This window comes from Chitinophagales bacterium, from assembly GCA_017303415.1.
GTDB lineage: Bacteria > Bacteroidota > Bacteroidia > Chitinophagales > Chitinophagaceae > SpSt-398.
The window spans coordinates 115,344-173,014 of record JAFLBJ010000001.1; the positions used below are offsets into that span (position 1 = coordinate 115,344).

General features: G+C 47.3%; 51 protein-coding genes (2 of these 51 cut by a window edge). 26 read left to right on the plus strand and 25 right to left on the minus strand.

Annotation, left to right across the window (positions count from 1 at the left end; translation table 11 throughout):
• The 4 genes from J0M30_00485 to metH form a co-directional block, all read left to right on the plus strand.
• Nucleotides 1-412: the final stretch of an Ig-like domain-containing protein gene (locus tag J0M30_00485; protein MBN8665944.1), read on the plus strand. The gene continues 917 nt to the left of window position 1, outside the view; only the last 412 of its 1,329 coding nucleotides appear in the window; the start codon falls outside the window, past its left edge; it ends in the stop codon at nucleotides 410-412.
• A 169-nt stretch (nucleotides 413-581) separates the two neighbouring features.
• Complete coding sequence (recR, locus tag J0M30_00490; GenBank protein MBN8665945.1) at nucleotides 582-1,202, plus strand: recombination protein RecR; 621 nt, start codon at nucleotides 582-584, stop codon at nucleotides 1,200-1,202.
• Nucleotides 1,203-1,531: 329 nt separating this feature from the next.
• The gene (locus J0M30_00495; GenBank protein ID MBN8665946.1) at nucleotides 1,532-2,557 is read left to right on the plus strand and encodes a homocysteine S-methyltransferase family protein; all 1,026 of its coding nucleotides are present in this window, start codon (nucleotides 1,532-1,534) and stop codon (nucleotides 2,555-2,557) included.
• A 102-nt stretch (nucleotides 2,558-2,659) separates the two neighbouring features.
• On the plus strand, nucleotides 2,660-5,380 hold the full coding sequence (gene metH / locus J0M30_00500) for a methionine synthase (protein MBN8665947.1): 2,721 nt from the start codon (nucleotides 2,660-2,662) through the stop codon (nucleotides 5,378-5,380).
• A gap of 34 nt (nucleotides 5,381-5,414) precedes the next feature.
• Here metH and J0M30_00505 read toward each other — a convergent pair whose 3' ends face one another.
• The 6 genes from J0M30_00505 to J0M30_00530 all read right to left on the minus strand — a co-directional run bounded on the left by J0M30_00505 (nucleotide 5,415) and on the right by J0M30_00530 (nucleotide 11,052).
• Nucleotides 5,415-5,915 carry an RDD family protein gene (locus J0M30_00505; protein MBN8665948.1) on the minus strand — a complete coding sequence of 167 codons (501 nt, stop codon included), beginning with the start codon at nucleotides 5,913-5,915 and terminating at the stop codon, nucleotides 5,415-5,417.
• 5 nt (nucleotides 5,916-5,920) lie between these two features.
• Nucleotides 5,921-6,541 carry an HAD family phosphatase gene (locus J0M30_00510; protein ID MBN8665949.1) on the minus strand — a complete coding sequence of 207 codons (621 nt, stop codon included), beginning with the start codon at nucleotides 6,539-6,541 and terminating at the stop codon, nucleotides 5,921-5,923.
• Nucleotides 6,525-7,724 (minus strand): MFS transporter, encoded by a 1,200-nt coding sequence (locus tag J0M30_00515; GenBank protein ID MBN8665950.1) that lies wholly within the window; start codon nucleotides 7,722-7,724, stop codon nucleotides 6,525-6,527. The genes J0M30_00510 and J0M30_00515 overlap by 17 nt, the downstream gene beginning before the upstream one ends.
• 19 nt (nucleotides 7,725-7,743) lie before the next feature.
• Entirely contained in the window at nucleotides 7,744-7,992 is a 249-nt protein-coding gene (locus tag J0M30_00520) for a hypothetical protein (protein ID MBN8665951.1), read from the minus strand.
• Between the two features lie 83 nt (nucleotides 7,993-8,075).
• Nucleotides 8,076-10,217, minus strand: coding sequence for a glycoside hydrolase family 97 protein (locus J0M30_00525; protein ID MBN8665952.1), 2,142 nt, complete (start codon nucleotides 10,215-10,217; stop codon nucleotides 8,076-8,078).
• A 103-nt stretch (nucleotides 10,218-10,320) separates the two neighbouring features.
• Complete coding sequence (locus tag J0M30_00530) at nucleotides 10,321-11,052, minus strand: TIGR00730 family Rossman fold protein (protein ID MBN8665953.1); 732 nt, start codon at nucleotides 11,050-11,052, stop codon at nucleotides 10,321-10,323.
• A gap of 149 nt (nucleotides 11,053-11,201) precedes the next feature.
• Between J0M30_00530 and xth the strand changes: the two genes are divergently transcribed.
• The 5 genes from xth (at nucleotide 11,202) to J0M30_00555 (ending at nucleotide 15,385) form a co-directional block, all read left to right on the plus strand.
• A complete protein-coding gene (gene xth / locus J0M30_00535; protein MBN8665954.1) occupies nucleotides 11,202-11,969 on the plus strand; it encodes an exodeoxyribonuclease III in 768 nt (255 codons plus the stop codon).
• 65 nt (nucleotides 11,970-12,034) lie between these two features.
• Complete coding sequence (locus J0M30_00540; GenBank protein MBN8665955.1) at nucleotides 12,035-14,419, plus strand: DUF2339 domain-containing protein; 2,385 nt, start codon at nucleotides 12,035-12,037, stop codon at nucleotides 14,417-14,419.
• An 8-nt stretch (nucleotides 14,420-14,427) separates the two neighbouring features.
• Entirely contained in the window at nucleotides 14,428-14,730 is a 303-nt protein-coding gene (locus tag J0M30_00545; GenBank protein ID MBN8665956.1) for a DUF4286 family protein, read from the plus strand.
• A 186-nt stretch (nucleotides 14,731-14,916) separates the two neighbouring features.
• Nucleotides 14,917-15,186 carry an HU family DNA-binding protein gene (locus J0M30_00550; protein ID MBN8665957.1) on the plus strand — a complete coding sequence of 90 codons (270 nt, stop codon included), beginning with the start codon at nucleotides 14,917-14,919 and terminating at the stop codon, nucleotides 15,184-15,186.
• A gap of 82 nt (nucleotides 15,187-15,268) precedes the next feature.
• Nucleotides 15,269-15,385: a 30S ribosomal protein THX gene (locus J0M30_00555; protein ID MBN8665958.1), complete on the plus strand. Its 117-nt coding sequence runs from the start codon at nucleotides 15,269-15,271 to the stop codon at nucleotides 15,383-15,385.
• A gap of 102 nt (nucleotides 15,386-15,487) precedes the next feature.
• Here J0M30_00555 and pdxH read toward each other — a convergent pair whose 3' ends face one another.
• From pdxH to J0M30_00580, 5 genes are all read right to left on the minus strand, one after another.
• Nucleotides 15,488-16,132 (minus strand): pyridoxamine 5'-phosphate oxidase, encoded by a 645-nt coding sequence (gene pdxH, locus J0M30_00560; GenBank protein MBN8665959.1) that lies wholly within the window; start codon nucleotides 16,130-16,132, stop codon nucleotides 15,488-15,490.
• A gap of 73 nt (nucleotides 16,133-16,205) precedes the next feature.
• Nucleotides 16,206-17,246 carry a hypothetical protein gene (locus J0M30_00565; GenBank protein MBN8665960.1) on the minus strand — a complete coding sequence of 347 codons (1,041 nt, stop codon included), beginning with the start codon at nucleotides 17,244-17,246 and terminating at the stop codon, nucleotides 16,206-16,208.
• A 114-nt stretch (nucleotides 17,247-17,360) separates the two neighbouring features.
• On the minus strand, nucleotides 17,361-18,077 hold the full coding sequence (locus J0M30_00570; GenBank protein MBN8665961.1) for a UMP kinase: 717 nt from the start codon (nucleotides 18,075-18,077) through the stop codon (nucleotides 17,361-17,363).
• Between the two features lie 38 nt (nucleotides 18,078-18,115).
• A complete protein-coding gene (locus J0M30_00575) occupies nucleotides 18,116-18,787 on the minus strand; it encodes a response regulator transcription factor (GenBank protein MBN8665962.1) in 672 nt (223 codons plus the stop codon).
• A 40-nt stretch (nucleotides 18,788-18,827) separates the two neighbouring features.
• The gene (locus J0M30_00580) at nucleotides 18,828-20,792 is read right to left on the minus strand and encodes a hypothetical protein (GenBank protein ID MBN8665963.1); all 1,965 of its coding nucleotides are present in this window, start codon (nucleotides 20,790-20,792) and stop codon (nucleotides 18,828-18,830) included.
• Between the two features lie 418 nt (nucleotides 20,793-21,210).
• Between J0M30_00580 and J0M30_00585 the strand changes: the two genes are divergently transcribed.
• The 12 genes from J0M30_00585 (at nucleotide 21,211) to J0M30_00640 (ending at nucleotide 36,620) form a co-directional block, all read left to right on the plus strand.
• Nucleotides 21,211-22,008: a hypothetical protein gene (locus J0M30_00585; protein MBN8665964.1), complete on the plus strand. Its 798-nt coding sequence runs from the start codon at nucleotides 21,211-21,213 to the stop codon at nucleotides 22,006-22,008.
• A gap of 314 nt (nucleotides 22,009-22,322) precedes the next feature.
• Nucleotides 22,323-22,883, plus strand: a complete 561-nt coding sequence (locus J0M30_00590) for a sigma-70 family RNA polymerase sigma factor (GenBank protein MBN8665965.1) — start codon at nucleotides 22,323-22,325, stop codon at nucleotides 22,881-22,883.
• Entirely contained in the window at nucleotides 22,880-23,626 is a 747-nt protein-coding gene (locus tag J0M30_00595; GenBank protein ID MBN8665966.1) for a tetratricopeptide repeat protein, read from the plus strand. Before J0M30_00590 ends, J0M30_00595 begins: the two co-directional genes overlap by 4 nt.
• Complete coding sequence (locus J0M30_00600) at nucleotides 23,626-26,874, plus strand: CHAT domain-containing protein (GenBank protein MBN8665967.1); 3,249 nt, start codon at nucleotides 23,626-23,628, stop codon at nucleotides 26,872-26,874. Before J0M30_00595 ends, J0M30_00600 begins: the two co-directional genes overlap by 1 nt.
• Before the next feature lie 187 nt (nucleotides 26,875-27,061).
• On the plus strand, nucleotides 27,062-27,655 hold the full coding sequence (locus J0M30_00605) for a PorT family protein (GenBank protein ID MBN8665968.1): 594 nt from the start codon (nucleotides 27,062-27,064) through the stop codon (nucleotides 27,653-27,655).
• Between the two features lie 31 nt (nucleotides 27,656-27,686).
• The gene (locus J0M30_00610; protein MBN8665969.1) at nucleotides 27,687-28,841 is read left to right on the plus strand and encodes a beta-lactamase family protein; all 1,155 of its coding nucleotides are present in this window, start codon (nucleotides 27,687-27,689) and stop codon (nucleotides 28,839-28,841) included.
• A 111-nt stretch (nucleotides 28,842-28,952) separates the two neighbouring features.
• On the plus strand, nucleotides 28,953-30,629 hold the full coding sequence (locus J0M30_00615; protein MBN8665970.1) for a trypsin-like peptidase domain-containing protein: 1,677 nt from the start codon (nucleotides 28,953-28,955) through the stop codon (nucleotides 30,627-30,629).
• Nucleotides 30,630-30,881: 252 nt separating this feature from the next.
• Nucleotides 30,882-32,081 carry a serine/threonine protein kinase gene (locus J0M30_00620; protein ID MBN8665971.1) on the plus strand — a complete coding sequence of 400 codons (1,200 nt, stop codon included), beginning with the start codon at nucleotides 30,882-30,884 and terminating at the stop codon, nucleotides 32,079-32,081.
• Nucleotides 32,081-32,980: a Stp1/IreP family PP2C-type Ser/Thr phosphatase gene (locus J0M30_00625; protein MBN8665972.1), complete on the plus strand. Its 900-nt coding sequence runs from the start codon at nucleotides 32,081-32,083 to the stop codon at nucleotides 32,978-32,980. Before J0M30_00620 ends, J0M30_00625 begins: the two co-directional genes overlap by 1 nt.
• The gene (locus J0M30_00630) at nucleotides 32,977-34,713 is read left to right on the plus strand and encodes a protein kinase (GenBank protein MBN8665973.1); all 1,737 of its coding nucleotides are present in this window, start codon (nucleotides 32,977-32,979) and stop codon (nucleotides 34,711-34,713) included. Before J0M30_00625 ends, J0M30_00630 begins: the two co-directional genes overlap by 4 nt.
• An 18-nt stretch (nucleotides 34,714-34,731) precedes the next feature.
• The gene (locus J0M30_00635; GenBank protein MBN8665974.1) at nucleotides 34,732-35,358 is read left to right on the plus strand and encodes an outer membrane beta-barrel protein; all 627 of its coding nucleotides are present in this window, start codon (nucleotides 34,732-34,734) and stop codon (nucleotides 35,356-35,358) included.
• A gap of 65 nt (nucleotides 35,359-35,423) precedes the next feature.
• A complete protein-coding gene (locus tag J0M30_00640; protein ID MBN8665975.1) occupies nucleotides 35,424-36,620 on the plus strand; it encodes a hypothetical protein in 1,197 nt (398 codons plus the stop codon).
• 145 nt (nucleotides 36,621-36,765) lie between these two features.
• On the opposite strand, the gene J0M30_00645 is transcribed toward J0M30_00640, so the two are convergent.
• From J0M30_00645 to J0M30_00665, 5 genes are all read right to left on the minus strand, one after another.
• Nucleotides 36,766-37,602 carry an elongation factor Ts gene (locus J0M30_00645; GenBank protein MBN8665976.1) on the minus strand — a complete coding sequence of 279 codons (837 nt, stop codon included), beginning with the start codon at nucleotides 37,600-37,602 and terminating at the stop codon, nucleotides 36,766-36,768.
• Between the two features lie 133 nt (nucleotides 37,603-37,735).
• Entirely contained in the window at nucleotides 37,736-38,623 is an 888-nt protein-coding gene (gene rpsB / locus J0M30_00650; protein ID MBN8665977.1) for a 30S ribosomal protein S2, read from the minus strand.
• A gap of 101 nt (nucleotides 38,624-38,724) precedes the next feature.
• Entirely contained in the window at nucleotides 38,725-39,114 is a 390-nt protein-coding gene (gene rpsI, locus J0M30_00655) for a 30S ribosomal protein S9 (protein ID MBN8665978.1), read from the minus strand.
• 52 nt (nucleotides 39,115-39,166) lie between these two features.
• Nucleotides 39,167-39,610, minus strand: coding sequence for a 50S ribosomal protein L13 (rplM, locus tag J0M30_00660; protein ID MBN8665979.1), 444 nt, complete (start codon nucleotides 39,608-39,610; stop codon nucleotides 39,167-39,169).
• A 230-nt stretch (nucleotides 39,611-39,840) separates the two neighbouring features.
• A complete protein-coding gene (locus J0M30_00665; protein MBN8665980.1) occupies nucleotides 39,841-40,053 on the minus strand; it encodes a hypothetical protein in 213 nt (70 codons plus the stop codon).
• A gap of 136 nt (nucleotides 40,054-40,189) precedes the next feature.
• Between J0M30_00665 and J0M30_00670 the strand changes: the two genes are divergently transcribed.
• From J0M30_00670 to J0M30_00685, 4 genes are all read left to right on the plus strand, one after another.
• The gene (locus J0M30_00670; protein MBN8665981.1) at nucleotides 40,190-40,792 is read left to right on the plus strand and encodes a hydrolase; all 603 of its coding nucleotides are present in this window, start codon (nucleotides 40,190-40,192) and stop codon (nucleotides 40,790-40,792) included.
• Between the two features lie 84 nt (nucleotides 40,793-40,876).
• On the plus strand, nucleotides 40,877-42,289 hold the full coding sequence (locus tag J0M30_00675) for an MFS transporter (protein ID MBN8665982.1): 1,413 nt from the start codon (nucleotides 40,877-40,879) through the stop codon (nucleotides 42,287-42,289).
• Between the two features lie 12 nt (nucleotides 42,290-42,301).
• Nucleotides 42,302-43,255: a carbohydrate kinase gene (locus J0M30_00680; protein ID MBN8665983.1), complete on the plus strand. Its 954-nt coding sequence runs from the start codon at nucleotides 42,302-42,304 to the stop codon at nucleotides 43,253-43,255.
• A gap of 28 nt (nucleotides 43,256-43,283) precedes the next feature.
• Nucleotides 43,284-45,227 carry an alpha-glucosidase C-terminal domain-containing protein gene (locus J0M30_00685; GenBank protein MBN8665984.1) on the plus strand — a complete coding sequence of 648 codons (1,944 nt, stop codon included), beginning with the start codon at nucleotides 43,284-43,286 and terminating at the stop codon, nucleotides 45,225-45,227.
• A gap of 49 nt (nucleotides 45,228-45,276) precedes the next feature.
• On the opposite strand, the gene treF is transcribed toward J0M30_00685, so the two are convergent.
• The 9 genes from treF to J0M30_00730 form a co-directional block, all read right to left on the minus strand.
• A complete protein-coding gene (gene treF, locus J0M30_00690) occupies nucleotides 45,277-46,764 on the minus strand; it encodes an alpha,alpha-trehalase TreF (protein ID MBN8665985.1) in 1,488 nt (495 codons plus the stop codon).
• A gap of 18 nt (nucleotides 46,765-46,782) precedes the next feature.
• On the minus strand, nucleotides 46,783-48,018 hold the full coding sequence (locus tag J0M30_00695) for an MFS transporter (GenBank protein MBN8665986.1): 1,236 nt from the start codon (nucleotides 48,016-48,018) through the stop codon (nucleotides 46,783-46,785).
• A gap of 37 nt (nucleotides 48,019-48,055) precedes the next feature.
• A complete protein-coding gene (locus J0M30_00700) occupies nucleotides 48,056-49,048 on the minus strand; it encodes a LacI family DNA-binding transcriptional regulator (GenBank protein MBN8665987.1) in 993 nt (330 codons plus the stop codon).
• 75 nt (nucleotides 49,049-49,123) lie between these two features.
• Nucleotides 49,124-50,674, minus strand: a complete 1,551-nt coding sequence (locus J0M30_00705; protein MBN8665988.1) for a phosphatase PAP2 family protein — start codon at nucleotides 50,672-50,674, stop codon at nucleotides 49,124-49,126.
• Between the two features lie 4 nt (nucleotides 50,675-50,678).
• On the minus strand, nucleotides 50,679-51,617 hold the full coding sequence (locus J0M30_00710; GenBank protein ID MBN8665989.1) for a hypothetical protein: 939 nt from the start codon (nucleotides 51,615-51,617) through the stop codon (nucleotides 50,679-50,681).
• Between the two features lie 24 nt (nucleotides 51,618-51,641).
• Nucleotides 51,642-52,736, minus strand: coding sequence for a hypothetical protein (locus J0M30_00715; GenBank protein MBN8665990.1), 1,095 nt, complete (start codon nucleotides 52,734-52,736; stop codon nucleotides 51,642-51,644).
• A gap of 83 nt (nucleotides 52,737-52,819) precedes the next feature.
• Nucleotides 52,820-54,151 (minus strand): vanadium-dependent haloperoxidase, encoded by a 1,332-nt coding sequence (locus tag J0M30_00720; protein ID MBN8665991.1) that lies wholly within the window; start codon nucleotides 54,149-54,151, stop codon nucleotides 52,820-52,822.
• A gap of 83 nt (nucleotides 54,152-54,234) precedes the next feature.
• Nucleotides 54,235-54,798, minus strand: coding sequence for a hypothetical protein (locus J0M30_00725; protein MBN8665992.1), 564 nt, complete (start codon nucleotides 54,796-54,798; stop codon nucleotides 54,235-54,237).
• A gap of 231 nt (nucleotides 54,799-55,029) precedes the next feature.
• Complete coding sequence (locus tag J0M30_00730) at nucleotides 55,030-56,919, minus strand: glycoside hydrolase family 65 protein (GenBank protein MBN8665993.1); 1,890 nt, start codon at nucleotides 56,917-56,919, stop codon at nucleotides 55,030-55,032.
• Nucleotides 56,920-57,135: 216 nt separating this feature from the next.
• Here J0M30_00730 and J0M30_00735 point away from each other — a divergent pair, with 216 nt between their 5' ends.
• Nucleotides 57,136-57,671 carry the 5' portion of a hypothetical protein gene (locus J0M30_00735; protein ID MBN8665994.1) on the plus strand. It continues 406 nt past the right edge of the window, so 536 of the gene's 942 nt are visible here — the first part of the coding sequence; the start codon lies at nucleotides 57,136-57,138; its stop codon lies off the right edge, out of view.

Sequence of the window (57,671 nt, forward strand, 5' to 3'; positions counted from 1 at the left end):
TCTGCGGGAGGACACGCGGTATAATATCATTTTGGAAAAAGAATTTGGAACCGATACCCTTGGGCAGCAATTATTAAAATCAGATACGCTTACCTTCCAGACACGGCGTCAATCCGAATATGGTTCGCTCCGTATCCGGCTGAAAAATGCGGACAGCCTGCAGCGGCCTGTGGTCCTTATCAGCCAGAGTGGAAGACTGGTAAAATCAGCCTCGCTCGCCAAGGGTGAATTCTTTACCCCCCTCTTCCTGCCCGGCAATTATGAACTCGCCCTGCTCTATGACCGGAACAACAATGGTCAATGGGATCCCGGAGAGTTTTTTGGAAAACGAATTCAACCCGAGATCGTAAAACCGGTGAAAGAGAAATTGGTGGTGCGGCCGAGTTGGGAAAATGAAATTGACCTGGATTAAGGGATAGGAGGATGGAGAGGATTAATTTTGAATACTTCGCATATCTTGTAGAAAGAGTGCCTGGGGGTGATGATAATTATTAAATAATGATGAAATTTGCCCTGGAAAAAATGGATAGGAAACCAGAATAATCCTAAAAATCAATTCTCCAAATCAACCAATCCAGGTAATGCAGCTATCCTCCCAACTTCTCGAATCCGCCGTCAGTGCTTTTGCCAAACTCCCGGGCATTGGTAAAAAAACGGCTTTGCGATTGGTCCTTCACCTGTTGAAACAGGAGAAGGAGGAAGTGGGTCAATTCAGTGAGATAATCAACCGGATGCGGCAGGATATTCGTTTTTGCCGTCGTTGCCATAATGTATCCGATGCGGAGATCTGCTCTATTTGTTCCAATAGCATGCGGAAGCAGGATATTATCTGTGTGGTTGAAACCATCCGGGATGTCATTGCCATAGAAAGCACCCAGCAATTCAACGGTACTTATCATGTATTGGGTGGGGTCATTTCTCCACTGGATGGTGTGGGCCCCGATCAATTGACCATCGAGAGTCTTGTAACACGGGTACAGAAAGAAAACAGCGCCGAACTCATCTTTGCCCTTAATCCAACGATACAGGGAGATACCACCATCTATTATATTCAGAAAAAGCTGCAGGGCATTCCTGTCCGGATCACCACCATTGCCCGGGGCATTGCCTTTGGCGGTGAACTGGAATATGCCGATGAAATGACATTGGCAAGAAGCCTCCAGAACCGGTTACCGGTGGAGTCGTATGTGGGGGGGAGGTGATGGGGAGGGGGATGTTGGAGGTTGGATGACAGATGACAGATGACAGATGACGGAGGTCCGGGGTCCGAGGTCCGAAGTCCAGGACCGAAAGTCTGTCATCTGTCCTCCGTCATCTGTCATCCAACATCCAACATCTAACATCCAACATCCAACCTCCCCCTTGCAAAATCCCTTGCTAAAAGCTATCTTTGCCCCAAATGGCGGATTTGTTTATTGTTCGGCCTCATCAGAACTAATAAACGCGTTAGGAACCACCTACCTGATTGTTTCCCACTCGTTTATAGTAATTAACCGCTGAGGCTGCCGCCAGAATATAGTCAATCTATTGTATGGACATTCGTAAAGAATTGGAAAAGAGGATATTGATCATTGATGGAGCCATGGGTACCATGATCCAGCGGCATAAGCTGTCGGAAGGGGATTACCGTGGGGAACGCTTCAAGGACTGGCCTTCAGACCTGAAAGGGAACAACGACCTGTTGGTACTGACCCAACCCCGGATCATTGTGGGCATTCACAAAGAATACCTGGAAGCCGGGGCCGATATCATTGAAACGGACACTTTCAATGCCCAGAAGATCTCCCTCGCGGACTATGATATGCAAAGCCTGGCTTACGAGATCAATATCGAAGCCGCAAAATGCGCCCGTACGGCTGTGGAGGAATTCAGAGCTGAACATCCTGACAAGGCCGCCGAAGGCAAATGGGTGGCCGGTGCCATCGGACCTTTGAACAAAACCCTCTCACTATCGCCGGATGTAAACAATCCGGGTTTCAGGGCGCTCACCTTCGATGAGGCCGTGGAAGCTTATTATGAACAAGTAAAGGGGTTGGTTGATGGAGGTGTTGACCTCCTTCTAATCGAAACCATTTTCGATACATTGAATGCCAAAGCCGCGATCTATGCGGTGAAAAAATATTTCAAAGACGCACAAAAAGCCGAACTGCCGATCATGATCAGCGGCACCATTACCGATGCATCCGGACGTACCCTGAGCGGGCAGACGCTGGAAGCCTTCTATACTTCGGTGATGCATGCCAAACCACTCAGCATCGGTCTGAACTGTGCGCTGGGCGCAAAAGAAATGCGTCCGCATATTGAAGAACTTTCCCAGACCGCCTCCAGTTATGTATCCGCCTATCCAAATGCCGGGTTACCCAATGCCATGGGTGAATACGATGAAGCCCCGGAAGATACCGGTCATTACCTGGAAGATTGGGCACAAGAAGGATTTGTCAATATTGTTGGGGGATGCTGTGGCACCACCCCCGATCATATCCGCCATATCGCCGAACATGTAAAGAAAATCAAGCCGAGACCTCTTCCGATCGTAGAAAAAGAATTAGTGCATTAAAAATCAAACCATGGAAAAAACGCTACTTCTGATCTCCATTCTGATCCTGATCGTGAACAATTTCTCGTATCTCAAAGGCTTAATGATCAAAAAGAACACCTGATGCAGGACACCATCGTCATCAAACCCTACCTAAGACTCTCCGGACTCGAACCACTGCAAATACGCCCCGAAACGAATTTCATTAACGTGGGTGAACGGACCAATGTAACTGGTTCAAAGAAATTCGCGCGGCTGATCCGGGAAAACAAATACGAAGAAGCCCTGAGCGTAGCCCGCCAACAGGTGGAAAGCGGCGCCCAGGTACTGGATGTGAACATGGATGACGCCCTTCTTGACGGCGTACAGGCCATGACCACCTTCCTCAACCTGGTGCAAAGCGAACCCGATATCGCGCGTATCCCCATCATGATCGACTCATCGAAATTTGAGATCATTGAAGCGGGACTGAAATGCGTACAAGGCAAGGCCATCGTGAACTCCATCTCCATGAAGGAAGGAGAGGAAAAATTTATTCAACAGGCGGAGATATGCAAACTATTTGGCGCCGCCGTGATCGTGATGGCCTTTGATGAAAAAGGTCAGGCCGATACAAAAGACCGTAAGGTAGAGATTTGTCACCGCGCCTATACCATACTTACCAAGAAGCTGGGTTACGACCCGCAAGACATCATATTTGACCCCAACATCTTTGCAGTAGCCACCGGTTTGGAAGAACATAACAACTACGGTGTTGATTTTATCCAGGCTACCAGTGAGATCAAACAACTCATGCCTTTGACCAAGGTATCGGGTGGGGTGAGCAATCTCTCCTTCTCCTTCCGGGGCAATGACCATGTACGGGAGGCCATGCACAGCGTTTTCCTCTATCATGCCATTAAAGCCGGTATGGATATGGGGATCGTGAATGCGGGCCAGTTGGTGGTATATGATGAAATTGAACCCAAACTCCGGGATCTCTGTGAAGACGTGATCCTGAACCGGAACAATACGAACAACGAGGCAACGGAAAAACTGATCGCTTTTGCTGAAACAGTAAAAGCCAAAGGCAAGGAAGAAGTAAAAAATGAGGCCTGGAGACAGGGCACGGTGGAAGAAAGACTGACGCATGCCCTGGTAAACGGGATTGCAGATTATATTGAACAGGATACAGAAGAAGCCCGGCAGAAATACCCGGCTCCGCTCACCGTGATCGAAGGGCCCCTGATGGATGGTATGAATGTGGTGGGTGACCTTTTTGGCGCTGGTAAAATGTTCCTGCCCCAGGTAGTAAAAAGCGCCCGGGTGATGAAAAAATCAGTAGCTGTACTTACCCCCTATATTGAAGCAGAGAAAGAAGAGAAAAGAAGAAACCTGGAAATAAGTGGTGGGCAATCCGTAGAAGCCAAAGGAGCCGCTAAGGTTTTATTGGCCACAGTAAAAGGTGATGTACACGATATTGGTAAAAACATTGTGGGTGTGGTTCTGGGTTGTAATGGATATGACATCATTGATATGGGCGTGATGGTGCCAGCCGATAAGATCCTGGATACCGCGGAAAAAGAAAAGGTAGATATCATTGGACTGAGTGGTTTGATCACCCCTTCCCTGGATGAAATGGTGCATGTTGCCCATGAAATGAAACGCCGGGGGATGAAACAACCCCTGCTGATCGGTGGAGCCACTACCTCCCGGATGCATACAGCCGTGAAGATCGCGCCACAATATGATCATGGAGTGCTGCATGTACTTGACGCCTCCCGAAGTGTGACAGCCGTAAGCACCCTGCTGAGTGAAGACCAGAAATCAACATTTCTTGGTCAGACCACAAAGGAATATGATGAACTCCGTCAGCAGTTCCTCAACAAACAAAAGAACAGGTCACTGATCCCTTACAAGGAAGCCAAAGTGACCAAAGAATATTTTGATTGGAAGAATTACAAACCAACTACCCCGGCGGTGAATGGGGTGAAGGTGATAAAAGGCGCCGATCTGGGTATCATTGCGGAATATATCGATTGGGGTCCCTTCTTTATTGGTTGGGAAATGCCCGGTCACTTCCCCGAAGTATTATCCGATAAGATCTTTGGCCAGGAAGCAACAAGGCTCTACGCCGATGCTCAAGCCCTGGTAAAAAAGATCGTTGCCGAAAAATGGTTTAGTGCCGATGGCGTCATTGGTTTCTGGCCCGCCTTAAGCAATAATGAAGATACTGTGACCCTGCAAACGGAGAAGGGTGAGGTGAAATTGGAAATGCTCCGGCAGCAGTTGAAAAAAGCCGTGGGTCAGCCAAATTTCTCCTTGGCAGATTTCGTAATGCCTGCGCAGGGTACCCATACCGACTACATGGGCGCCTTTGCCGTAACGATTCATGGCGCTAAAAAACATGTGGACCGTTTTGCAGCCGACCACGATGAATACAACAAGATCATGGTCCAGATACTGGCCGATCGGTTTGTAGAGGCTTTTGCCGAATACCTCCACGCGGGTACCCGCAAGGAGTATTGGGGCTATGATAAAGAAGAGAAATTAACTAACGAAGAACTCATTCGCGAAAAATACAAGGGCATTCGCCCGGCACCGGGTTACCCGGCCTGCCCCGATCATACCGAAAAGATCAAACTATTTGATCTCCTCAATGTATCCGAGAACATTGGCATTGAACTCACCGAAAGCCTCGCGATGAATCCACCCGCTTCCGTATGTGGCTGGTATATCGCCCACCCGCAAAGTCACTATTTTGGCTTGGGAAAAATTTCCCGCGATCAACTGGAAGACTATGCAAAACGGAAAGGCATGAATTTGGATGAGGCAGAGAAATGGTTACGGCCGGTATTGGAGTAGGGGGAAATAAAAAATTAAGGAATAAGATTTTTATTTACCTGGCTTTAATAACTATTGTTTTCGTCCATGAATCATGCCAGGGCCTTGTACCAAAAGCGCTAAAGACTTCAAACGGTACCAGACGGGAAAGGGTGCGCAATATCGCATCCTTGAAGGTTAGTTCTCCACCATCCTCCCGAATAGCACGAGTGCCGGAGATCAATTTGCCCAAGGTATATCCCCGAAATGCCTTCTCGCAAATGGTATAATAGAAAAGATAATTGACAATGGCTACCGCATAACTCAGGACCAGAAGATCCCAACTCGTTTGTTCAACAATGATCCGGTTCATGTATTCCGGAAAGAGGATACCCAGAAGCGCCCCAACGACCGTGCTGGTAAGATAACTTAAGGCAAAACGCATCAACAGATTATCGATCAGGTAATTCACAAAACGCTGACCCATGGTGGCCTCTACATACTGTTGTTGTGACAGGTAGTCGTCAAAAAGTCCCGGCTCCGGGGTAGGTTGGTTCAGTTCATCCTGTTCGCTCATGTTGGTTAAGTTAAGATTTGATGGTAGCGGAGCTGTTCTTTTAACTGCTCCGGGTTTTGAAAATGAATACTCGTAATGCCCAGGTCTTCAGCGGCCTTTACATTGCGAAGATTATCATCAATAAAAAGAGCTTGTTGTGGTTGCACCGAATACCGGTCGAGTAACCGATGATAGAACTCCGGAAATGGTTTTCGGGTCTTCTCTTCTCCACTTACCACCCGGCCATCAAACCAATGCAGGAAATCATAGCGTACCAGGGCGATATCAAACAGATTGGCCTGCCAGTTGGTCAATGCATAGGTGCGGTGCTGTCCCTGTTGCTTTAACTGTCTGAACAATTCAACAGTACCTGAAATAGGCCCGCCCAGCATATCCGTCCATTTCCCATAATAATCACGAATGGAGGATTCCCAATCCGGAAATTCTTTGACCAACATTTGAGTGGCCTCTACAATGGAACGACCTGCATCCTGCTCCTCATTCCAGTCGGAGGTACAGATATGAGTAAAAAAATAGTCCCTTTTTTCCGGATTTTCAAAATATTGGTCATGAAAAACATAACGGGGGTTCCAGTCGATCAGTACCCCACCGAGGTCAAATATGATCGTGTCAATAGAGTGGTTCATCGTATTCTAAATTGGTGCCTGTCATTTTTTTATTCTCCAGCAATTTACTTCGTGAAGCGATAACTGCCGCAAGTGCGGTCATAAAAACCAGTAAAATTAATCCGGAAGACAGGTTGGTCTTCTCTGAAATAAACCCGATCAGCGATGGCCCTGCTAAAAAACCGATCAACCCGCCGGTGGTGACCATGGCAAAACCATCCACCGGTTTTACACCGGGAATATTGCCTGAGGCACTAAATAATACCGGTACGATACAGGAACAACCGAACCCCACCAGAATATAGCCGATAATGCCAGGCACCGCAGATGAAGAAAGCACCACCAGTAAAAAACCGGCTGCTGCAAGGGAGGCTCCGCCGATAACGACGGTCTTACTTCCTATACGGGTAACAAGTCCGTCTCCATTGAGCCGGCCTATCGTCATGGCCACAGCAAATCCGGTGTATCCAAGACTTAATAACTCCTTAGGGGCTCCAATCACTTCGCGGAAATAGATGGCGCTCCAGTCGGCGACACAACCTTCCGACATAAAGATCACGAGACAAATAAAAGATATGCTCAATACACTCAGCGATGGAAATTTCAATCCCGACCGGCTATGTATGATCTCATCATGTGACAATAAGTGCTTTCGGTTAAAAAAAACAATTGAGGCCACAAACGTGGCCATGATCAATATTTGCCAGGTAGGTCCCAACCCGCCAGCTACAAATAAAGGGACTAGTCCCGTACTGATGCCCCCGCCAATACTATACAAAGCGTGGCTGGTGCTCATCAACTTGCGGTTGTATTTTTTTTCAAACGCGTTGATGGTGGTATTGACCGACACCCCATTGAAAAAACCATTGATGCCAAAGAGGTATAAACTGATCCAGAAGACATAAAGATTGGGGGCATTGACCAGCATGATCATGATCAAGGCCAGCGAGAGATAACCAGTAACCATCCAGGTTCCAACCGCGATACGGCTAAACAATCTGCCTGATAATGCTACAGCAGTCAAAGCGCCAAGAGGTGATAAGAGAAGGGATAAACCCAGTGTGCCATCAGATAATCCCAGTCGCACTTTGATTTCCGGGATGGCGCCTACCCAGATTCCAAAGAGCAGGCTGGTACAGGCCAGTAATACACTGACTGCAAAAACAGGCCTGAGCCGGATGAAACTGGACAGGTTTTTCCACATAAGCCGGGTCGTACTACTTTTATTTCAATTTTAAAAAGATCATGACAGAACAAAGCGAGATCATGATGACATTGGTGACGATGATGACATTATCCTGCTTCATCACCCCATAGGCGATCCACATCACTTCATTGATAAAGGCAATGACAAACATCATCAGCGACACATTGGCCGCGGATTTTTCCTTCCAGGTTTTTAATACTTGCGGGAGGAAGGTGAGGGCGGTAACTGCGCAGGCGGAGTAACCGAGTAGGTCGACTGTACTCATGTTGGCAATTTCGTTTCAGTTTTTAATACTAAAGACTAAAAGCTAATAGCTATTGGCTATTAGCTTTCAATATTCTTGAACGTTCATTTCTTTTTCTTCTTTTTTGTTCCAAATTCTTTGATCTGCTCAGGTGTGGCGGGTGCCAGGCTGATGGCAGCACCACCACCGGCAGCCAGTTTAACCCACATACCCGATTTCGAATCCACGATCATTTTGTCGATGGCGTAGGCTTCGGGATTGTTTTGCCAATGAGCATCCGAGGCATCGCGATAGATCGTAGCCAGGTATTTGGTTCCTTCAGTTAAAAAGTCCAGTTTAACGGATACATCCCGTGGTTTTTCATCGGTGATCGCGCCAATGAACCAGGCAGATGAATTCTTTCCTTTCCGGGCAATGGTTAAATATTCACCGGGCTCGGCCTCCAGGATACGTGTATCATCCCAGTCCACAGCCACATCTTTGATAAACTGAAAGGCATCCGGACGGGCTTCATAATTCTCCGGCAGGTCAGCCGCCATTTGCAAAGGACTATACATGGTTACATACAAAGCCAATTGTTTGGCCAGGGTTGTATGTACCTGTTCCTTTTTATCCGGATTATAATGGCTCATTTTGATCTTGAAGATGCCGGGGGTATAATCCATTGGCCCACCGATCAAACGGGTAAAAGGTAAGATGGTCTCATGATCGGGAGGGTTACCTACACTCCAGGCATTGAACTCATTTCCCCGGGCGGCCTCACTCGCCACCCAATTGGGGTACGTGCGATGAAGACCTGTCAGCCGAACCGATTCATGCATATCTACCATAATGCCATATTGTGCTGTTTTGGCTGCCACCCGTTCAAAATGCTTTACCATCCATTGTCCATCGTGGTGTTCACCACGGGGAATGATGCGTCCCACATAGCCGGTTTTTACCGCGTCATAATTAAATTGTTTCATCAGGCGATAAGCTGTATCCATCCAACGTTCATAGTTGGTCACGGAGGCTGATGTTTCATGGTGCATGATGATCTTTACCCCTTTACTCTTCGCATAGTTGGATAGTTCGGCAATATCAAAATCGGGATAGGGGGTCACAAAGTCAAATACATCTTCTTTCCATTGCCCAAACCAATCTTCCCAGCCGGTGTTCCATCCTTCTACCAGTACAGACTGGATATTATTTTTGGCAGCAAAGTCGATATACCTTTTTACATTGGCTGTATTGGCACCATGGGGCACCTTGGTCGCTTGCTGGCTGCCTACCTGTCCGCCGCTATAATCCCAGCTACTCACTCCCACATGCATTTCCCACCATACGCCAACAAATTTTTGAGGTTTGATGAATGAAGTATTCGGAACTTTAGAAGGCTCATTCAGGTTAAGGATCATTTTAGACGATAAGAGGTCAGCCGCTTTATCGCTGATAAGGATGGTACGCCAGGGTGTTTGGGTTGGCGTTTGCAAGTAGGCTTTGTTTCCAACAGCGTCAGGCACCAGGTGTGAATGAAAGGTAAAATTGCTTTTGTCCAGTACCAGGTTCAGGGCCGGATAGTTTACCAGGGCCGCCTCATGAATATTGATGTACAAGCCTTCCGCTGTTTTCATCATCAGCGGTGTTTGAACCGCATTCCGATCAAAAAAGGTTTTAGCATGGATCTCGGCACTCAATTTTCCTCCGGCCGCATCGATCTCACTTAATTTGGTCTGGTTGTACCAGTATTCATTGGTGTCATAATCGCCCGGTATCCACCATGCGGTATGATCGCCGGTGAGGGCGATCTGGGTCATTTCTTCACCAATGACAAAATGTTTGAGATTAGGCTGATCAGGAAATTCAAAACGAAAACCTACTCCTTCATCAAAAACACGGGCTATGAATATCACAACAATATCGTTGGTGGTTTTCAGTTTGAGGGCAATCTCATTACAATGATTACGGATCGTTTTTACTTCACCCCATACCGGATCCCAGCTTTCATCGATGGTGCGTTTGTTTATAGAAGTGACGCTGAATTTATCAAGCAGTATGGCGGGCACATTAAATGTAAAACCGATCGAAGAAGGTTTAACCACGCTCATGCCTTTGTAATCGACAGCATAAGCCAATTTATCACCCGGATTAGATATCAGGCGAAAGACCATATTCCCGTTGGGGGAAGCGATGGATTCAATATCAGCGGCAAACAATACAGGAGTTATGACCAGCCAGGCGGTCAACAGGGAAAGAAACTTTTTCATATCCGGAAAATTTGAAGGGTGAAGGTAGGAACTCGGGTGGATTTCCAAATTGATTCTTGTTAGTTTGTTTCTCACTACGAAGGCCGAAAGAAATTTCAATTACTTATCTCTTTTCCAATAACCACCACAAACGTTTGCGGGGCTTCACGGTGTAGTTTGTCCGAATATAATGCAGTACATGATTTACGGCTTCTGCCGGGTCATCGGTCAGGAGAACCAGTGACAGGTCTTCCCGGGAGATAGTGCCGTTCTCAGCCATATGTTCGATCATATCCCATAGTTCTTTATAATACTCTTTCCCAAGTAATACTATGGGAAAAGCGCTGATGGTACGGGTTTGCACCAGCGTAACTGTTTCAAATAATTCATCCATGGTACCAAAACCACCAGGCATAATGATAAACCCGTAGGAGTATTTGGTAAGCAATACTTTGCGGACAAAGAAATGCTCAAAGGTGATGGACTTGTGTACGTAGGGGTTTATATGTTGTTCAAAAGGCAATTGAATATTACAGCCAATGGAGGTTCCCCCTGCTTCAAATGCACCCCGGTTGGCCGCCTCCATAATGCCGGGGCCACCGCCGGTCATGGTGGTCATTCCCGATTCTGCCACCAGGCGTCCTACCTCCCGGGCAGCAAAATAATATGGATGGTCTTCCTTGAACCTTGCTGAGCCAAAAACAGTGACACAGGGCCCGGCAAAATGGAGGGTTCGAAATCCGCGGATGAACTGCCGAAACACCCGAAAGGCAAAGGATAATTCATACCCACGGCTTTTGGGTCCATCGAGAAAAACATGAGATTTGGGAGGAATGAGGCGGGGAAGCTGTTTCATTTTGCTGATTTGGAAATTTGAGGATCCGGAAATAGGTAAACCGGCTTACAAATTATCACTTTATCTCATCTTAAAATCATCAAATTCACAAATCATCAAAATTCCAAATTCTCAAATTCCGCATCTAAATCATTTTGTACCTTGTGGCTATGCGTATCATTTCTTATAACGTAAACGGCATTCGGGCCGCGGTAAAAAAAGGATTCATTGATTGGTTAAAGACCGATCCGGCAGATATTATCTGTATCCAGGAGACAAAAGCCACCAAGGAAGATGTGGACCATCAATTGTTCACGAGCCTCGGCTATCATGATTACTGGTTTTCCGCACAGAAAAAAGGATATAGCGGAGTAGCCGTTTTTTCCAAAATAAAACCTGACAAAGTAGAAACCGGAAACGGACATAGTGCCAGCGATGATGAAGGTCGGGTGATTCAATTAGACTTTGGTGATATCCGTCTTATCAATGCCTATTTTCCCTCTGGTACAAGTGGTGATGAAAGACAGGGATTTAAATATACCTGGCTGGATGAGTTTCAGGTTTACCTGAATAAATTAAAAAAGAAACACCCCAAGCTTATTCTCTGTGGTGATTATAATATCGCCCATCAGGAAATCGATATCCATGACCCCAAAGGGAATAAGAAATCGAGCGGGTTTCTGCCCGAAGAGCGGGAATGGATGACCAAATTCTATGAAAGCGGATGGGTAGACAGTTTCCGTGTCTTTCATCCCGAGCCACATCGGTATAGTTGGTGGAGCCAGCGCTTTCCCAGTGTGCGGTTGAATAACAAAGGCTGGCGGATCGATTATATCAATGTCACCGAGCCTCTCCGTAACCAATTAAAGGATGCGGAGATTTTTCCGGATGTAAAGCACAGTGATCATTGTCCCGTTTATTTGGAGTTGAAGAAATAAGGTGAAGGGAAAGGGTTTTAGATAATGGGTTATAAGTTGGGGATAGACGATTAAAGCTAAACGTTATGGGTCTTCTGATTCTATTGGCCATCCTGGTGCCTGTCACCTTCCTTATCCTGCTATTAATGATCTATTCAAGGGTCAATGAGAACAGGGATCTTTTACAATTCATTGAAAAAAGACTGAGAAAGATTGAGGAGCAGAAGGATGTATTGACGAAAACAGTGGAAAAAACGGATACGCTGGTTAAGCCGGAGACCCGGGAGGAGCCCGTAATTGCCACCCCTTCAACTGTTATTCCTGCATCGACCATCGAGCCTGTGCCTATCATCGTAAAGGAAGAAATTATCGAAGAGGAAGAATTCACGCCTGTTCCGGAGAATGATCCGGCGCCGCTCCCTTCTTTTAGCTCATTTTCAGAAGCACTTAAAGAAAAAACCCGTCAGGTTCATTCACCCTCCCGTAAGGAAAGAGACCTGGAGAAATTCATTGGAGAAAACCTGGCCAATAAGATCGGGATAGCGATTTTGGTGCTGGGGATCGGTTTTTTTGTAAAATATGCCATAGATAAAAACTGGATCAATGAAACCGGACGGGTCCTCATAGGTTTTGCCTGTGGTTTGATCCTGCTTTTCTTTGCTCACCGCATCCGAAATTCATATCGCTCCTTTAGCTCTGTACTGGTAGGAGGTGGATTGGCCGTTTTTTATTTCACCATTGCCTTTGCCTTTCAGGAGTATCACTTGCTGGGTCAAAAAATGGCGTTCTCCGCTATGGTGGTGACCACCGCCCTGGCAGTAGGTTTATCCATTTTTTATGATCGGCTTGAATTGGCTATACTCGCAACAGTTGGTGGGTTTATCACCCCATTTCTCCTGAGTACCGGGCAGGATAACTACCAGGCCTTGTTTACCTATATGGCGATCCTGAATGCTGGTTGGATGATTCTTTCGGTCTTCAAGCGATGGCCGGTGGTCAATTTTATAGCCCTTTTTTTTACCGTTTTCATCGTCAGTTTCTGGTTCATTGATCGAAAATACCTCAACGGAGAACCGATACCTCTCCAGCCATCCCTGCTATTCTTTACCTTTTTTTACCTGGAATTTGTGGCGATGAATATCCTTCACCAGATAGTACATAAACGACCCTTTCTCGGGTTCGATTTTATAGTTCTGCTGGGTGTAAATGGGTTGTATTTTGCGGCAGGATACAACCTGTTTGATGCATTCCCCGAAAAAGACCAAAGCGGACTTCTTTCCGCTTTGCTCGGGTTATTCAATCTTGGCCTTTATTTTTTCTTCCGGAACAAAAAGGACACCGATCCGGGATTTGCCCGTTTGCTCTTGGGACTTGGGCTCTCTTTTCTCACCCTCGCTATTCCCGTTCAGTTCAATGGCCATATAGTTACCCTTTTCTGGGCTGCGGAATCCCTGATTCTCTTTTGGATCTACCAGCGTTCAAGAATGAAAGTATTGCTCCTTTCGCTTATCGTTGTGGTTCCATTAATGCTGATCAGCCTGCTTGAAGACTGGGGAGATGCATATATGTGGTCAAACGAAACCCTCCGGATCCTCTTCAACGAGGGGGTTTTCTCCACCCTGGCCGTAGCCATTGCGTTATTTGGAATACAGATCATGCACCGAAAGGAGGCCGATACGTACCTGGCAGGCAAGCTTCAAAACAAAGCAGTAAAGACATTCCTGTTAATTGCCGGGTATCTGGTCGTCTGGATCGGCGGTGTACTTGAAATAGATCATCAGTTTGGTGCCAGATCGAATGTCCTTAAAATGATTTATATCCCGCTCTATTCCTTTTTAACTGTGGCTTTTATTCTTATCCGATATAAAAAACAAGCAAATGGGGTTCTGCGTATCACCTTAACGGCTCTTTGCCTGGGTTTGTACTTCTATTTTCTCGACCCTCAGGAAGATGCCACCTTTTACATTATTGATCAGGGAAAATCGTCCTGGCATATGCTAGCTCATTTTGTAGGGGCAGCTGTTTTATTTTATCTGATTTATCTATTAATTCAGTGGTTTCGCTTCAACGGAAAGGACTGGGCATCTTATCAAAATCTGTTTACCTGGCTTTTTTCTGCAGCCATCGTCTTAATCCTGAGTGTGGAGATCTATCATCTCATGCTTTGGGTCTATTACAAACCAGGAGGGAAAATTGACTATTGGTGGAACTTATATGCTAAAGCAGGGCTCAGTATCATTTGGGGTATATGCTCCTTTGCCTTTATGTGGGTGGGTATGCAGAAAAAGTTCAGGATGTTACGGATTGTATCACTTTCTCTTTTCTCGGTTACCCTGGTCAAATTATTTCTATATGATATCCGGAACATTCCTCCGGGTGGCAAGATTGCAGCATTTATCCTGCTTGGCGTCTTATTGTTAGTCATTTCCTTTATGTACCAGCGGCTGAAGAAAGTGGTATTAGAGGAGTAATTTTGAGCATGATCATTTATAATATCACTGTTAAACCCGATCCGGATATATCTGAATCCTATCTTGAGTGGTTGAAAGAGATCCATATTCCGGCCATTATGGCTACCGGATGTTTTTTGGAATTTCGGATTTGCCGTATGCTGGATGTGGAGGAAGGCGATGGCACGACTTTGGTGGTTCAGTACCATGCGCCTGACAGAGTAGCTTATGAAACCTATATCCGGGAATATGCCCCGAAATTGCGTGAAGATGCCTTTCAAACCTGGGGAGACCGGTTTCTGGCCTTTCGGAGTATAATGGAGATTCTTTGAACCTGGTCTGTAAACCAAAGAGACCCATTCCTGTGCAAGAATTGTGGATAAAGAATTTCCTGCCAAATCCTTGCCCCGTGCGGGTTTCAGCGGATTAGGCTGGAATGGTTTTTTGACTAAAAAAATTTTGTCAGTGGGGAAAAGCATCTAAATTTGCCGACTCATAAAACACCAAAATCACCTAACATGAACAAAGCTGAATTGATAAACAAGATCGCCGATGATGCGGGCATCACAAAGACACAGGCCAATGCCGCCCTGGATTCCTTCACCGAAGCCGTGACCAAGACCCTGAAAGGCGGTGGTAAAGTAACTCTGGTCGGATTTGGTACCTTTACTGTGTCCAAACGCGCCGCCCGCAACGGACGCAATCCCAAAACCAAAGAGGTGATCCGGATCAAGGCTCGTAAAGTGGCTCGTTTCAAAGCAGGTAAAGACCTGGCTGCCAAGCTCTAACTAAACACATTGGAAGGAAAGCACCGGGAAGGATCAGTCTTTCTTTTCTTTTTCAATAATCACAATACAAAAAAATACAACTATGGGAAGAGGCGATAAAAAAACCAAGAAAGGAAAGATCTTCAAAGGCTCTCACGGAAAAAGCCGCCCGGCAAAAGCGACTAAAAAAACAGGGAATAAGCCAGAGGCGAAAAAATAGAGAATAAGAAATAAGAAACAATAAATAAGGAATAAGGAAGTAAGAGAACACGTCTTTTACTTCCTTATTCCTTATTTATTGTTTCTTATTCTCTATTTCTCTTTACGGCGCCAGCCGCTCCATCTTCCACCCCCCATCCTCATCCAGCGTGTACTGTAAGCGATCATGTAAACGACTGGGTCGACCCTGCCAAAACTCCATGATTACAGGTTTTACAATATAGCCACCCCAATGGGCCGGCCGGGGAATGAATTTTCCTTCCAATTCCCGCACTTTATCATTGAACCGTTGATCCAGCCAGTCACGGCCCTCGATCACACTGCTCTGTGGGGAGACCAACGCACCAATCCGACTGGCTTCTGGTCTTGATTGAAAATAGTCATCATTCACCTGATCACTCACTTTCGTAATAATGCCAATGATCCGTACCTGCCGTTCCAACTCTTTCCAAAAAAACAGCAAGCAGGCCTTGGGGTTTTCCGCGATCTGCTGTCCTTTATAACTATTATAATTGGTAAAAAATACAAACCCTTCTTCGCTGTATTCCTTTAGCAATACCACACGGGCCGATGGCACCCCGTCCCCGGCGGCAGTAGCCAGGGTCATGGCATTGGCTTCATCTATCTTGGCATCAATGGCTTCCTGCCACCAGATACTAAACTGGCTGATGGGGTCCTTACGGGCCTCCTGTTCTGTCAGCGATTCAAAGGAATAATCCCTGCGCAGATCGGCGAGGTTCTTGCTCATGGTTTGTGCTTTTGGAAGAACGAATTTAAGAAGTTCCGGGGAGGGAAAGCGATGAGAAAGATCAGGAAGTTCCTTATTTCTTATTTCCTCTAAGCTGATCGCGCTCTTCCGCGATCATATGGAGCATGCTCTCCAATTCACCAATTCGTTTGATCTGGCCTTCGAGTTTTTTATTGGCTTCGGTAACCTGCTTGAGGTCGTTATTGAGTTCTTCGAGATAGCCTACTCGTTTTTGCAATTGCTGGCGTTGAAAATTCGATTCGCGGAGTTTCTCCTCTGTTTCATTGAGTTGGGCCTGTAATTGCTGGTTCTCAGCGTTCAAAGACTGCGCGCGACTTCTGGTTTCTTCGAGTTGACGCGACATCTTTATATTGGCTTCCTTCAAATCTTCATAATCCACGCCTAATATCTTGGAAGAGGCCAACTGTGTTTCGAGTTTGACCATTTTGGACTGAAGGGTATTAAACTCCGTATAGGCATTGTCCAGCATGGAGGTCATTTCGGAGGTCAGGTTCTGTTTCTGCCGGATATGAGTTATCTCGGATTCCTTTTCCAACAAAGCATTTCGCAGTTCTTCGATCTGTTCATGAAGGGCTTCGTTGGTTTTGATGATCTCCTGCTGGCGTTCTTCATTCTCCTTTACCACATCGATCTGCTCCAGTAACTGATTTATCTTTTCATTATGCTCCAGTAAACTATTCTGTGCCTGGCGAAGCTGGGCCATATAGTCTCCCTTTCCACTGGCTTCCGCCGCTGGTACAGGAGCCTGCTGGCTATACGATTCTTTGGCGCTTTTCAGTTCCTGATTGAGTTCTTTGACCTGTTTGCGCAACTCATTCAATTCAACCATGTAGATCTTCATGTTCTCTTCATGTTCCAGGTTGCGCTGGCTCAGGTCATCCAATTGCTTTTCTTTGGCTTCAATATCGTTGAAATACTTTCGCTTCCATTCATCCAGGCCCCGGTTCACTTTTTGAAGTTCGGCTGGGGAGGTACGGTTGCTGCGCCGACTTGAAATAAAGTAGAATACGGTCACACCCAACAGGATACCCCCTGCTGTAAGCATGATCAGATCAGCAATAGAAACTTGTAAAGAGGCAATCAGGTACATCATTTTTCCGCACTTAATTGAGATGGAAATAAGCAATTCTGGCCCGGTATTCCTACCGGTAAAATAATCAATTACTTTAGGGGTATCCTGAAAAGTTTTTCACAGAAAGGGACCAGCTTAACCGGTAACCAGGGTTCCTTCTTTTTCACCCCTGACCACCCGGCTCAGGTTGCCAGGTTTGTTCATGTTGAATACGATGATCGGAAGGTTGTTTTCCATACACAGGGTAAAGGCGGTCATATCCATCACTTTCAGGTTCTTGGCGATACATTCCTGAAAACTGATATGTTCATATAAAACGGCGTTCTTATCTTTCTCAGGATCAGCGGAATAAATACCGTCCACCCGGGTCCCTTTAAGGATCACATCGGCATCGATTTCAATGGCCCGCAAAGAGCCGGCGGTATCTGTGGTAAAATAAGGGTTCCCCGTTCCGGCGCCAAAGATCACTACGCGGCCTTTTTCTACGTGCCGGATGGCCCGACGACGGATATAGGGCTCAGCGATCTGCTCCATCTTGATAGCACTAAGTAAGCGTGTATACACACCAATTCGCTCCAGACTGGCCTGCAAGGCCATGCCATTGATCACCGTGGCCAGCATACCCATATAGTCACCATGTGCTCTTTCAATGCCGGATTCGGCCTCATTCATACCCCGGTAGATATTCCCACCCCCGATCACTACGGCCACTTCCACGCCCATATCCGTCACTTCCTTGATGTCTTTGGCAAACTGTGTAAGTACCGAAGTATCAAAACCAAAATTCTTATCGCCCATTAAAGATTCACCGGAAAGTTTGACCAGGATACGCTTGTACTTAGGGGTCATAATGTGGAGTTAATTCGGCGGCGAAGATAGGGAAAATCAACCTACACCCACTTATTCTTGTGAGCCAAACTGATTACCTGAGCCTTGGAATTAACATGCAGTTTCTGGTAGATATTCGCAATGTGTTTCCGGATGGTCAACACACTGATGTTCAATTCGGCAGAGATCCGTTTGGCATCCCATCCGCTGACCATATACTTGAGAATCTCTTTTTCCCGGTCGGTGATGCTATGGGGGTAGGCCTCGGCTGCAGTGGCTGGGGTATTGGCAGCTTCGGACGTACTGAGGAGGCGAAGTGTTTTGCGGGCAATGGCCGGACTCATCGGAGCGCCTCCAAACTCAAGTACATTGGAAATGGCTTCCTGCAACACAGGGGCCGCTTCGTGCTTGAGCAGGTATCCCGATGCCCCGGCGCGGATCGCTTCAAAGATCTTTTCCTCATCATCAAATACCGTCAACACGATAAAATGAACCTGCTCATAAAGTGATTTGGCGATCCGGATCGTTTCAATGCCATCCATGCCCGGCATTTCGAGGTCCATAAAAATGACCTGGGGTAGTTTACCATGGGGCAATCCTTTCAATTGTTCCAGGCAGTCATTGCCATCAGTGGCCGTGAATAACACTTCCACATCCTGCATCACCCTGATCTTTTGGATAAAGGTATTGCGGTTGACCTGGTTGTCTTCAGTTAATGCAACAATGAATGCCATGGTATGCTAAAGGTAGTATTCAGTTTTTGGGGTACAATAATCAATTTGTAGTACCCGATATGATAACTGCTGTGCCCTGTCCTGTTCCTTCCCATTGAACGGACCATCCTTCCTGTGCGCACCGTGAGCGGATATTGTCCAGTCCATTCCCACCCCATGATTTGACCGGGCTGTCGGTCATTCCTTTTCCGTTATCGCTGATATGCAATTGCCAATCACCGGTACTGACAAATTTCACCGTCACCTTGCTGCCCTGGCTGTGTTTCAACGCGTTTACCACTGCCTCCTGAATGATCCGATACAGGTGAAAGGCCTGGGAGGAAGAAAGGGTGGTATCATTATCAATACTCTCGGTCACCTCAAAGGTGAATTGGCGGTAACTGGGCTGAATACGTTGAAAGAATACTTTGATCCGGTCGCTGATCGCTGTCAGGCTCAGGGCATCTTTCTTTAATACCCAGATCGTATCATTTAATTGGGAGATGATGGCCTGTGAGTTATTTCTCAGTTCACCGTACACTTCCTGGTCCGTACTCTGCCCTTTCCCCATTTCAAGAAAATCCAGATTAGCTGCCATGGAGGCGGCATAAGCACCGAGGTTATCATGCAGATCGGCAGCAATCCGTCTTCGTTCTTTTTCTTCCGCTTCGCGAACGGCTTCTTCGGCGTTTCTTTTCTCTTCTTCTCTGAGTTTTTCGATGCGTCGGCGTTGGTTTCCGCGATATCGCCGAAACAAGGCAAATCCTGTTGTCAGGATGAGCCCGATCAATACCAGCGACGCGATAAATTGAAAATTCTTTTGCTGAAGGTCAAATTTCTGCTGAAGAATGGTATTCTCCTTTTTTTGTACCTCGTATTTTGTCTCGAGATCAGCGATCGCCTCTGCCGAGTTGGCTTCATACAGAGAATCTTTCGCCGCAAGGAGTTCTTCCAGTGTCAATTGATACTCGGCCAATTTTCCAGCCTGTTTATAATATCCACTTAACGCTTTTAAATAGGTTGCCCTTAATTTAGGGTCATTGGTGTACACGGCTTCATCACTTTGCCCTTCCGTATTTACTAACGCGCCCTTCTGCAGGTTTTGAATACACACCTCAATGGCCTTGTCCAATTGTCCCGATCCGGCGTAGAACTCAGCCAGTTGAAGATTGTCTTCTACCAGGATACTGCCATTGACGGTTTTTCTGCGAACGGCCAGCATTTCCTTTAGTGCTTTCTCTGCTTCTCCATACCGGCCTTGCCGGGTATACAGATCCGTTTGTATGCGCAGTCCTGTGGCGATATAGTTCAGGTTCTCGAGTTTACGGCAAAGAGGAAGGGCTTTTTGAATATAGTATTCCACTGAATCGGGGCGCTGAAGGGAAACATAGGCATTGGCCGCATTGAGATATGAAGGGGCAAGTATTTCCGGAATGGAGCGTCCGCGACTGCTACCGATCTGAATAGCCCGCTGAATAAAGGCCAGGGCTTCTCGCGGTTGTGCGCGGGAAAGGGATACTGAGCCCACTGTGTTGTTTATAAGACCAATGGCCAGGGTATCCCTGAATTTTTCTGCCTCCGGTAAAATTTTGTACAGCATCTCAAGGGCATCCAGGTACCTCGATTTCGATCCTCTCAATAGGGCAATGGCCCTGCCTGTCTTGAAGTAAACATCCCTTAATTGAGGATCCTCTGGTTTTAATTCAGGCCAGATTCGCTCTATAAAATAAAGTCCGCTATCGGCCCAACCCCAACGCAGATACCAATTGGCATATCCCAATTCCGCCAGGTATTTATTTCGCTTATTGGAACTTTTTGCCGCCAGTTCATACATCTCGGGTGCATACTTGTCCATGCTGTCCCGGTTCAGACTATGGTACTCTTCAAAAAGGGCCAGGTAGGCACTCAATTTCTCTTCGGGTGCATTGGCTTTCAGGACAAGTCCATGCAAACTGTCAATGATACGCGTTTGACTATTTGCAGACTGATAAATAAAAAATAGCAGTATAATGATCCCGAGGCGCATGGGGATTTTTTTCTAAATGTAGATAAATATTTGTTGTTGGATGATGGATGTTGGATGACAGATGACGGATGACAGATGACAGATGTTGGATGATGGGAGGGAGGCGGTGGTGGCTGTGCGAGACCTCTGGTCTCGCACTTTTCTCCCGTCGCCTCTGGCGACAGCAATTGTTTATCAATTAATAAAAGAGAAGGTTGTTGTTCGAGTCGCCAGAGGCGACAAGACAATCGTGCGAGACCAGAGGTCTCGCACAGCCACCCCCCGCCCTCTCTCCCAACATCCAACATCCAACATCCGTCATCTGTCATCTGTCCTCCGTCATCTAAAAACCAACATCCGTCACCCTCTACTACAAACTTGGTATAGGCCACCCTGCTCGCGATTCCCACCTTTACACCACACAAAAAAAGAAAACCACATGAAAAGAATAACCACCCTCCTGCTATTCGGGCTATTTGTTTTAATCGCCTGTAAAAAAAATAATGGGGACGAAGTTCCCAAATCTACCGAAGTAACCACTCCGCCTGCATCACTGGGATTAAATGCCTTTTATCAAAAATACCTGGATGCAGACGGCATACCGGTCGTCAGCTCCAACCAGGTGAATGACCAGGCCCTGCTCCGTGCCCGTGAAATTGTAAAATACATGCTGCAGGCCATCCCCGCTGAGAAAGCCAAGATGATCCAGAATAAACTCCGGGTAGGGATCATTGGTATCAACGAAAGGCCGACCCAGATGCCGGAATACAGTGACCTGTACCTGGCTTATCCTGGCACCGATTGGGATAACAGAGCCCGGGCCTATGGAGCTACCATACAGCGGCCACTGACCACCAACTGCGAAGAAAATATGCTCTGTCAGCAAAGCATTGACCGATATAAGGGAGAAGAGATCCTTTGCCACGAATTTGGTCATGCCATCCATGAGCTGGGCATTCGTTTTACCGACCCCAATTTTGACAACGAACTGACTGCGGCATTCAACCATGCCAAAGCCACCGGTCTGTGGACCAATACCTACGCCATCTCCAACTACAACGAATACTGGGCAGAAGGCATACAGTGTTTCTTCAATGCCAACCTGGAAGCCATTCCAACCAACGGCGTTCATAATCAAATTAATACACGCAGCGAACTCCAAAGCTACGATCCCACTTTGTTCAACATTATTAAACGGTACTTCCCGGCGGAGAATAAGGTGTTTGGGTGTTACTAGTTTGGATGGCGGATGGCGGATGACAGATGACGGATGACGGATGATGGGAGGGAGGCGACGGGAGAAAAGTGCGAGACCTCCGGTCTCGCACAGCCACCACCCCGCACTTCGCCACCCTACCAACATCCAACATCCAACATCCGTCATCCGTCATCTGTCATCCGTCATCCAACATCCGTGATCCCCCCTGATGACCTTTTCCCCCCATCCCCGATGTAACAATAAAGCCACAACGCAAAATGCTCATGCTAAGGGATTTGATTGTATTTTAGGGATGAATTTCAAAAACCCTTCATATATCAGAACCCGGCATAATGGATGTAGCAAGGCAATTTATTGGTTTGAAGGAAAATGACGAGAAGGTATTACAATACATCTATGTAAGTAATTACCCTAAGGTCGAGCGGTTTGTACTGGACAATAACGGTACGGCCGATGATGCCCGGGATGTGTACCAGGAAGCTTTTGTTGCGGTTTGGCGTAATGTGCAGATGGACCGTTTTCAGCCACAGAATGAATCAGCTGTTGCGGGGTATCTGTACCAGATTGCGCGGAACAAATGGCTTGATCAAATCAGATCGGTGAAAAACAGGAAAACAACAACAATGCCCGAGAACGCCTTTGAACAGGTGGCAGATGAACCCATGATCGAAGAGGGTGACCTGCAATACCTGGAATTGGTCAAGGAGAAATATGAAGCACTGGGCGATCCGTGCCGGGATTTGTTGAAGCGTTTTTATTTCAAAAAAGAAAGCATGCGTGAGATCGCTGCGCATTATTCCTGGACAGAAGCCAGTGCCAAGAATAACAAATATCGGTGCTTGCAAAAGTTGAGGACCATGGTGATCAATAAAGAGGAAAAAAATATCCAATGAAACCGCGATACGACATATCACCCGAAGAATTTGACCAGATAGAACAATACCTGGCCGGACAACTCACTGCCTCCGAAAACAGCCTCTTTGAAAAAAGGATACAGGAAGAAACTGAGTGGGCGGAAAAGGTAAAAGAGGTGAAATTGCTGGTACTGGGAATCAAAGAGAATGAATTGAAAACGCGTCTGCAATCGTTTCATAAGCAGATGAATACCACCACATCCATCAAAACGGAAGCCCCTGTTCGTTCCATGGGAAGCAGAAGATGGCTGGCCGCCGCTTCCATCCTCCTTGTAGCCGCATTGGCGACCTGGTGGATGGTTTCACGTCAGGATCCTTATGAAAAATTATACAGCACTTATTATACCCCCGACCCGGGACTGCCTACCACGATGAGTGTGGCCGGAAATTATCAGTTTGATAAAGGGATGGTGGCATTTAAATCAGGCGACTATAAAGAGGCACTGCAGATCTGGACTCCGATTTCTAAAACAACGCCCTCCAACGATACGATCAATTATTTTCTGGGCGTAACACAACTGGCCCTTAAACAGAATGACGAAGCATTGGCCTTGCTTAAACCCATTGCCAATGATGCCAACCGGCCTTTTTACAAAGATGCCTGCTGGTACACCGGACTGGTACTCCTTCGGCAAGGTAAACCCGAAGCGGCTACCCCTTTCATTCAGAAATCCAATTATCCTGGTAGTACAGAACTAATTCAGGAAATCAACAAAAAATAATGCTCCGTAAATACCTCGTCCTACTGATGGCCGCATTTGGCCTGGCTATCTTATTGCCTATGCTGGCGCAGGAAAAACCTCCTGCTGCCAATGAGATCGAAAAAGCGATCGAACAAAAGGATTTTAAAAAGGCAGATAGCCTTGTCAAACGTGATCTTGCCCTTTTTTATAGTCAGGGTCACCTGGATACGATTCCCGCTTACCTGCATTATGCAGGAAAGATCGTGTACGGGCAATTCGGTACCGCTAAGGCCTCGGCTGCTGTATTTGCTTTTATCGATACGCTGGAATCACATAATGCCACACCTAAGATATTGATCGCCGCCTGTCGCCGTGCGGCGGAATTCTTCGCTAACCTTGGACAAAACAGCGATGGGTACAAGTCATGCGAAAAAGCCCTGGCCTATGCTCAATCGCTTACCGAAAGAAAAGAACTCGAAATCGCCCAGTGTGAGTACAACCTGGGAGTATATGCGCAACGATTGGGAAATTTTACGGTTTCGCGCAACCATCACCGTGTTTCCCTGGCCATTCGCGAAAAGAATCCCGGCGCCACCGCCGAAGATCTCTATTTCTCCAATAACGCCATGGGGGGAATCTTCTGGTATGCCTCCTTGTACGATAGTGCCGCTGCCTGTTATCAAAAGGCCCTGGAGAATGTGGCTAAAATGGAGGACCTGCCGGTCAACCGGTTCTATCGGCCGGCCATGATCCACAACAACCTGGCAGCACTCTATAGTGCAGAGGGAAAGACCTCTGAAGGCATCCGCTCCATGGAATTATCCATCGATCATTTCCAGCAATTCATCGCCACCCCTGAACCACATGAAAAAAAACAAGATGCGCAGGTAGGGATTTTAGAGGCGATCGACAACCTGGCTGGACTTTATAAAGAAATTGGTGACTATGGCAAGGCCGGTGACCTGCTCAGGTATTCCTATCAACAAAAACTAAACCGGTATAACTCCGACAATCCGGGGATCTTTATTTCAGAGATTCTCATGGGGCAACATTTCAATTCCATAAATGAATATGATTCCGCTATGATCTACCTCACAAAGGGATTGGATAAACTGCAAAAAGCCGAAGGGGATTATCTGTTCTGGTCGGGCGATGCGCATTTCAACCTGGCCATGGTGTATGCAAACCGGAAAGAAAATGAAAAGGCCGCTTTTTATTATCAAAAGGCGGACAGTCTCTATGAAGCAAGCTATCAGGGTGCTTATGATAATGTGTACATGGATTTCATGCGCAACGCTTCCATCTTTTACGCCAGAAACAATCAATATGAAAAGGCTATGTCGGGCGCCAAAAAGGTGTACAACTACCTTCGACAGGTGGGTCAGGAAAAAAGTCTGCAGGCCTTTTATCAAATACTCAATATTGCCGAGGTGAATTATCTATCGGCAAGATATTCCGAGGCCATCCGCTTTAGCCGCGATGCTCTCACGGTGGTCAACGAAAAGGTGACCGAAGGGATGACCGTGCTAGATTCGGTAAAGATCGATGTATTCAAACCCAAGGCCATCTTGCTGAATGAGCGATCGGAATATGCAATGCGTCCTGTACGCGATAGCCTCTATCTCGCCGGGGTATCTGTCAGGCTTGAACAGGCCCTGCAAATCCTGGAAAAAAGAAAAGTATTGATCGATGACCCAGAAAGCATCAATATCCTCATAGCCGATAATATGGAACTCATCGATTTTGCCAAACAGATCGAATGGGAACGCTATGAAAGAGGCGGGCAAACCGCCCGTTTGGACCGGTTCATCAATCTCCATGAATCGGGTCTATATAACCGGATCCGCAGCCGGTTGGATAAGAAAAAAGCTGTACGCTTTGGCAAACTCCCTATTTCCCTTCAGGAAGAAGAACAAAAGCTGAAATCGGCCATTCCGGCTTCCTTAAGTGATAACAAGCCAAATAACGAACTGATCAATGATTATCTGACCTCGGTAAAAAACTGGGAAGGTTTTTTGGAAAAAATAAAAGCCGATTACCCGGTCTACTACAATATGCGGTATGCCAGCTTGTTCAGGCCATTACCCTCGCTTCAATCTGCTATTCCGGCAAACACAACACTTATCCGTTACTTTTTTGTCGGTGATCAATTATTGGCTCTTGTAGCCGATAGTAGTACAAAGCACATGATACGGCTTGATGGGAGTGATGTAGAAAAGAATATCGCGCTGCTGTTGCAACAATCCTATCTGGAGAAACCTTCCACGCCGGTATTGAATGCCTTATACCAGGCTTTGTGGACCCCGCTGGCCCCATCTATTCATAATCAAAAATTGATCATCATTCCTGATGGCATCCTGTTCAATCTCAATTTTGAATTACTTACCCCGGATCCTATTACAAATTACCGCGAGCTCGCACAAAAAGGATTGCTGGCCAAACATGATATCGTGTATCACTATAGCCTTTTCATGTTGGAAAATCAGGCCGGAGAAGAGGCGATCTCCTCCAATTATGTAGGGTTTGCCCCAGGCTTTTCCGACGATTTGAAAAAAGCCTATGTCGCCACGGTGAAAGATTCGGTTAATCTGGATTTTCAATACCTGTCCCTGCTGCCCCAACCCAATACAAATAAACTCGCCAAGAAATTCAAGAGTATTCTGGGTGGGCAGACCTATCTCAACCTGGCTTCTACCCCATCAGTATTTCGTAAAAACGCAGGTGGGCATAAGATCATTCATATTGGCACCCATGCCGAGTACAATAATATTTACCCGGAAAGATCAAGACTCATTTTTGCCAAAACACCATCTGTTATACAAGATACGAACTCCTTATTCCTCCATGATATCTACAATTGTGATGTGCAATCCGATCTGACCCTGCTGACGGCCTGCGAAACAGGTCGTCCGGGATTTCAGGATGGAGAAGGGATGGTATCCCTGGCCCATGCATTTAATTATGCCGGAAGCCGGAGCATCCTCACCGGCCTATGGAAGATCGATGAATCCTCCAGCAGCCGCATTACCGAGTCCTTTATCAGCCATCTCAAAAAAGGCCTTTCTTCAGACGAAGCCCTTCGCCAGGCCAAAATCGATTATCTGACCCAGAACCCTGACCGGGTACTTGCCCCAGCCTACTGGAGCGGGCTGATCCTGATGGGCCGCCCTGGTACCATTGAATTTGCCCAAACAGGCTGGCCCTGGTGGTGGTTCGCCATAGGTGGAGTGCTGCTGGCGGGTGTTGGGTGTTGGATGTTGGGGGGGCGGATTTTGGACGGCGGATGACAGATGAGGGACGACGGCGCAGGGGCTGGCTGTCCAAGACCGGTGTTCTCGCACAGCCACCCTCTGTCAGCCGTCATCCGTCATCCAACATCCAACATCTAACATCCAACATCCCCCCCCTGATGACCTTTCCCCACCCTCCCCGATGTACTGTAAATCAAAGCCACCACCAAAACAGTACACGCGTATGAAAAAGTTCTTGATTCTCGTTTTCGTCCTTGCCCTCCACCAGGCAGGCCAGTCCCAGATCAGTTATGGCGCTAAAGCCGGACTCAATCTGGCTACCATTGCATTTTCCAGCGAAGATTACACTACCAGCATGAAACCAGGTTTCCACGCCGGTGGTTTTGTTCAATATACTATAAAGGAAAAACTGGGTATACAGGCCGAAGTTGTTTATTCCGCCGAAGGAAACAAATGGATCTGGAAACCCAATGCCACCAAAGCCACGATCAACACCTCCCATATCCGGATCCCTCTTATGGTTCAATACAAAATTGGCAATGGTATCCTGGTAGAAGCTGGCCCTCAATACAGGCTTTTGCTCACCATTAAACAAACAGCCCTGGGAGCTACACATGATATCAAACCGCTTTACTACGGTGGTACTTTCGGAGTAGGCGTTGGCGCTGCCTATGAACTTCCCGGAAAGATCAAGGGGTTGAAAGCCGGCGTTCGCTATAGCCGTGACCTCTCCAAAATGAACAAGCAAAATGTGGGGGGCGGAAATCTTACCGGATCCGTCATCGCGATATCCGTACAATATCAACTATCCAAATAACTCATCTACTCATCACTTCAAACCTAAACCAATGAGAAAATTACTCATCCTTGGCACCACTTTGTCTATCCTGGCTCTGACCAGTTGTTCCAAAAAATCAGGGGGCGGCGATTCCGACCCGGATCCCAACCCACCGGTAACCCAGAATGATATACCTGCAATTGATAATGCCGTTACCACTTTTATGAACACCTATAGCATACCTGGTGTATCCATCGCTATTACAAAAGACAACAAACTGGTCTATGTGAAATCGTATGGGAAAATGAGTGCCTCCGACAATACGCCCATCACCAATAAAAGCCTGTTTCGTATCGCCAGTGTATCCAAACCGATCACGGCTGTAGGAATCATGAAATTACTGGAGGCGAATAAACTCACGCTGGACTCCAAAGTGTTTGGGGCAGGAAGTATCCTGGGAAATGATTATCCCTCGTCTAACCTGGCGAGTGTTACCGACCTTACCGTACGTCATCTGTTGCATCATACTTCCAATGCCTGGCCCAATGATGGAAACGATCCCATGTTTCAGCAACCCTCGTTTAATTTCAATCAGCTGATCAAATGGACCCTCGATAATTATTCCGCACTGGGTCCCCGTGGCGTTTACCGCTATTCCAACTTTGGGTATTGCGTACTCGGACGGATCATTGAGAAATTATCGGGTAAGTCCTACGAGCAATTCATCAAAGATGATGTTCTCACACCCTGTGGTATCACCACCATGACGCTCGGCGGTAACACACTTGCTGACAGAAAAACCAATGAAGTGATCTATACAGGTCAGGGTGGATTCAGCCCCTATAACATGAATGTAACCCGGATGGATGCCCATGGCGGATGGATCGCATCTGCTACCGATCTAGCCAAATTCATGGTCAGGGTAGATGGTTTTCCCGGAAAACCAGATATTCTTCAACCCGCCACCATCACGACCATGACCACCCGCTCCGTTCCTTCCTCCAACTATGCCTGTGGCTGGGGAGTGAACAATGCCAATCATTGGTGGCATACCGGTGGTATCCCAGGAACAGCTACCGAGATCATTCGGTCCAGTACTGGTTATTGTTGGGTGATCCTGTGTAACTCACGGAGTAACAACGCCAATTTCAATGGAGCGCTGGATAACCTCCTCTGGCCTTTCATGAACACCACCACTGGCTGGCAGGATATTGATCAATTCTAACCCTCTTACCTAATACAAATTGAGTATTTCCTCACCCTTCAGGTAAAACTAACATTGCACCTGAAACGAATCCTGCCCTAGAATCATTCCTAACCACAAAACAAATTTTTTATGAGCCACTCAGTAGAACGCTACGTCATCAAACACCTCTCGGGCAGCAAGCTCAATCAGGTGGAAGAATTTGACTTTAGCAAAAATGAACTCTCCATTGGCCGGTCTGCCGGCAGCGATATCCAATACGACCCCGAAAGGGAAGTAGTGGTAAGCCGCGAACATGGCAAGATCACCAAGATCAGTTCCGAGCCCCCCAAATTCGCCATCACAGACAACAACAGCCGCAACGGCATTTTTGTAAACAAGAACCGCGTCAAGGGCACCATTGAACTCCAGCCCGGTGATGAGGTTCAATTGGGAAACAACGGTCCTGTTTTCTCCTTTGATATCTATCCACGTCCCCAGGATATGATGGCGGCCACCCGCGTAGTGGAAATCCCTACCAGCATCAAGGCTACCACCATCTCTGAGGTGACCCAGGCCGCTTCTGCTGCAGCTTCCGAACCTGTAAAAACAGGTTTAGGTAAACAGACTGTAGAGCGTATGCTGGTGGCAGAAAGAAAGAAATCCTTCAATACCATGGCCTTTGTGATCGGTGGCCTTGTGCTTGTATTGGGCGCATTAGGTTTTGCTTTCCGGGATAAGATCTTTGGCAAAAGCGAAACGGTGATCAATAATATCGTCGCCGATACAACGAATAAAAATAAAAAGACGCCGGATGTGATCAACCGCGAAAATGACGCCAAAGTTGTTCAGATCGAATTTGGCTGGCAGCTTCGCGATACCCGCACGGGTGATGAACTGTGGCATGAATATGTTCCGGTAAAAGATGCAGCTGGTAATATCCGCTTTGTTGCCTTGTATATCCAAAACGCACAAGGCGCTATTGAACCTTATATCAATGTGAAACGCAATGTGGCCGATGGTATACCGGTTGGTATGACAGGCGCCAGTGGCTCTGGTTTTGTAGTATCTGAAGACGGATACATCATGACCAACCGCCATGTGGGTGCAGGCTGGCATACCCGTTGGGATTTTGCCAACTACGCCTTCCCCGGATTGCTGATCTCCGTAAACGCCAGTGGTAAAGAGGTCATTGACTACAATTCTTCTGTTATGCCCGAACAGGTATATGGCTGGGTTCCCGCCAACACAACAATGGTAGGCGGTGAAACAGTAATGCCTGGCGTTATCCAGGGTGAAAACACTTACCTCCATGTGATCTTCTCTGGTAGTTCAGAGCGCCGTTTGGCTCGTCTGGCCCAACCATCTGATGAACATGATGTGGCCCTGGTAAAAGTGGACATCCCCACCCCTCTTCAAAAAGTAAAGATGGTAGACAAAACCTCTTCCATCGTTCCTGGCCAATCAGTAACCGTTATGGGTTATCCTGGTGTGGCTCCACAGCAGGTCGCTGTAAGAAACTCCAAAGACCCCTTCAATCCTGAAATGAAGGCGGCAACTATACCCACCCCAACTGTAACTCCTGGAAGCATTGGCCGGATCATCCCCGCCTCTTCCATGAAGGACATGCGCTTTAGCGGATTTGGTGATTCCTACCAGCTTACCGTTACAGCCACTGGCCCGGGTAACAGCGGCGGACCACTCTTTGATGACGAAGGCAATGTGATCGGTATCTACTACGCCAGCAATACAGATGGCGCCGGTACAAGGATCACGTTTGCCGTACCCATCAAGTATGGTCTGCAGCTTATGGGAGTGAAGAAATCGTGAGGGAGGCGTGAGGCGTGAGACGTGAGGCGTGAGACGTGAGACGTGAGGCGTGAGGCGTGAGATGTGAGATGTGAGACGTGAGAAGTGAATGGTGAATAGTGAATAGTGAATAGCGAATAGCGAATAGCGAAATCTAAAACTTACTACTTAATATCAAAACTATATCTCTTAACTGACGCCTCACGTCTCACGTCTGACGCCTCACGTCTCACGTCTCACGTCTGACGCCTCACGACTCAAAACTCTCCCCCAATGCCCCCCCTCCACACCACCATATCCGGCTACATTCTCCAGGAGCGCATCGGCGCAGGCGGTATGGGAGAAGTGTATCGGGCCTGGCATCCAGGTCTGGGAAGAAAGGCAGCGATCAAGATACTCCATCAAAAAGATCAGGCGGAGCGATTCAAACAGGAAGCCTATATCCAATCATCTGTTGATCATCCGCATATCGCAAGGCTCTTTGAATACACTGTATCGGGAGATACACCCTGCATCATCATGGAATATGTAGAGGGAGAACCTTTGGATCAATACCTCCGCCAGAAAGGAAGGATTCCGGAAACGGAACTCCTTTTTATCCTGGAACAGATCACCAGCGCATTGGAATATCTCCATGCACGAGAGGTATTGCACCGGGATATAAAACCTTCCAACTTTCGTCGGCTTCCGGATGGCCGGATCAAGATGCTTGATTTTGGTATTGCCAAATACAAGTATTCTCCCCGGCTTACGCAACAGGGATTTGTGGTTGGCACCACCGAGTATATGGCACCCGAACAATTTGAACAACAGGTAGACCTGCGTTCAGATATCTGGAGCTTTGGGGTTTTGACCTACGAATTGGCCACTGGTTATCTTCCCTTTGAAGCCACCAATCCCATAAGCCTCCGGTCAAGGATCGGGAAAGCCAGTTTTACCAATCCAAAACTGCTGGTTCCGGGGCTCGATGAACGTATCATTTCCCTGATCGATAAATGTATCCGCGTCAACCCGGCACAACGCCCTACCGCCGCTCAGGTGCAAGGGATCCTGAAAGGAACCAACCGGGTGCTACCCAAACTCAGCACACTTAAGGAGCGAATTCCGCAATGGTCGCCTTTGGTCTGGGTGGGGCTATTGATCCTCGTAGTAGTGATTACGATCTCCCTCATTCCCGCAAAGAAAGAGATAATCCGGAACGGGCCGGGAGGACTTAATCCGGCAGATGTGGGCAAACCGATACAACCGAACATCCGCAGTATAACCATCAATGTACCAGGCGTGGAAAAAGCCACACTTGTATTTCCCGATGGCAGTCGTCAGGCAGCCCCTTACACGATCAATGGCAAAGATGGAGAGTCGGTAAAATTTCGAATCGAGGCCGATGGATATGAACACAAAGAAGTGGCCTTTGATCTGGGAATGGGACCCCGTACATATGATTTTGTCTTGGATAAACTAAACAGGGAATAATGTTTTGGAAAAATTTATTTAAACGCAAAGAAAAATCGGCACTGCCTACTCACCGCACCGAGATCATTGACTCCGGTCATATCAAAGTGGTGGTACGTACCGATCTGGGAAATATTCGGCTCAATAACGAAGATCTGGGTCTGTTTTACCGTATCGCTGATGAACAAGTGATCCGGGAAAAGGGCTATCTCTTATTGGTTGCAGATGGAATGGGTGGTCACCAGGCCGGTGAGGTTGCCAGCCGCATGGCTTCTGAAATCATCAGCCAGGAATATTTCAAATCGGAGAAGAACGGAGGGATTGAGAAGAGCCTGCGACGCGCTTTTCTTTCCGCCAATCAGCAAATATTCCAATCTGCTTCTAAAAACAAGGAGCAGCATGGCATGGGTACTACCTGTACCGCTTTGGTGGTAACAGAGCAAGCCATTCATTTTGGCCATGTTGGCGATAGCCGCGCCTATTTATGGAAAAAGAATGCCATCCACCGTATCACCGAAGACCATACCTATGTTCAGGAGTTGGTACGAAGTGGGGAGATCACTCGCGAGGAAGCTGAAACCCATCCCAAGCGAAATATCCTGACCAATGCCATGGGAACAAAACCCGATGTTAAAGTGGATACGGGAAAATTCCACCTGCCCTTCGAAACAGGCGATCGTCTGCTGCTTTGCTCCGATGGGTTGTATGACTATCTGGTGGATTCAGAGATCGCCCAATGGCTTTCGGGAAATACCATCACCGAAGCGGCAGAACAAATGATCCAGGAAGCAAAAAACAGAGGAGGACATGACAATATCACCATTGTGCTGGCAGAAAAAACATCCGGTGAAACAGATTCACCGGCCAAAGAGACCCGTGACTTTGACCTGCCGGTTACCAAAGAACTTGATTTACCATGATCGGACAACACATACAGAACTACCAGGTGACTGCCCATTTGGGCGAGGGAGGCATGGGTACTGTTTACAAAGCCACCGATACGGTTTTGGGGCGGGAGGTAGCACTCAAAATGCTGCACACCCCGCTGATCAACCAATCGCAATTTCTGGAACGTTTTCGGAAAGAAGCACGTATCCTGGCCCAGTTGCTCCACCCCAATATCACCGCCATTTACAATTTCATCGAGCAGAACAACAGCCATTACATGGTGATGGAATTTGTGGAAGGGAAGAACCTCGACAGTCTGCTGCGCCAGCACCGTGTACTCTCCTATCAAACCATCGTGCCCGTTTTTATCCAGGCCCTGGAAGGATTGCATCATGCACATAAGAAAGGCATCTTCCACCGTGACATCAAACCCTCCAATCTCATCCTTACCCCCGATGGCACGGTCAAGGTCATGGACTTTGGCATTGCCCGCATGGCCGGGGAGCAACGGATGACCCAGGTAAACCGGGTCGTGGGTACCGTGGAATTCATGGCGCCGGAGTTGATACAAGGAAAAGATCCTTCTGTTGCCTCGGATATCTATGCTACGGCTGTAACCATGTATGAATTACTTACCGGCAAACTCCCTTTTGAGAGCACAACGGATTTCAATCTCATGCAGGAGATATTACAGAAAAAACCACCCGCTCCGGATAAACTCAATGCGGCAATTCCAAAAAGCCTGAGCCAGATTCTGCTCAAAGCCATGGAAAAGAAACCTGAATCGAGATATCCTGATGCCCGTGCTTTTCAGCAAGCCCTGATCAATGCCTTTCCCCAATTAAGGGAGATCGATATGCAGGCATTGGCGCCTACCACACCTATGACCCAGGTGATCTCCACCACCGGCAACCATCCTCTGGCTACGCAAGTGGACACCCTGCGTACCAGTGACAATGCGCTTCCGGTTATTTCCCGGCTTCAACAAAAATGGGAAGGGCTTAATAAAAAACATGTGGGTATTGCAGCCGCTGTACTGGCCTTGCTGATCGTTGGCGCCAGTCTTCTTTTTGGTGGAAAAAAAGATCAGATTTCAGAAAACACCTTATCCCCTACCGATAGCACAGGACAAACAAATCCTGTCACCCAATCCTCTTCCTCTACCAATGAAAATGGTGGTGGAGGTGGCTCATTACCTGTCAACCGACCTGTGACCACCAATACACCTCCATCCGAAAGGTTTCAACCGATAGATGAACCCAAAAAAGGAAATGAGGGAAACCAAAAACCAAAAGAAGATAAGAAACCTGTTATTCCCAATGAAAAGCCCAAGGAAGACCCGATAGAGATCAAACCCATTGTCGTTACTCCCAAAGAAGAACCGAAGCCTGATCCCGTTCCGGTCAATCCACCAGAGAAAAAAGCTACACGAACTATCTCGTTGGTCAACCGGACAGAAGTCAGTCTATACCTGCGTGAAAACATCAATGGCAACTCAGCCTTTGCAGGTCAATCACTCAGCTTTACCGTTACGCGTCCCGTGTATTATAACGGAGAGGTCATTGTAGAAAAAGGGGCTTCTGCCAGTGGGCGGATCACCAAGGCCGGCAATAAAAAACTGTCAATCGTCATCAGTTCCGTCACCGCTGCCAATGGTCAACGGATTCCCTTACAGGAAACAGAACTCAGCGGACGGATCGAAGAGATCCTGGCCAGTCGAAACTATTCAGCTTATATAAAAAAAGGAATTACCATCACTCTCTAACCAAAAAAATCAACAATCATGAAAAAGATCCTTCTCGCCATCTTTTTATTCAGTTCCCTGGCCATGACTGCCCAGGTAAAACAAAGATCGACCACCAAGGGGTTTAGTGCCGCCATTCAGGGACATACACTGGGTTGGACCTCTACCTACTTCCAATACCTCGACGAAAATTCACCCAGTGGTTATGGCGGTGGCCTTCGCCTGGGTTATGGTGTTACCGATATGATCGAACCTTATCTGGCCATTGATTTTACCACAATGGGCACATCCAACATCGATGCGCAGTCCTTTAAGATGCGTCATCTCGACATTGGCGTTCGACTCAATTTTGTCGGAAATGTACACCCGGTACGTCCATTCGTAGAAGCTGGATTTACATCGCTTAAAGGAACACTGAAACAAGTTGTAAGTGGTTCCGGATATGTGGATGCCGACTTCTATGGCGGCAAACCTCATCTCGGTGGTGGTGTAAGCTGGTTCCCCAGTGTGCCCATCAACATTTTTGCCAAAGGGATTTTTACCGTAGGTAAAAAATCAAACCTGGACATCGATGGCATCAAAAGCCCTGACAAACCCGATGTAACGACTTTCCGGATCTCGGTTGGTGTGGGATTCAATATCTCCGAACTCGTAGCGAATAAATAATCACACTTAGTGTCTTTGCGGCCGAAGCTTCGGCCGCAGGGACGCTAAGAACAAAAGCCTTCAACATGAAACAATTTTTTATTGCCTGCTCCTTTTTAACTATTAGTAATTACATGATGGGTCAGAATATTGTTTTCTGGACACCCACCAATTTACACGGAACCATCATTGACAATACCACCAGCGTAAGGGCCGAAGCACTCGGCAAGAACACGATTACGCTCAATGGGGTGCGTACTGCCTTCGAAAACCCGGCTACGATCAGCCCCGGGGATGATAAACTGCAAATAGCCCTGAATTACCTAAAGGGAAGTCCGGTTTATCCCAAAGCCTACTACCCTTTTCTTGGCGTTTCCTATCGCATTCTGCCAAAAGTGACCGCTTCTCTTACAACCCATCATTATATTGATCCCGATTCTTATTGGAGTGCGGAAATTGGGGGACAGGATTTTGACACTGAAAAAAAAGCCCACCACACTTACTCTGTCGGGTTGGCGGCCGAAGTACTCGAAGGATTACATGTCGGCTTATCGGGCAACCTGATGCAGGATGAAGAGATCAAAGGCCAAACCACCTCCAAGGATTTTATCATGAACCTGGGGGTGATCTATGATAAAAAGGTGAAATTCTTTAAAAACAATTCCAGTATCAGTGATGAGAATTTTCGGGTGGCCGCCAGTTTGTTCAATGTATTGATGGATGGGCAAACCATTCAACGGCAAAGTGAAGCAGTTTGGCAATACCGGGATATGCCTATCATTGCCCGGGCGGGACTGGCCTATGGTTTTAGTCTGCCTTTAAAACCAGCATTTGCACAAAAAAGTAAAAAACTGAAAAGTGCACCACAAACCATTGACCTGAGTGCCAGGCTACAATATGGGAATTGGCTAAAGAACAGTAAGCACATTTACGATGAATACAATTTTCATACGCATATAGGGATTGGCCTGGAAGCAGTAGCCCTGAAACTCCTCGCCGTTCGGTTGGGTTATTTCACCGAATCAAGGATCGTTGCTAAAAATCCAGTTCCCGGTACACGCTATGCCACAAAGGATAAACGCAAGGGGCTTAGCTGGGGATTAGGCGCCATTATTCCCGCAAAAGATTGGTCAAAGGGAAAACTTCCTTTTGAGATCCGGTTTGATCTGTTATTGAAAAATCATCCCGATCTGTTGGATGAATCTATTTCTACAAGATCTACTCCAGAATTCACCGATAAGAAACTCCAGTTCGGCATCGGTATCGAACTCGCGATAAAGTAGGTTAGGAATAGTGAGGTAAATGAAAACAGGCAGCTGTACCTGGTACAAGCTGCCTGTTCATTTTATTTATCTGGGTCGGGGGTCCGAGGTCCGGGGTCCGAAGTATTACTCCCGACCTCCGACTCCGGACTCCCGACTTCCCACCTTATCCCAGCGCTACCCGCTTAAACCCGGTCACTTTCACATTTCCAGCTTCTTTGAGGTAATCGGCTACGGATTTGCTGCCATCTTTTACAAACGCCTGGGCTTCCAGGGTTTGTTCTTTGAAGAAGGCGTTCATTTTTCCGTCGGCGATCTTAGCGATCATATCATCCGGCTTTCCAGCCATTTTGGGATCCTGTTTCATCAGGTCAACGATGATGTCTTTTTCGCGGGCGATCACATCGGCAGGAACACTGGCGGCATCAACGGCCACTGGGTTCAGGGCAGCGATCTGCATCGCTACATCTTTACCGGCTTCGGCGGCTTCTTTGTTCATTCCCACCAATACCCCGATGCGGTAAGCACCATGAATATAGGAGGCTACATATTCTGCATCGATGCGCTCCAGACGGGTAACCCCGATCTTTTCGCCGATAGAAGCTAATTTATCGTTTACCAGATCGGCCACGGTAGCGGAACCGGCTTTGGTGCTCAGCAATTCTTCCAGGGTCTTCACGTTGGCAGCAATGGCCGCATCGGCAATGGTTTGAGCAAAGGCCACAAAATCAGCATTCTTACTTACGAAGTCTGTTTCGCAGCTTACGCATACCACGATACCTGTTTTATGGTCAGCGGTAGTCTGCGCGATTACTACACCTTCTTTTGCTTCACGGTCGCTGCGTTTGGCAGCCACTTTCTGTCCTTGTTTGCGCAGCCAGTCGATCGCTGCTTCAAAATCACCATTGGTTTCGGTGAGGGCTTTACGGCAATCCATCATACCGGCACCTGTTGCCTGACGGAGTTTGTTTATATCCTGGGCACTTATTGTTACTGTTGACATGATATAAGTATTTTGAATCTTTAATTTCTTTCAAATGTCAGATGACAGAAAACGGATGACAGATGACCGATGACGGATGACTGAAGGAAGCTTAACGCTGTCATCGGTCATCCGTCATCGGTCATCTATTTAATTAACGTCTTCCACCACCAGGTCCACGACCAGCAGAAGCACCACCACCGCCGGTTGTACGGCGACGTTGGCCACCACCTGCGCCACGACCACGGCCACCACGTCCGGCTTCAGCTTCCGCTTCGGCCAGGAGTTTGGCTGCTTTCTTTTCCTTTTCATCATCATTCACTTCATCACCCTCATCATCTTTGGCGGCTTGTCTTTCGGCAAGACCTTCAGCGATAGCGGCAGTGATATAGTTTACAATGATGGCAATGGATTTGGTAGCATCATCATTCGCGGGAATGGGGAAGTCTACTTTATTGGGATCGCAGTTTGTATCCACCACACCTAAGGTGGTGATGTTCAAACGCTTGGCTTCAGAGAGGGCAATATGCTCATGACCGATATCCACGATAAAGAGTGCGGCAGGAACACGACCCAACTGGGCGATACCACCGAGCACTTTTTCCATTTTATCCTTATCGCGGCTCAGCGTCAGGCGTTCTTTTTTAGTGATGCTGTCGAAAGAACCATCGCCCAGCATTTTTTCAATGCTTTGCATCTTCTTCACGCTCTTACGAACAGTGTTGAAGTTGGTCAGCATTCCACCCAGCCAACGCTCGGTTACGAAAGGCATGTTTACTTTCCGTGCACTTTCGGTCACGATATCCTTGGCCTGTTTCTTAGTTCCAACGAACAGGATCTTCTTACCGCTGCGAGCGATCGCTTTGAGGGCGGCGGCAGATTCCTGTAAACACTCGGTGGTCTTGTTCAGGTCAATGATGTGGATGCCTTTCTTCTCAGCAAAGATGTAAGGCAACATCTTGGGGTTCCACTTCTTCTTCAGGTGACCAAAGTGTACACCGGCTTCGAGGAGCTGCTGTTGTAAGGAAGTATTATTTTCCATATTTTTTTAAGCTTTTAGCTACTAGCTGTTAGCCGTTAGCCGTGAAAATTTTTATATGCTTGCCTGGCCAGTAGCATATGGCTACTAACCAATGGCTCAAATTAACGTTTGCTGAACTGGTAGCTTCTTCTGGCTTTCTTCTTACCAAATTTCTTCCGTTCTACTGAGCGTGGGTCACGTTTGAGGAGACCGGCTGCTTTTAAAGCAGGACGCAGTTCGGAATTTACTTCTACCAGGGCGCGGGCAATACCCAGCTTGGCAGCTTCAGCCTGACCTTTCAGACCACCACCAGCGGCGTTGATCTTAATGTCAAATTTGTCGGTAGCATCCACGGTGCGCAGAGGAGCTTCCACCTGGTTCTGCAGGTACACCAGCGGAAAATAAACTTTATAGTCTTTGTCGTTCACTGTGATGGCACCGGTTCCCTTGGATAGGAAGATACGGGTCACGGCTTCTTTACGACGACCAATTCCGTTTTTCTGTTTTTCCATTTTCGATTATTTATTAAAAGCTAAAAGCCAATAGCTATTAGCTAATAGCTTTTTAGAATTTAAGTTCTTTAGGTTGCTGTGCGGTATGAGGATGCTCGGCACCGGCATACACAAACATTTTTTTGACCATCTTACGTCCCAGCCGGTTCTTGGGGAGCATGCCTTTAACAGCGCGCTCGATCAGGGCGTCCGGACGACGTTTCAACAGGCTGGCAGCTGTCTCTTCCTTCTTACCACCCGGATATCCCGAGAAGTTGATGTAGATCTTTTCTTCCAGTTTGTTTCCTGTGAATTTTACTTTGTCTGCATTGATCACTACGACATAGTCGCCAGTATCAACGTGAGGAGTATAGGAGGCTTTGTGCTTTCCGCGCAGAACGGCTGCGATCTTCGAGCACATGCGTCCTACGGTTTGATTGGTACCATCCACAACGTACCAGTTACGTTGAATGGTAGCCGCATTTGCATGCTTGGTGGTGAAATGTAGTTTGCTCATTATTCTTGTTATTTTAAAATTTCCCTCAGGGCCAACCCCCGGAGGACCCCCATATTTGGGGAGCGCAAAGATAGGGGAAAACGGGTGGTGAAAACAGGGGTTTAGGGGTTAATTTTTTAGCACACCTTTGCAATTAATTGATTTTCAATAAAAAATTTGACCCGGAATTTAAAAGCCTGCTGGCTAAGTCGCGAAGATGCCAGCGGCCACCAAGAAATTCGGACAACCCATCAGGGTTTTAATATGGAAGGCAAATCAAAAACATACTCAAAATGCACATCTTCAAACCCTTCAAAATCCTTAATGGCGCGTCTGATTTTTCTTTCCAAGGCGGGTAAACTGCTCGCAGAATCAAAAATTAGATTCTCGTTATTAGTAACTCTTCCCCATATTTTACCCGCTTCTTTCTCCAGAATTAATTGGAATATTGTTTGATTACCCAAAGTTGCCTTTTGCTTGTTAGAAAATCTCAGGTAAAATTGGGTAACCTATTTATTACTTCCTACTAAATCGTATAAACACCCCTTCTGTTTTTCTACTATAATTTCATTTCCTAAATTGAACGCCCAAATCATTCCCATGACCACCCACTTATTACATCGCACCCAGTTTGGCGACCCCAAAAACACCGGTAACCTGATGTCCATCGAAGAGGCACATACCCTTTTGCATGAATGGGTACCCAACGAAAGACTGCGCCTCCATATGTACCAGGTGGCCGCCATCATGAAGGCCTGGGCCATAGAAAAAGAAGGTGCCGATGAAAAAACGGCGCTCAAATGGGAACTGGCGGGCTTGCTGCACGATGCCGACTGGGAAAAATTTCCGGATGATCATTGCCGTATCATCATTGAAGAACTGGAGCGACGCAACCAGGACCCCGACCTGATCCATTGCATTGCCTCGCATGGCCCCAGTTATTTTGGAGTGGAACCAGAGAACAAGATGGACAAGATGATCTATATGTTTGATGAACTAAGCGGACTTATACACGCCTATAGCCTGATGCGCCCGGGAGGCTATGAGGGCATGGATGTAAAAGGGGTAAAGAAAAGATTAAAGGAAAAGAGCTTTGCCGCCAACGTAAACCGCGATGATATCAATGATGCCGCTTCGCGGATAGATACCCCACTGGATGATATCATCAACTTCATTATCCCGGTCCAGTCAACCGTTAAGTAAATTGAGTTTCTTCTACTTCCGGACGCAAAGAAGCACAGCGAAATCCGTGTAATCCGTGCCCCTGCAAACGTTTGCGGCTTCTTTTTGCAAAAACCCCCTCTTTCTACCCGCTTCCTGCCGTACTTTTCCATTTCATTAGTACGATTGCTTATGCCTGTTACCAAACCGCGTCTGAGCTTTGGCCAGATCTGGAATATGAGCTTTGGGTTCCTCGGCATCCAATATTCCTTTGGATTGCAACAGTCCGCGGTAAACCCAATCTATTCCTTTCTTGGCGCAAACCCGGATGACCTCCCGATCCTTAACCTGGCAGGTCCCATGACCGGTTTACTCATACAGCCCATTATCGGGGCCATGAGTGATAAAACCTGGAGCCCACGCTGGGGGCGCAGAAAGCCCTACTTCCTGATTGGGGCCATCATGTGCAGTCTCGCCCTCTTCCTGTTTCCTTTTAGCCGCACCCTTTGGATGGCAGCCGGACTACTTTGGATACTCGACGCGGGTAATAACACGGCCATGGAACCCTATCGGGCCTTTGTGGCAGATAAACTTCCCAAGGAACAATTCGGGACCGGCTTTATGATGCAAAGCTTTTTTACCGGACTGGGTATCACCCTCGCGAATGTCTGTCTCTACTTTTTTGAAAAAAAGAACCTGATTCCCGGTAAATCCGCGGCAGGTATACCCTATTGGGTTTATATCGCTTTTTTCATCGGGGCTTTTACTTCGATTACCACGGTGCTTTGGTCAATGAGCAAGACCCCCGAGATTCCCCCCACCGCTGAAGAATGGGAAAAATTAAAAGCGCACCCCAGGGGTTTGGCAGCTCCCTTTAAAGAGATCATAGCGGCAATCGGCGACATGCCCAAAGTGATGTGGCAGTTGGCAGCGGTCTATCTGTTTCAATGGTATGCCATGTTTTGCTACTGGCAATTTGTTTCGCATAGCGTAGCGGAGACTGCCTGGCATACCACATCCAAAGCAAACCCTGAGCTCTATGGACAGGCTGCTGGTCATGCCAGTCTGATGAATGCATCTTATAATGTAGTAACATTTTTAAGCGCCTTTGCCCTGGCCTGGTATGCACGCAAAGTGGGCCCCAAATGGGTGCATGCAGGCAGTGTGGCCCTGGCAGGGTTGGGATTATTATTGCTTCCCCATATCCACGATAAGAACCTGATGTTCATCCCCATGATCGGTTTGGGAATTGGATGGGCCAGCATGATGGGTGTACCTTATTTATTAGTGGTGGATCAGATACCCAAAGAAAGATATGGGGTATATATGGGTATTATAAATATGATGATCGTGGTCCCTATGTTATTGCAAACCCTGAGCTTTGGTTTCATTTATAAAAATATCATAGGCAACCATGCCCCCTATGCCATTCTCTTTGCCGGAGGTTGTCTGATGGTAGCCGCCGTACTTACCTTACTGATTAAAACAGGGAAACCTTCTGCCGATATGGAGGCACCAGCGATGGTTGGAGGACATTAAACTTTTAACAAGATGAAAAAGATCATTTGTATTGGAGAGGCGCTGATTGACATGATCTGTACGGATAAAGGCAAAGCCCTTTCTGACGGTGATCATTTTTTGAAAAAAGCAGGAGGTGCCCCTACCAATGTGGCTGCAGCCATTGCCGCCTTGGGTGGCGACGTAGATCTGTTGGCTACGGTTGGCGCCGATCCCTTTGGCAAACACCTCATGGATGTTATGCAGTCATTTGGCGTATCCACGCGATGGGTGAATCGTGACCCGGATCATTTTACCACTTTTGCTTTTGTTTCCCTGATGGAAAGCGGTGAGAGAGATTTTTTCTTTAACCGTGGTGCTGATGGTCATCTCCAAAAAGAAATTGTTGAAAAAATACCATTGGAAGAAGTAGGCATCGTCCATTTTGGATCGGCCACCGCTTTTTTACCCGGGTCGCTCCAGGAAGCCTATCTCGAACTCCTGCGCAGGGCACAGCTACAGGGTTGCTATATCAGTTTTGATCCCAACTATCGCCACCTGCTCTTTCCTGACAATAGCCGCTCCTTTATTGATCAGTCCTGGCATTTTCTGGCTAACTGTGATTTCTTTAAAGTAAGTGACGAGGAAGCCATGCTGCTGACAGGTGCATTTTCGGTAGCTGATGCTGCCAGGATACTGCGCAAAAAAACAACAGCTGTATTTGCCATAACGCAGGGAAAGGAAGGTACTTTGCTGGGCTTTGCCGATGAATTGATACAGGTACCGAGTATCCCTGCTAAGGTGACCGATACCACAGGCGCCGGGGATGCTTTTGTGGGTGCCGTATTATATCAACTCAGTAAACTACGTCGTGAAGAGCAAAAATTGCTGACCACCGACAACTGGAAGGCGATCATCCGCAATGGAAACAAAGCGGGGGCGCGCACCTGTGAATACCTTGGTGCCATGGAAGCATTTAAACATTTAAGCCAGGATATATTTTTGTGAACTGAGAACTGACAAAAAGGAACAAACTTTGTACAACCATCATCTTCATCAACATATCACTGATACGCTTCAGGAGCAATCCATCGACCCGGAAGGGGCGAATAAATTGTTCTTTACCCGGTTTATTGCCAATGCTACGGCAATTGACGCATTATTTCGGGAAATTTATGGCCACCGCGAAGACGCCCAATACTATTTTGATCAATTGATCGATCTGATCACTACCTCTCATGCCACCCGATCGGATTCATTAAAGAAACGGGATGAATTCAAAATGCAACAAGGCACCTGGTTTCTCAGCAATGCCATCACCGGGATGAGCCTTTATGTGGACCGCTTTTGTGGCAATCTTCCTCAATTGGAAAAAAAGTTGGGGTATTTTCAAAAACTCGGTGTCAACTTTCTTCACCTCATGCCGGTATTCGAAAGTCCGGCCGGAGAAAGTGATGGCGGATATGCCGTATCCGATTTTCGAAAAGTGGACAGCCGTTTTGGTCATCTCGATGATCTCTGCTCCCTGCAAGAGAAAATGCAGGAAGAGAACATGTACCTCATGCTGGATATTGTGCTGAACCATACTTCGCACAAACATGGATGGGCACAGAAGGCGAGAAAGGGTGAACGCAAATACCAGGATTATTTTTACATGTTCGACAACCGGGTCGAACCAGATCATTTTGACCAGTACATGCCCGAGATCTTCCCGGAAAGTGCACCCGGAAATTTTACCTGGGTGCCGGAGATCAATAAATGGGTGATGACGGTTTTTCATAATTACCAATGGGACCTCAACTACCGCAATCCGGCCGTCTTTCTCGAGATGCTGGAAACGATCTTCTTTTATGCCAACCTGGGTGTGGACGTACTCCGCATCGATGCTCCGGCCTTTATCTGGAAACAAGCTGGCACTACCTGTCAGAACCTGCCGCAGGCACATACCCTGCTACGGCTGATCAAGCAGTGTGTGCAGGTTTCCGCACCGGGCATGGCCCTTTTGGGAGAAGCCATCGTGGCACCCAGGGAGATCATGAAATACTTTGGTACCGGTCTTTACACCGCCAAGGAATGTGACTTTGCTTATAATGCCACGCATATGGCCCTGCAATGGGATGCGCTGGCTACGGCGGATACGCGGGTGATGCTGGCCGCGCAACATGAGATTCTCCAAAAACCGTATGGCACTTCCTGGATCAACTATACACGCTGCCACGATGATATTGGCCTGGGTTATGATGATTACATGATCCGCCAGGCAGGTTTTGATCCCTTTGAACATCGGAAATTCCTAAAAGACCATTATTCCGGCAATCGATTTGACTCTCCGGCGAGAGGGGCTTTGTTCTCTGTAAACCCAAAAACCAATGATGCCCGCATCAGTGGTTCACTTGCCTCGCTTTGCGGATTGGAAAAAGCACTTGAATATAAAGATGAAGATGCCATTGAGCTGGCCATTCGAAAGATCCTGCTCCTGCAGGCACATAGTTTTTTCCTTGGTGGCATACCCATGCTGTTTTATGGTGATGAATTGGGTTATACCAACGACTACTCCTACCTGGGTGATCCCGGGAAAAGTTATGACAACCGATGGATGCACCGGCCTGTGATCGATTGGAAAAAATATGAACGCGCCAACCACCCAGGTACTGTAGAACACCGGGTATTCACCGCTACGCAACGACTGATCAACCTGAGAAAAGAACTGAGCATGGTGGCCGACCATAAGAACCTGACCTGGATGACCCCGCATAATATCCATATTGCCGGCTATCTCCGCACTTTCGAAGATCAAAAACTCTATTGCCTGTTTAATTTCAGCAACCAGCCCGCCTACCTAACCTGGTACGCATTCAAGGAACATGGCGCCGCCCCGCAAAAATTATTTGATCATTGGGAAGAGAGAGAATACGTGGTGGGGTATGATCATGAGTATCTGGTTTTACAGCCTTATGGGTTTATGCTGTTGGAAGCGTGAGAAATCGTGAATCGTGAGACGTGAGATCTCACGCCTCACGTCTCACGTCTCACGATCCCTCACGCCTCATCGCCAAAAACACCCCATTCGTCCAGCCAAAACCATCCTGGCCAGGATATTCGCCACCACCGGCTTCGAGGTGTGGGTCTACGACATTGTATTTTTCCATCAGTTTACCGGTGCGATGAAACACCTGACGGTTCAGGTTGAGCCAGCGTTGTCGAATGGTATTGGCGAGGGTATGAAAACCATAATTCTCCAACCCTTTTACAGCGATCCATTGCAAGGGAGCCCAACCATTGGGGGCATCCCATTGCTGACCGGTGGTTTGCAAGGTGGTTACCAATCCGCCATCAAACAGAAAGTCTCTTTCCAATCGTCCGGCTACAAGAGCGGCTTCCTCCGGTGTAGCTATGGAAGCAAACAAGGGAAAACATCCGGCCATGGTTACTGCTTGCGATGGGCGACTGAGCGTCCAGTCGTAGTCCACAAAAAAAGATTCCCCATCGTGCCAGCAATACCGGCGAATGGCTTCTTTTCGACGTTGGGCAAGGTGTTCAAATTTCCAATTCATCTCTTTGTCACCAGCCATTTCAGCGGCAGAAGCGATCCGCCTTTCCAATAAATACAAAAGACAGTTGAGGTCAACGGGTATAAAATCGGTAGTGTGGATCGTAGCAAGATCCATCGGGTCATGAAACCATCGACTGCTAAAATCCCAACCCGAGGCAGCCCCTGCCCGCAGGTGCCTGTACAGTTCCGGGGTTTCCTGTTCCGCATTTAAACCAACATCTTCGCGATAGGATTCAGGACGGGGCGTATCCGACTCATCAAAATATCGGTTCATGATCTCCTCCTCCGGCATAAGAACCACCTGATGAAGGACCGGTTCTTCCATAGTAAGATGCTCCTTCCCCTTCATCCAGTATTCATATTCCATTTCCATTTGAGATAGAAATTCTGCAGGGGCGCCAATTTCTCCAGTTTCAACCAACAGGTCAACCATCAGGGAAAAGAAAGGAGGCTGGGACCTCCCCAGATAATAGGTGCGGTTTCCATTGGGTACGTATCCGATAGTTTCAATCAAATAGGCAAAATTCTGCACCATATCCCTCACTCTATCCTTTTGCCCGGAGGCCATTAACCCCAACATGGTAAAGTAACTATCCCAATAATATATCTCTCCAAATCGACCTCCCGGTACCACATAGGGATAAGGAAGGGGTATAAGGGAACTGTTCTCTTCATGCTCAGGTTGTCGGGTGAGAATCGGCCAGAGCGAGTGAATATGCTCCTCTACCGCTTTGGATGTGTCTGCATGAAATCCATTTCCAAAAACTTTAGGTAATTCAAAATGACGGGCCACAAAATCCGCGATGGAAAAATCGGGTAATTCTTGTTCAGCTTCAAATTGCGAAAGGATCTCGCGCAGGGGCGCACGGGGAATGCAATCGACAAAAGTCTTTCCATCCGAAAATACCTGCGCTTGCTGGACCATTTCAAATAAGGGAGTCAGATCATGTAGGCGAATAGACATAGGTTGCTAATATGTGATCTATTTATCCTGTTTACTTCCTTTACTTTTGATTGGCATCCGGGCAAAAAAGAATAAGCAGAGTAAAAGAACCGTCATCGGGACCAGCGAAAAATAAAAGGCTTTATCTCCCCCACTATTCTGAAACAGATATCCTACCAGGCGCGATCCCAGGGTTCCCCCAATGGCTGAAAAGAAAACCAACAGGGATGCCATAGGGCTATGATAAATCTTTTCCGTAGAACTAAGTACAAAAGAGTTGATGAGCGGATATATAGGTGCTAAAAAAAGTCCAATCAATGGAAAAACATAGGCTATCACCGGCACTTCTGCCAGGGTGCTGATTTCGCGCGGGGCGAGGTGCTTTGTTTGTGGCAAAACAAAAACCACCATCAACGCCGCTCCCAATAAACAGCCCGTGAGTATCCAGATCCAGGACACCTTTTTCACCAAAAGTGATGACAAATAACGACCCAGGGCAATGGACAACATCAGGATGACGGTCATGTTAACACTGATCGTTTCTTTCAGGTGCAATACTTTTTGGTTGAAGGTAGGTAGCCAGCTCATGATCCCTTGTTCGGTCATTACATACATAAAAGCTGCCAACGCAAAGACCAGTACAAGTGGTCGTTTCATCAATTGGATCATTTGAATAAAATCCTCTTTAACACCCGAACCGGGTGTTTCATAGGTTACATTGAAACGCGAAAAGAGCAAAATAAAAAATGACAACGCGATCAACCCAGCCAATAAGAGATAGATTCTTAACCAGGCATCCGGATCTGTTTCACTATAAAACAAAGGAAAGACGAGAAACCCTGCTGCTATCCCGATCATAAAAAAACTTTCAATGGAGCTGAGCAGGGATTTGTGTTCCCGGTCATTCCCTGTGATCAATCCAATCAGGGAATAAACAGAAACTTTGACCACGGCAAAAGAAATCCCCACGCAGGCAAAGAGTACCTGAACGGAAGAAAAGGAATTTCCCTGATACATGAACAGACACCCCACAAACACCAGGGCCAGGGCAATGAGCATACCTCTTTTATATCCGAGACGAGGAAGAAACGATCCTACGAGAAAAGAAACAGCGGCAATGGACAGGTCTTTGAACGCTTCCAGCGAACTGGCCCTGATCTCCGAAACGCCATAGGAATTAATAGATCGCTGAATGAGAATCCCCACACTGTTGAGCAGGATGGCAAAGACAAAGTAATTCAGGTAGAGGGATATCCGAATGGGCTTGTGAGACATGGCAAACTTGGTTTACCAAAGAAAATTAAGCCATTTGTTATAATGACCCCCCTTCGACAAGGATGGAATCCAGAAAAACGTCCTCCGCAAACGTTTGCTGTTGTAAACATTGTTGCATTTGGGTAAAGGCCAGATGACCGAGTTTACTACCACTGGTCTCGATATAGGTAACCCGGGGATTGAACAAGGTGGGAATGACCCCATTGCTGATGCTGATGATACCCACATCTCCGGGTACTTGCAGTCCTAATTCGTGTACGGCCTGCATCACCCCCATTAAAATCAGATCACCCATGCAAAAGATCGCATCGTAGGTATTTCCTGATTGGTAGAGCGAGAACACCAATTCTTTTGAGGCCTCGGTACGATCGGGGTAATGAATGTCAAGTTCAGTATCCGGTGCTTTGTTTGCAAATACTTTTTGAAAAGCCGCACAGCGGGTTTTAGAGATACTGAGATGGGGATGCCCAAATAAGGCAAGTACTTTTTTCTTCTTTTTTTCAATGAGTTTCTCAGCGGCCATGACGGCGGCCTTTTCATCCGAAAGGCAGACTTTATTGTAGCCTTCTACTTCAGGAACACGATCAAAGAAAACAACGGGGATTCCGATCTCTTTCAGTTTATCAAAGGGCGTCATATCCTCGATCTCCACTGAAATCGCCGCAAACAAACCACTGACGATACGCTTGCGAAAAAGATGCAGACAGGAAGTTTCAATTTCCAGTTCATCCCGTGACTGCATCACCAGGACATAAAAATTATGCCGCCGGGCTTCTTCTTCCACGGCGGCAATAAAAGAGTCATAGAAATAATTATCGATCGATGGCACCAATATTCCCAGCACATTGGACTGTCTTGTCCGCAGGTTAACAGCATTGCTGTTTGGCTCATATTCCAACGCAACGGCCAGTTCCTTCACTTTCCGCTTGGTGGCATCGGAAATATCAGGATGGTCCTTCAAAGCCCTGGATACAGTGGAGACACTGATACCCAGTGCTTCAGATAGTTCCTTGAGCGTGCTTTGCTGCATGTGTGGTCAACGATTTTAATATGACAAAGCCCTGTTGACTACACAATATAAAGAATATTAGAAAGAACCAAACGCTTAACCTGCCCCATCTGTCATGGCCCGTTGTACGGCAAACTGGCCGACATTATTCCCAACTTCCAGACCTACCTCACAATCACTTCGGTAATGGATTCCTCCATACATCCGTGACAGGGACGCTTCCTGGGCCATCGCACTATACGCGGGGGCCCTGTTGGGTATCAGGTGGCTAAGTATGGTGGCAGCGGCGCCACTAAAGGTGGAGTGACCCGATATGTATGCCGGGAAATTGGGTATCCCTGTGAATGTTTTAATCTCCGGGTTTAGTTGGGTTGGTCTTGGATTAAAATAATAGAACTTTGTTTCCCAACAAACTATGGCTGCATCCATCAGGGTCATATTCAGCAAGGCCATGTTGCGAGCCCACCGCACTTCACTAAACCGTTGAGGAATGAAATCCTCGGCGGCGATTGCATCCCAATGCCCCGGCGGAGTATAGGTTCCGATTCCATCAGCCCAGATATGAACGATCGCAATACGTTCGCGTGTCGGGTTTTTGATGAATTGATACACTTCTTCTGTTTCATCTCTCATTTGCTGGCTATGTACAGATGGAGGTGGCCCAGGCCTTAGGGAGATGGCAGTAAGAGAATCAAAAAGAAAGGGCTTCACCTTGCCAAAAAAGGGTAACATAGGAGGACGCTTGGGTGATTCAAGACTGTACCAGGGAGTTTCTCCTCTGGCAATGCAATCTGTTTCAAGTTGATCCCAACTTGCCTGGTTTCCTGCGGCGGCACCTGCCCGGTCGCCCCTGGCGCGGGTTACAAATTTTTGGGCTACTGCCTTACCCAACGATTCCCCGGCGTCGATATCACTACGCACATTGGCACCTGCAATCAGGCGCGCACGCATGTGTTCCTCTGCCTTCTGTTGAATAAAGTCCTGATCCCCCGGAAACAACAATTTCAACATTTCAACGGCTGCTCCGGCCACAACAGCATCCTCAGAAGGATAGGAAGGCAAATCGGTCTGTGGCACCAGGGCGTTCACCGTATTGTCCACTTTATAAGGTGCCAAACGATTGTACAATTTTTTGTAATGCCAGGCGGCAACAAGTGCATCGTATTGAGCAGCACTCACATAAGCATAGGCACGTGCCGCATAAGGTGGATTGGCAAAAGGAAATTGCGGATAGGCCAGTGGATTGCTGGGATTGGGAAATGGATACGTACCATCTGCGTTCTGATAAGGAGGCAGGTTATACTTGGCCACTAATTCACGAAGTATTTCATTCCAGCGAAGAACTGCACCGGCACTCCAGTATTTCACAATGGCCTTTTCCTGACTGGTGAGGTCTTTTTGCCAGGCTTTGATCTCATTTACCTGGGCAATATACTCCGGTGTATTGGTGGCAATAGGCGCCGCTACCGGAAACTCCGTGGGTGAAGAAAGCAAAACTGGCACCCATTGCCCCGCATTCAGGTCAATGTTTGCCGGGGCCAGGGCCGGGGCATTCTCCGTACGCCCTTCTATTTCCTTGTTACAGGAAAGAAAGGTTGTGCTATAGATCAAACCCGATATCAATATAAAGAAGGATAATTTTCGCATGGTGTTACTTTTTTGGTTTTTGTTTTCCAAAATAAAAGGCATAGAAGGCGCCGCCATTGAAGGCCATAGCCTGGCCCATATTTCTACCGGCGATCGTGTACTGACCACCTGCCAGAAATGAAAGATTGGTGTGTGACTTCAATGTATACTTAAAACTCGCGCCAACCTGTGTGGCGTTCATCCGATTACTTGGAAAGGGCATATTGTTACGGGTTATATCAAACCCGCCCAGTGTTGTCCAGTTGGTAATATGCGCCTCTGCCAACAGGTACCGTCCCCGATAACCGGTGCGCAACTGATACTGCGCGGCATTCGGCATGTTTACTTCATTGGTAAGCCTTAATTCCGTATCGTAGTAGGATGAACGGTCGATGGTTACATTGCTACGCACCACGTAAGTGGCCGAACCCGTTACTGTGAACCGCTTGTATTGATAGTCGGCCATCCCCCGCACCATCAGGTTGGTGGAATGAAGACCGATGGAGAGGGGTAAAAAATCAGCCACATAATCCGAAGAAGGCGTTGATATGCCGGCAATACCAAATACCGATAACCGGTGTTTCCCTGTGTTCTTCTTCAAAAATCTCCACTTGGCAAACACAGACAGGTCCTGAATGCCATTGAGACCATGAAGCGTACCGGCCGAGGCCTTGGTCCATACGTAAGGTATACCGGCCATGATATTGAGGTCGTCGGTGATGCCATAATTGGCCATATACATGACCGACTGGGAACTTACCGTACCCAGGTTCTCATTGTTTCTTTTCAGGGTTCCTTCCCAATAATGGTCCCAGGACCTATAATTATAAAGAAAGCCATTGCAAAACTGGTTGCGGTTCATCATGATGGCATCCATATCGGTTTGAGCCGAAGCCGTCATGGTGATAAAGAACGCAACCATCCCCTGCAAAAGCCCTCTGCGGAGGGTTTTACTCTTTTTCATGCTTAGCAGAAGGTTTAATGGTGATCAGAATCGAACAGTCATGCCAATATTGACCAGGTAATCCGCAAAGGCTGCGTCGCCCTGTACACGCGTACCGGATTCACTGGTGCGTAACTTATCCGAATAACTCTGGGTACGGTTTCGCACCAGGGCTACCGGAACAGATGCATACAGGTTCATTTTCTTGAACATGTATGACACAACTGGTTCGGCTGAAATGACATGACCGGGACGACGAAAACCCTTGTCACCACCAATGAGATCACTACTCGGTATGGCTTCGATACGGATACCTCCTGACAGGGAGAGCGCATTGGCCATATAGCTATACCCGGCCCTGAACATCAATTGGTCAGGAACACTCATGGTATTGGTAAAATACTTGATGGCTGTGGCTGAAACCGTACCACCTCTGGAAGTAGACACACCATTCTGTTCTCGTGGATTGATCAGATAGAAAAAATTACCATACACGCCCGAACGATGGGAGAAATTATAATACCCACTTAGCTCGGTGATAATCCCTGTACCACCATCGCCTAATTGAATGGATTGATCAACAGGGCCTACGAGCCAGGTGCTATCATTCTTTCGAAAATAATCCTGCACCTCATAGTCGCCAGTGGCCAGTTTCAACCCGAGCCCAACCTGGATATTTCCTTTGTGGGCCTTGGCAGGATCAAGCAGCCAGCGATAAGCAGTCAGCCGGATATCACCCAATCCAAATGATTTGGTGTTATTCCTCGCATTTGGACTCGTACTGCTATTACCATAGTGTTCATACATTGAAGAGCGAACGTTCGAGATCACAGGAACACCAATGGATAATGACCAGTATTTATTGAATTGTCGGGTAAGGGTAAGGTCCCAGGAAAAAGAATGGTTAATCACTTCTGTACCATGCTCCACTCTTTCTTTCTGCTCTTCAGTACCTACAAAATGTTTGTAGGATCTGAAATACCTGTTATTCAGGTTAAATGCCCAACTTTTATCCTGACCTGGCAATATCCTGGTACAGCTATTGCCATTCGACCGAATGGCCACACAGCCCTGGGCCTGAGTTTGTTGCGTAATGTACAGGCATGCGACTAATGTCGCTATAATACGTATTTGTTTCATTGGTTTTCGTTTAAATGCGTTCTAAAGTTTCCCGCAGTGCACACAAGGTAGCGCTGCGGGAAACCTGAAATTTGTTTAGAAGGTCATTTTTTCATTTTCAATCGGCTGACAATAAACTCTCCTACTTTTTTGCCGTAATCTGTACTTACGAGACAGGAATTGTGAAAATGAATACCGCCATAAAAGCGCGCCCAGTTGTTTTCAATCGCTGCATCACGAAATGATTTAAAGGACCGGCTGGCGATCCCAAATTCCAATTCGGATGTATCGGTATAGGCAAAATTATCTCCGAATACATAGGTCAGTGCCTCGGCGTTGGTAGCCGATACAGTGGAGTGTCCACAAGTGTATTCAGGGAAGGGGGGTGTTTGCAACAAAGGGCGCCATTCCTGGTCAATAAATTCATTGATCACTGTCTCGGGACGCATATAATTACTGCGGTATTTCTCATCCCAGCAATGAATAAAGGAATCGAATTGCGAGATAGCAGTAAGCGCATAGGCATATACCGTTGTGGCGAAATCCGCTTTTGCTTTTTCCGCCGCAATCCCAACAATACTCATCCAGTGACCGGGAGGGGAGAATTTTTTGGTCGCGAACATGACGTGTCCGGATACATTCAATTTAAACGGGTTGTCATCCCAGAAATTAGCTATGTGCTTTTGTTCCTCTGTCAGGCTGTCTCCCGCATTTTTCACCGCCATAACTTCTTTGTAATAGAAGCTGTTCTTGTTCTTGATATCGAATGGCGGTGGTGGCGGTGGCGTGAACTGGTTGGCACTGTCAAGCACCAGGGTGCGAATCTCCCGCCAGTTGGGTTCCATGGCTTCTGTATAGGCGGGAGGGGTAGGTACCCATCGGCCAGGTACTTCCTTCATCACGGTATATTTGGGATAGCTGCGGGTTTCAGCATAATTGTCCTTCTTGCTCCAGGCCATGATAACTTCAGTGAGCGCGGATACATAGTTCTCGGTATTTTTCAATTCCTCTTTGGGCATACCATGATCGAGGGCGAGTTTCTTTAAACTATCCACAAAATCACCCATGCTTCCTTCGGGGAAAGTGACAGCCTCACCCAGTTTACAAAAAGCTAACAGGGCAGCCAGTTCAAAATCGATGGCTTTTCCTGCTTCGGGTTTGGGCACACTGTTCAGACCCTTAAGTTGACCAGCCAGGGATTGATACTTTTCAGGATAACCGGCGGCAATGGCCTCATACCCTGCTATGCTGGCATAGGTATAATTGCGGGAAGCGATGATCGGAGGAAAGTTATTTCCCATAACAACCGTGTTCAGTTCATGAACCGTATGGGAATATAATATAGGGTCATGCAAGATCTCTTTATAATCATTTTTGGTATTGCAGGACAATAGCGCCGTAAATGCCAGGCCGATGACCCAAATAGAAAGTTTCATTATGATGCGTCTTTTGAATGTATGAATATGATATTAGCACACGAACCATGTCCGTATGCTCCGGCAGTAATAAAGTAGGAAATTCAACCGATCTTTTCAGGTGGCGGGGAGAGAACATCCATAGGGGCTACGGGCAGGTATGAACTGCATAACATACCTGTATGCTTTTGCTTGTTTGTCACGGTAAAATCGTACTCAGGAAAGTCCTCGCAATACTCACTCAAATGATTCTTGAACACCGGGGCTTTTTGATCACTCCCTTTATTGGATTCGGCTGGTACGATATCATTGGCTATGCGGAAATAATCATGTCGGGCTTCCTTTAATAATTCCGCGCCTGTATTGGGGATACATAAAAATTCAACGGAATCACTAAAGAACCTTCTCTTCACATACTTGTACATGACCCCATTGATCTCCACTTCTCCATTCCAACGTTCAAATTGATCTTGATTGGAGGCAACAAAATAAGGAGCAGGGAAATGTGCTTTGATGGAAAGCAATTCGCTTTCCTCATATTCATCCAGATCCAGTTTGCTTTCAAGTAAACGGTCTTGCTTTTGTTCGAGGTGATCGAACACAAAACGGTAACCTAACCAGTTGAAGGTTAGCACCAGCAGAAATGATATAGCAGCAATCCTTTTCACGCAGTAAGCAGTGAGGGAAAGATAGGAAAAATAGTGGAGAAACGGTAGTGGGTTTTACAGCAGAGAGCTGATTTCACCGCTGAGAGCTGATTTCACCGCAGAGAACAAGAGAACGCTGAGGTACGCAGAGTTTTTACCGCCAGGGCGCAATGGCGGAACGCAACGCCAAGAGTTAATTGTTAAAAACCTCCTCTGCGAAACTCCGCTTCCTCTCGTTCTTCGCGGTAAAATCTATTTTCCACTCATAACCTTCCCCTCCACCCTGATTTCCAGCGATTTCCAATGAGGGGGCAACACCGACTTTACCTTCCCCAGTCCATTAGGGGTAATATCCACTCCCCCAAAGCCCATGATGACACTCTGCAAAATGCCCCCGGCCCCGGTGGCAAAATAGGGGTTGGTCCCTCCCTTGGTCTCCGCCACCACCCGGAAGGGTGGGTTCAGGTTGGGCAAATAGGCATCCTTGAACCAATGGTAGGCTTTTTCCCCATTCCCCAGCCGGGCATACAGGGTAGTGAAAACAGCCTGTGTCATGGCCGGGGTCCCCGCATCAGGAACCCTGGTTTCGTAATATTCCAGGTCTTTTTTTATCTGGGTCGGATCGGTGATCTCCTTCAATGGGTAAGAAAGCAGGTTCACGTCGGCCTGTTTGATGCCTTCTCCTTTATAGGTGGCATGTTCGCGGGTCACCCCGTTCTCCATTTTTAAAATCGGGATATTTCGGGCCACATACTCCCAGTCAGGATCCGGGGTAAGCCCCAATAACCGGGCGGCCTGGGTGGCATATTGCAGGTTGGCTTTGGCAGCGGCATTGGTAAAAGCATTATTGTCCACGTTCTCGGCCCACTCATCGGCGGCCACTACATTTTTTATATCAAAATGCCCGGGGCCATTTCGCTCTACCCGGCTTGCCCAAAAATCAGCGGTGGCCGATAACATAGGCCATCCTTTTTCACGTAACCAATCCTTATCCTGGGTCACGCAATAGTAATTCCAGGCCGCGATCGCCACATCAGCAGTGATATGATGTTCAAAGGGACCGCTCAAGGCCCAGACCGGCGTTTCCTCTACACCCGAAGCGGCACTCTCCCAGGGATACATCGCTCCTTTGAATCCTTTGGAGAAGGCATTTCGTTTGGCTGCCTCCAGTCGCTGATAACGATATTCGATCATGCTCTTTGCCAATCCTGGATGCATCACCAGCAAGGCAGGGTACATCCACAATTCGGTATCCCAAAATACATGGCCATTATAGCCAAGTCCGCTCAACCCCATGGGCGAAGGAGACAATGCCGTTCCCTCCCGCACAAAAGAATAGAGATGATAGAGCATGCTGTGTATGTCTTGCTGGGCCTGGGCATCTCCTTCAATGCGGATATCACTGCTCCAGAGTTTTTCCCATTCCTTTTTATGAAAAGCAAGTAAGCGGTCACGGCCTTCCAGTTTGGCATAGATGGTGAGTCGTTCGGCTTCATTGAGCGGATCATCGTGATGGGCACTGGTGATGGAAGAACCCGCAATGGAAAACCGATAGGTCTCTCCGGCCTTTAATTTGCGCGAAAACTTCATCAGATGCATATTGTTGTCCCACATTTCATGGATCACCCGGGGTTCATGTCCATGTTCTTCGGAGAAAAGAAAGGTATTGGAGGCGCACATTTGCAGTTTGCCGGTAGGACTTTTAGCGGTGGAGGTAAGCAGGCTGATGACCACATGGGGGCGATCGATCTCATTGTAATAATTCTCAACATCCCTTAAGGCATCGGGTGCTTCCATTACACTGGCCCCGCCAATGGTCATATCCTTTTTAGCTTTGATCTCCACATCCATCAACACCGTATAGGGCAGGTGGCGGAGGGAATAATAGGTGTATTCTACCGTAGCCTTATCCCCCACCTCAAACCGGGTGCGAAAAGCTGCTTCCTTCATATCGAGTTGCTGCTCCATGCCCTGCACATTCTTTCCATCGATGCGCATGCCATCAATATCCAGGTACATATTGAGGAGGTTGAAACTCCGCAGGAAATTGCTCACCCGCCCCCGGCCATACAGGTCATAGGCACCGGCCAGTACCACATCTTTAACTTTAAATGGCTCGGGAGAAGAAACGATCCCGATCATGCCATTGGCGACGGTAACGCCATAGTATTCCATTCCGGGTTTAATATCGGATCTTAATTTCCAGGGATCCTGGGAAAAGACAGTTAAACACAGAAGGGAAAGGAGCAGGAGGAAATGATATTTTCGCATAGCAATCGTATTAAAGCTTTTAGAAACGGTATGAATGAAATTTATAGATAATTTTACCTTCTTGCTGCTTAAACAAGCATCTTTCACATGAAAAAATGGATCATCGCAATTGTGGCCCTTCTCCTGCTGGCCTTTCTCTCCGGTTTTCTTTTGCCTGCCCGTCAATCAGTTCGTGTAGCTGTACCATTGGATAAAAGCTATGTCGGCATGGTTCGTTTTCTTGGTCAGCCAGAAACCTGGAGTTCCTGGTGGCCCGGTGAAACTGAAAGAAAACCAGATGGCAGCCTGCTCCTGAAAGAAGGTGATCATTGGCTGGTCCTCTTCAAAACCTATGACAACCTGTTTCGTTTTGACAGGATGGAGCATTCCACCCATGCTGAAAGCCTGCTGCAATTCTCGGAAGATACCACCGGCAAATTACTGCTGGAATGGAAGGCGACCCTAACGGCTGCTGCCAATCCAATTGCCCGCTGGAAAATCTTCCGCAAATCAGCTGAATTGAAAAAGAGCTTTGAAACACGTCTCACTGCTTTAACCCGTTTCTTATCCGATGAGAAGAATATCTATGGTTTTGATATTCGTCTCGAAAATGTACAGATCGAATACCTGGTCTCAACAAGCCG

Excerpts from the sequence above, each read along its gene's own strand:
- pdxH (MBN8665959.1), bottom strand. The coding sequence starts at position 16,132 with ATGAGCAAGAACCTCGCCGATCTGCGCAGGGATTATTCCTTTGAATCG.
- J0M30_00620 (MBN8665971.1), top strand. The coding sequence starts at position 30,882 with ATGCCCCCCCTCCACACCACCATATCCGGCTACATTCTCCAGGAGCGC.
- J0M30_00715 (MBN8665990.1), bottom strand. The coding sequence starts at position 52,736 with ATGAAACAAATACGTATTATAGCGACATTAGTCGCATGCCTGTACATT.
- J0M30_00545 (MBN8665956.1), top strand. The coding sequence starts at position 14,428 with ATGATCATTTATAATATCACTGTTAAACCCGATCCGGATATATCTGAA.
- J0M30_00695 (MBN8665986.1), bottom strand. The coding sequence starts at position 48,018 with ATGTCTCACAAGCCCATTCGGATATCCCTCTACCTGAATTACTTTGTC.
- J0M30_00520 (MBN8665951.1), bottom strand. The coding sequence starts at position 7,992 with ATGAGTACAGTCGACCTACTCGGTTACTCCGCCTGCGCAGTTACCGCC.
- J0M30_00505 (MBN8665948.1), bottom strand. The coding sequence starts at position 5,915 with ATGAGCGAACAGGATGAACTGAACCAACCTACCCCGGAGCCGGGACTT.
- J0M30_00730 (MBN8665993.1), bottom strand. The coding sequence starts at position 56,919 with ATGATCGGGATCGTTTCTTCTCCCGAGCCATTTAAAGTTAAAGATGTG.
- rplM (MBN8665979.1), bottom strand. The coding sequence starts at position 39,610 with ATGAGCAAACTACATTTCACCACCAAGCATGCAAATGCGGCTACCATT.
- J0M30_00615 (MBN8665970.1), top strand. The coding sequence starts at position 28,953 with ATGAGCCACTCAGTAGAACGCTACGTCATCAAACACCTCTCGGGCAGC.
- J0M30_00705 (MBN8665988.1), bottom strand. The coding sequence starts at position 50,674 with ATGCGAAAATTATCCTTCTTTATATTGATATCGGGTTTGATCTATAGC.
- J0M30_00530 (MBN8665953.1), bottom strand. The coding sequence starts at position 11,052 with ATGAAACAGCTTCCCCGCCTCATTCCTCCCAAATCTCATGTTTTTCTC.
- J0M30_00575 (MBN8665962.1), bottom strand. The coding sequence starts at position 18,787 with ATGGCATTCATTGTTGCATTAACTGAAGACAACCAGGTCAACCGCAAT.
- J0M30_00550 (MBN8665957.1), top strand. The coding sequence starts at position 14,917 with ATGAACAAAGCTGAATTGATAAACAAGATCGCCGATGATGCGGGCATC.
- J0M30_00710 (MBN8665989.1), bottom strand. The coding sequence starts at position 51,617 with ATGAAAAAGAGTAAAACCCTCCGCAGAGGGCTTTTGCAGGGGATGGTT.
- J0M30_00670 (MBN8665981.1), top strand. The coding sequence starts at position 40,190 with ATGACCACCCACTTATTACATCGCACCCAGTTTGGCGACCCCAAAAAC.
- J0M30_00495 (MBN8665946.1), top strand. The coding sequence starts at position 1,532 with ATGGACATTCGTAAAGAATTGGAAAAGAGGATATTGATCATTGATGGA.
- J0M30_00640 (MBN8665975.1), top strand. The coding sequence starts at position 35,424 with ATGAAACAATTTTTTATTGCCTGCTCCTTTTTAACTATTAGTAATTAC.
- J0M30_00525 (MBN8665952.1), bottom strand. The coding sequence starts at position 10,217 with ATGAAAAAGTTTCTTTCCCTGTTGACCGCCTGGCTGGTCATAACTCCT.
- J0M30_00720 (MBN8665991.1), bottom strand. The coding sequence starts at position 54,151 with ATGAAACTTTCTATTTGGGTCATCGGCCTGGCATTTACGGCGCTATTG.
- J0M30_00595 (MBN8665966.1), top strand. The coding sequence starts at position 22,880 with ATGAAACCGCGATACGACATATCACCCGAAGAATTTGACCAGATAGAA.
- J0M30_00645 (MBN8665976.1), bottom strand. The coding sequence starts at position 37,602 with ATGTCAACAGTAACAATAAGTGCCCAGGATATAAACAAACTCCGTCAG.
- recR (MBN8665945.1), top strand. The coding sequence starts at position 582 with ATGCAGCTATCCTCCCAACTTCTCGAATCCGCCGTCAGTGCTTTTGCC.
- J0M30_00565 (MBN8665960.1), bottom strand. The coding sequence starts at position 17,246 with ATGATGTACCTGATTGCCTCTTTACAAGTTTCTATTGCTGATCTGATC.
- J0M30_00540 (MBN8665955.1), top strand. The coding sequence starts at position 12,035 with ATGGGTCTTCTGATTCTATTGGCCATCCTGGTGCCTGTCACCTTCCTT.
- J0M30_00515 (MBN8665950.1), bottom strand. The coding sequence starts at position 7,724 with ATGTGGAAAAACCTGTCCAGTTTCATCCGGCTCAGGCCTGTTTTTGCA.
- J0M30_00700 (MBN8665987.1), bottom strand. The coding sequence starts at position 49,048 with ATGCAGCAAAGCACGCTCAAGGAACTATCTGAAGCACTGGGTATCAGT.
- J0M30_00610 (MBN8665969.1), top strand. The coding sequence starts at position 27,687 with ATGAGAAAATTACTCATCCTTGGCACCACTTTGTCTATCCTGGCTCTG.
- J0M30_00630 (MBN8665973.1), top strand. The coding sequence starts at position 32,977 with ATGATCGGACAACACATACAGAACTACCAGGTGACTGCCCATTTGGGC.
- J0M30_00555 (MBN8665958.1), top strand. The coding sequence starts at position 15,269 with ATGGGAAGAGGCGATAAAAAAACCAAGAAAGGAAAGATCTTCAAAGGC.
- J0M30_00585 (MBN8665964.1), top strand. The coding sequence starts at position 21,211 with ATGAAAAGAATAACCACCCTCCTGCTATTCGGGCTATTTGTTTTAATC.
- treF (MBN8665985.1), bottom strand. The coding sequence starts at position 46,764 with ATGTCTATTCGCCTACATGATCTGACTCCCTTATTTGAAATGGTCCAG.
- J0M30_00580 (MBN8665963.1), bottom strand. The coding sequence starts at position 20,792 with ATGCGCCTCGGGATCATTATACTGCTATTTTTTATTTATCAGTCTGCA.
- J0M30_00680 (MBN8665983.1), top strand. The coding sequence starts at position 42,302 with ATGAAAAAGATCATTTGTATTGGAGAGGCGCTGATTGACATGATCTGT.
- J0M30_00600 (MBN8665967.1), top strand. The coding sequence starts at position 23,626 with ATGCTCCGTAAATACCTCGTCCTACTGATGGCCGCATTTGGCCTGGCT.
- J0M30_00635 (MBN8665974.1), top strand. The coding sequence starts at position 34,732 with ATGAAAAAGATCCTTCTCGCCATCTTTTTATTCAGTTCCCTGGCCATG.
- J0M30_00510 (MBN8665949.1), bottom strand. The coding sequence starts at position 6,541 with ATGAACCACTCTATTGACACGATCATATTTGACCTCGGTGGGGTACTG.
- J0M30_00625 (MBN8665972.1), top strand. The coding sequence starts at position 32,081 with ATGTTTTGGAAAAATTTATTTAAACGCAAAGAAAAATCGGCACTGCCT.
- rpsB (MBN8665977.1), bottom strand. The coding sequence starts at position 38,623 with ATGGAAAATAATACTTCCTTACAACAGCAGCTCCTCGAAGCCGGTGTA.
- xth (MBN8665954.1), top strand. The coding sequence starts at position 11,202 with ATGCGTATCATTTCTTATAACGTAAACGGCATTCGGGCCGCGGTAAAA.
- J0M30_00605 (MBN8665968.1), top strand. The coding sequence starts at position 27,062 with ATGAAAAAGTTCTTGATTCTCGTTTTCGTCCTTGCCCTCCACCAGGCA.
- metH (MBN8665947.1), top strand. The coding sequence starts at position 2,660 with ATGCAGGACACCATCGTCATCAAACCCTACCTAAGACTCTCCGGACTC.
- rpsI (MBN8665978.1), bottom strand. The coding sequence starts at position 39,114 with ATGGAAAAACAGAAAAACGGAATTGGTCGTCGTAAAGAAGCCGTGACC.
- J0M30_00590 (MBN8665965.1), top strand. The coding sequence starts at position 22,323 with ATGGATGTAGCAAGGCAATTTATTGGTTTGAAGGAAAATGACGAGAAG.